The sequence below is a fragment of the Kangiella shandongensis genome, assembly GCF_020005365.1.
Lineage (GTDB): Bacteria > Pseudomonadota > Gammaproteobacteria > Enterobacterales > Kangiellaceae > Kangiella > Kangiella shandongensis.
This window is the reverse complement of the sequence record NZ_JACNML010000012.1, coordinates 1-57,671: the sequence shown is the minus strand read 5'-3', so window position 1 is coordinate 57,671 and position 57,671 is coordinate 1. Positions and strand designations below refer to the sequence as shown.

Annotated in this window: 51 protein-coding genes (1 of these 51 running past the window's edge); 17 read left to right on the top strand and 34 right to left on the bottom strand. The window is 44.7% G+C overall.

All coding sequences use genetic code 11. The features are described from left to right. From H7708_RS12405 to H7708_RS12385, 5 genes are all read right to left on the bottom strand, one after another. Positions 1–1,411, bottom strand: the 5' portion of a protein-coding gene (locus H7708_RS12405; RefSeq protein ID WP_223671181.1) for a hypothetical protein. Its footprint begins 482 nt before the window's first position; only the first 1,411 of its 1,893 coding nucleotides appear in the window; the start codon lies at positions 1,409–1,411; the stop codon falls past the left edge of the window. A 92-nt stretch (positions 1,412–1,503) separates the two neighbouring features. Continuing rightward, positions 1,504–3,174, bottom strand: coding sequence for a hypothetical protein (locus tag H7708_RS12400; RefSeq protein WP_223671180.1), 1,671 nt, complete (start codon positions 3,172–3,174; stop codon positions 1,504–1,506). 33 nt (positions 3,175–3,207) lie between these two features. Further along, positions 3,208–3,930: a peptidoglycan-binding domain-containing protein gene (locus tag H7708_RS12395; protein ID WP_223671179.1), complete on the bottom strand. Its 723-nt coding sequence runs from the start codon at positions 3,928–3,930 to the stop codon at positions 3,208–3,210. Positions 3,931–4,659: 729 nt separating this feature from the next. Continuing rightward, complete coding sequence (locus tag H7708_RS12390; RefSeq protein WP_223671178.1) at positions 4,660–4,983, bottom strand: hypothetical protein; 324 nt, start codon at positions 4,981–4,983, stop codon at positions 4,660–4,662. A gap of 306 nt (positions 4,984–5,289) precedes the next feature. After that, on the bottom strand, positions 5,290–6,195 hold the full coding sequence (locus tag H7708_RS12385; protein WP_223671177.1) for a LysR family transcriptional regulator: 906 nt from the start codon (positions 6,193–6,195) through the stop codon (positions 5,290–5,292). 114 nt (positions 6,196–6,309) lie between these two features. On the opposite strand from H7708_RS12385, the gene H7708_RS12380 reads away from it, so the two are divergent. Together H7708_RS12380 and H7708_RS12375 are read left to right on the top strand one after the other, a co-directional pair. Next, the gene (locus H7708_RS12380) at positions 6,310–6,756 is read left to right on the top strand and encodes a DoxX family protein (RefSeq protein WP_223671176.1); all 447 of its coding nucleotides are present in this window, start codon (positions 6,310–6,312) and stop codon (positions 6,754–6,756) included. 61 nt (positions 6,757–6,817) lie between these two features. Then, the gene (locus H7708_RS12375) at positions 6,818–7,612 is read left to right on the top strand and encodes a dioxygenase family protein (protein WP_223671175.1); all 795 of its coding nucleotides are present in this window, start codon (positions 6,818–6,820) and stop codon (positions 7,610–7,612) included. A 10-nt stretch (positions 7,613–7,622) separates the two neighbouring features. On the opposite strand, the gene H7708_RS12370 is transcribed toward H7708_RS12375, so the two are convergent. Genes H7708_RS12370 through H7708_RS12360 form a run of 3 tightly spaced genes read right to left on the bottom strand, consistent with a single transcriptional unit; the run spans position 7,623 to position 10,058 of the window. Continuing rightward, positions 7,623–8,141, bottom strand: a complete 519-nt coding sequence (locus H7708_RS12370; RefSeq protein WP_223671174.1) for a hypothetical protein — start codon at positions 8,139–8,141, stop codon at positions 7,623–7,625. A 10-nt stretch (positions 8,142–8,151) separates the two neighbouring features. Continuing rightward, entirely contained in the window at positions 8,152–8,718 is a 567-nt protein-coding gene (locus H7708_RS12365) for a GDYXXLXY domain-containing protein (RefSeq protein ID WP_223671173.1), read from the bottom strand. Beyond that, positions 8,715–10,058: a DUF2157 domain-containing protein gene (locus H7708_RS12360; RefSeq protein WP_223671172.1), complete on the bottom strand. Its 1,344-nt coding sequence runs from the start codon at positions 10,056–10,058 to the stop codon at positions 8,715–8,717. Before H7708_RS12360 ends, H7708_RS12365 begins: the two co-directional genes overlap by 4 nt. Positions 10,059–10,252: 194 nt before the next feature. Here H7708_RS12360 and H7708_RS12355 point away from each other — a divergent pair, with 194 nt between their 5' ends. Both H7708_RS12355 and H7708_RS12350 read left to right on the top strand, forming a co-directional pair. Then, positions 10,253–12,418, top strand: a complete 2,166-nt coding sequence (locus H7708_RS12355) for a TonB-dependent receptor (protein WP_223671171.1) — start codon at positions 10,253–10,255, stop codon at positions 12,416–12,418. Positions 12,419–12,531: 113 nt separating this feature from the next. Continuing rightward, positions 12,532–12,969, top strand: coding sequence for a potassium channel family protein (locus tag H7708_RS12350; RefSeq protein ID WP_223671170.1), 438 nt, complete (start codon positions 12,532–12,534; stop codon positions 12,967–12,969). A 53-nt stretch (positions 12,970–13,022) separates the two neighbouring features. Here H7708_RS12350 and sodB read toward each other — a convergent pair whose 3' ends face one another. Continuing rightward, positions 13,023–13,604, bottom strand: coding sequence for a superoxide dismutase [Fe] (sodB, locus tag H7708_RS12345; protein WP_223671169.1), 582 nt, complete (start codon positions 13,602–13,604; stop codon positions 13,023–13,025). A 190-nt stretch (positions 13,605–13,794) separates the two neighbouring features. Here sodB and H7708_RS12340 point away from each other — a divergent pair, with 190 nt between their 5' ends. From H7708_RS12340 to H7708_RS12330, 3 genes are all read left to right on the top strand, one after another. After that, positions 13,795–14,406 carry a fused MFS/spermidine synthase gene (locus H7708_RS12340; RefSeq protein ID WP_223671168.1) on the top strand — a complete coding sequence of 204 codons (612 nt, stop codon included), beginning with the start codon at positions 13,795–13,797 and terminating at the stop codon, positions 14,404–14,406. Next, on the top strand, positions 14,399–15,304 hold the full coding sequence (locus H7708_RS12335) for a spermidine synthase (RefSeq protein WP_223671167.1): 906 nt from the start codon (positions 14,399–14,401) through the stop codon (positions 15,302–15,304). The genes H7708_RS12340 and H7708_RS12335 overlap by 8 nt, the downstream gene beginning before the upstream one ends. A gap of 89 nt (positions 15,305–15,393) precedes the next feature. Next, a complete protein-coding gene (locus H7708_RS12330) occupies positions 15,394–15,822 on the top strand; it encodes a helix-turn-helix domain-containing protein (RefSeq protein ID WP_223671166.1) in 429 nt (142 codons plus the stop codon). A gap of 188 nt (positions 15,823–16,010) precedes the next feature. Here H7708_RS12330 and H7708_RS12325 read toward each other — a convergent pair whose 3' ends face one another. The 3 genes from H7708_RS12325 to H7708_RS12315 all read right to left on the bottom strand — a co-directional run bounded on the left by H7708_RS12325 (position 16,011) and on the right by H7708_RS12315 (position 18,535). Continuing rightward, complete coding sequence (locus H7708_RS12325) at positions 16,011–17,186, bottom strand: trans-sulfuration enzyme family protein (protein ID WP_223671165.1); 1,176 nt, start codon at positions 17,184–17,186, stop codon at positions 16,011–16,013. A 90-nt stretch (positions 17,187–17,276) separates the two neighbouring features. Continuing rightward, positions 17,277–17,570, bottom strand: coding sequence for a hypothetical protein (locus H7708_RS12320; protein ID WP_223671164.1), 294 nt, complete (start codon positions 17,568–17,570; stop codon positions 17,277–17,279). Continuing rightward, positions 17,567–18,535, bottom strand: a complete 969-nt coding sequence (locus H7708_RS12315; RefSeq protein ID WP_223671163.1) for a PLP-dependent cysteine synthase family protein — start codon at positions 18,533–18,535, stop codon at positions 17,567–17,569. The genes H7708_RS12320 and H7708_RS12315 overlap by 4 nt, the downstream gene beginning before the upstream one ends. 180 nt (positions 18,536–18,715) lie before the next feature. Between H7708_RS12315 and H7708_RS12310 the strand changes: the two genes are divergently transcribed. Further along, positions 18,716–20,929 carry a thiamine pyrophosphate-dependent enzyme gene (locus tag H7708_RS12310; protein ID WP_223671162.1) on the top strand — a complete coding sequence of 738 codons (2,214 nt, stop codon included), beginning with the start codon at positions 18,716–18,718 and terminating at the stop codon, positions 20,927–20,929. A 56-nt stretch (positions 20,930–20,985) separates the two neighbouring features. On the opposite strand, the gene nadN is transcribed toward H7708_RS12310, so the two are convergent. Further along, positions 20,986–22,815 (bottom strand): NAD nucleotidase, encoded by a 1,830-nt coding sequence (gene nadN, locus H7708_RS12305; protein WP_223671161.1) that lies wholly within the window; start codon positions 22,813–22,815, stop codon positions 20,986–20,988. A 195-nt stretch (positions 22,816–23,010) separates the two neighbouring features. On the opposite strand from nadN, the gene H7708_RS12300 reads away from it, so the two are divergent. The 4 genes from H7708_RS12300 to H7708_RS12285 all read left to right on the top strand — a co-directional run bounded on the left by H7708_RS12300 (position 23,011) and on the right by H7708_RS12285 (position 29,733). Then, on the top strand, positions 23,011–25,059 hold the full coding sequence (locus tag H7708_RS12300; protein ID WP_223671160.1) for an OPT family oligopeptide transporter: 2,049 nt from the start codon (positions 23,011–23,013) through the stop codon (positions 25,057–25,059). A 121-nt stretch (positions 25,060–25,180) separates the two neighbouring features. Next, positions 25,181–26,005, top strand: a complete 825-nt coding sequence (locus H7708_RS12295; RefSeq protein WP_223671159.1) for a M90 family metallopeptidase — start codon at positions 25,181–25,183, stop codon at positions 26,003–26,005. A 157-nt stretch (positions 26,006–26,162) separates the two neighbouring features. Next, entirely contained in the window at positions 26,163–26,699 is a 537-nt protein-coding gene (locus H7708_RS12290) for a hypothetical protein (RefSeq protein ID WP_223671158.1), read from the top strand. A 145-nt stretch (positions 26,700–26,844) separates the two neighbouring features. After that, complete coding sequence (locus H7708_RS12285) at positions 26,845–29,733, top strand: insulinase family protein (RefSeq protein WP_223671157.1); 2,889 nt, start codon at positions 26,845–26,847, stop codon at positions 29,731–29,733. Between the two features lie 48 nt (positions 29,734–29,781). Here the strand turns inward: H7708_RS12285 and H7708_RS12280 are convergent, their stop codons facing one another. Further along, positions 29,782–30,921, bottom strand: a complete 1,140-nt coding sequence (locus H7708_RS12280) for a BaiN/RdsA family NAD(P)/FAD-dependent oxidoreductase (RefSeq protein ID WP_407929745.1) — start codon at positions 30,919–30,921, stop codon at positions 29,782–29,784. Between the two features lie 142 nt (positions 30,922–31,063). On the opposite strand from H7708_RS12280, the gene H7708_RS12275 reads away from it, so the two are divergent. Then, positions 31,064–31,951 carry a DMT family transporter gene (locus H7708_RS12275; RefSeq protein WP_223671155.1) on the top strand — a complete coding sequence of 296 codons (888 nt, stop codon included), beginning with the start codon at positions 31,064–31,066 and terminating at the stop codon, positions 31,949–31,951. A 49-nt stretch (positions 31,952–32,000) separates the two neighbouring features. Here the strand turns inward: H7708_RS12275 and H7708_RS12270 are convergent, their stop codons facing one another. The 6 genes from H7708_RS12270 to H7708_RS12245 form a co-directional block, all read right to left on the bottom strand. Continuing rightward, a complete protein-coding gene (locus H7708_RS12270; protein WP_223671154.1) occupies positions 32,001–33,893 on the bottom strand; it encodes a M14 family zinc carboxypeptidase in 1,893 nt (630 codons plus the stop codon). Then, a complete protein-coding gene (locus tag H7708_RS12265) occupies positions 33,881–34,951 on the bottom strand; it encodes a hypothetical protein (protein WP_223671153.1) in 1,071 nt (356 codons plus the stop codon). Before H7708_RS12265 ends, H7708_RS12270 begins: the two co-directional genes overlap by 13 nt. 73 nt (positions 34,952–35,024) lie before the next feature. After that, positions 35,025–36,359 (bottom strand): class II fumarate hydratase, encoded by a 1,335-nt coding sequence (locus tag H7708_RS12260; RefSeq protein WP_223671197.1) that lies wholly within the window; start codon positions 36,357–36,359, stop codon positions 35,025–35,027. An 82-nt stretch (positions 36,360–36,441) separates the two neighbouring features. Then, the gene (locus H7708_RS12255) at positions 36,442–36,669 is read right to left on the bottom strand and encodes a SlyX family protein (protein WP_223671152.1); all 228 of its coding nucleotides are present in this window, start codon (positions 36,667–36,669) and stop codon (positions 36,442–36,444) included. A 17-nt stretch (positions 36,670–36,686) separates the two neighbouring features. Beyond that, positions 36,687–37,973: an ABC transporter permease gene (locus H7708_RS12250; RefSeq protein ID WP_223671151.1), complete on the bottom strand. Its 1,287-nt coding sequence runs from the start codon at positions 37,971–37,973 to the stop codon at positions 36,687–36,689. A gap of 9 nt (positions 37,974–37,982) precedes the next feature. Beyond that, positions 37,983–38,828 carry an ABC transporter ATP-binding protein gene (locus H7708_RS12245; RefSeq protein WP_223671150.1) on the bottom strand — a complete coding sequence of 282 codons (846 nt, stop codon included), beginning with the start codon at positions 38,826–38,828 and terminating at the stop codon, positions 37,983–37,985. Positions 38,829–38,952: 124 nt separating this feature from the next. On the opposite strand from H7708_RS12245, the gene H7708_RS12240 reads away from it, so the two are divergent. Continuing rightward, positions 38,953–39,603 (top strand): IS1595 family transposase, encoded by a 651-nt coding sequence (locus H7708_RS12240; RefSeq protein WP_223671149.1) that lies wholly within the window; start codon positions 38,953–38,955, stop codon positions 39,601–39,603. Between the two features lie 24 nt (positions 39,604–39,627). Here the strand turns inward: H7708_RS12240 and H7708_RS12235 are convergent, their stop codons facing one another. The 4 genes from H7708_RS12235 to H7708_RS12220 form a co-directional block, all read right to left on the bottom strand. Beyond that, positions 39,628–40,128: a YchJ family protein gene (locus H7708_RS12235; RefSeq protein WP_223671148.1), complete on the bottom strand. Its 501-nt coding sequence runs from the start codon at positions 40,126–40,128 to the stop codon at positions 39,628–39,630. Further along, on the bottom strand, positions 40,100–40,330 hold the full coding sequence (locus H7708_RS12230) for a GIY-YIG nuclease family protein (RefSeq protein ID WP_223671147.1): 231 nt from the start codon (positions 40,328–40,330) through the stop codon (positions 40,100–40,102). The genes H7708_RS12235 and H7708_RS12230 overlap by 29 nt, the downstream gene beginning before the upstream one ends. 130 nt (positions 40,331–40,460) lie before the next feature. After that, positions 40,461–41,885, bottom strand: coding sequence for a TonB-dependent receptor (locus H7708_RS12225; protein ID WP_223671146.1), 1,425 nt, complete (start codon positions 41,883–41,885; stop codon positions 40,461–40,463). A 2-nt stretch (positions 41,886–41,887) separates the two neighbouring features. Beyond that, entirely contained in the window at positions 41,888–42,790 is a 903-nt protein-coding gene (locus tag H7708_RS12220; RefSeq protein ID WP_223671145.1) for a recombination-associated protein RdgC, read from the bottom strand. A 161-nt stretch (positions 42,791–42,951) separates the two neighbouring features. Here H7708_RS12220 and H7708_RS12215 point away from each other — a divergent pair, with 161 nt between their 5' ends. Continuing rightward, positions 42,952–43,572, top strand: coding sequence for an FKBP-type peptidyl-prolyl cis-trans isomerase (locus H7708_RS12215; protein ID WP_223671144.1), 621 nt, complete (start codon positions 42,952–42,954; stop codon positions 43,570–43,572). Positions 43,573–43,647: 75 nt separating this feature from the next. Here the strand turns inward: H7708_RS12215 and H7708_RS12210 are convergent, their stop codons facing one another. Then, positions 43,648–45,792 (bottom strand): pilin, encoded by a 2,145-nt coding sequence (locus tag H7708_RS12210; RefSeq protein ID WP_223671143.1) that lies wholly within the window; start codon positions 45,790–45,792, stop codon positions 43,648–43,650. A 209-nt stretch (positions 45,793–46,001) separates the two neighbouring features. On the opposite strand from H7708_RS12210, the gene H7708_RS12205 reads away from it, so the two are divergent. After that, a complete protein-coding gene (locus H7708_RS12205) occupies positions 46,002–46,850 on the top strand; it encodes a DUF6279 family lipoprotein (RefSeq protein WP_223671142.1) in 849 nt (282 codons plus the stop codon). Between the two features lie 10 nt (positions 46,851–46,860). On the opposite strand, the gene H7708_RS12200 is transcribed toward H7708_RS12205, so the two are convergent. The 8 genes from H7708_RS12200 to H7708_RS12165 form a co-directional block, all read right to left on the bottom strand. Next, positions 46,861–47,610: a DUF3307 domain-containing protein gene (locus H7708_RS12200; protein ID WP_223671141.1), complete on the bottom strand. Its 750-nt coding sequence runs from the start codon at positions 47,608–47,610 to the stop codon at positions 46,861–46,863. Beyond that, positions 47,610–48,269 carry a SatD family protein gene (locus H7708_RS12195; protein WP_223671140.1) on the bottom strand — a complete coding sequence of 220 codons (660 nt, stop codon included), beginning with the start codon at positions 48,267–48,269 and terminating at the stop codon, positions 47,610–47,612. The genes H7708_RS12200 and H7708_RS12195 overlap by 1 nt, the downstream gene beginning before the upstream one ends. Positions 48,270–48,387: 118 nt before the next feature. Next, a complete protein-coding gene (locus H7708_RS12190) occupies positions 48,388–49,962 on the bottom strand; it encodes an alkaline phosphatase family protein (protein WP_223671139.1) in 1,575 nt (524 codons plus the stop codon). Between the two features lie 159 nt (positions 49,963–50,121). Beyond that, positions 50,122–50,577 (bottom strand): universal stress protein, encoded by a 456-nt coding sequence (locus tag H7708_RS12185; RefSeq protein WP_223671138.1) that lies wholly within the window; start codon positions 50,575–50,577, stop codon positions 50,122–50,124. Positions 50,578–50,713: 136 nt separating this feature from the next. Continuing rightward, entirely contained in the window at positions 50,714–51,193 is a 480-nt protein-coding gene (locus tag H7708_RS12180) for a GNAT family N-acetyltransferase (protein WP_223671137.1), read from the bottom strand. Further along, positions 51,193–52,800, bottom strand: coding sequence for a sodium/proline symporter PutP (gene putP / locus H7708_RS12175; RefSeq protein ID WP_223671136.1), 1,608 nt, complete (start codon positions 52,798–52,800; stop codon positions 51,193–51,195). The genes H7708_RS12180 and putP overlap by 1 nt, the downstream gene beginning before the upstream one ends. Before the next feature lie 51 nt (positions 52,801–52,851). Continuing rightward, positions 52,852–54,423 (bottom strand): glutamate--cysteine ligase, encoded by a 1,572-nt coding sequence (gene gshA / locus H7708_RS12170; RefSeq protein WP_223671135.1) that lies wholly within the window; start codon positions 54,421–54,423, stop codon positions 52,852–52,854. Between the two features lie 162 nt (positions 54,424–54,585). Continuing rightward, positions 54,586–55,833 (bottom strand): S1 family peptidase, encoded by a 1,248-nt coding sequence (locus tag H7708_RS12165; protein WP_223671134.1) that lies wholly within the window; start codon positions 55,831–55,833, stop codon positions 54,586–54,588. A 483-nt stretch (positions 55,834–56,316) separates the two neighbouring features. Between H7708_RS12165 and H7708_RS12160 the strand changes: the two genes are divergently transcribed. Continuing rightward, positions 56,317–57,444, top strand: a complete 1,128-nt coding sequence (locus H7708_RS12160; RefSeq protein ID WP_223671133.1) for an ankyrin repeat domain-containing protein — start codon at positions 56,317–56,319, stop codon at positions 57,442–57,444. 118 nt (positions 57,445–57,562) lie between these two features. Here the strand turns inward: H7708_RS12160 and H7708_RS12155 are convergent. After that, positions 57,563–57,671: IS3 family transposase (locus tag H7708_RS12155; protein WP_223669690.1), on the bottom strand; the 109-nt coding region annotated here is incomplete at its 5' end.

The following is a 57,671-nucleotide window of genomic DNA, read 5'->3' as shown; positions in this document are numbered from 1 at the left end:
CATGAACCCTGTTAATCATGGTTGACTTCACTCTCGCTTTCTTTTTTTTCTTCTGTAACTTTCTATTGGTTATAGCAGGCTTAAACTGGGTCTGAAGCAACCTTGGAGAAAGTTTTATCCTTTTAGCTGTTTTTAGTTTTCTTTTCTCTCTCGACTGCAGGACCTTAACGCTTTGCAGTTTTTTAAGTGCCTGGGTGTCAATGAGTTTTTTCTTTTTAGAACCGGTTACTTCTTTTTTATCATTTTGAATTAAGGCATGCATCAGCGGCGTTTTTACGGTATTAAAAACCATAACCCTTTTCTTATCATGAGATCGGATACTTCCAACTTCGTCAATATCAACACCTTGGCTAAGATCTAATTCAGCAGACTTAATGAAAAATGCACTGGAAATGGCCGTTGGTATCTCACCCTCACCTTTACCATCAGATAAAGTGGATGTTGAGTTTCTCCAATAACGAGCATTGAGGAAGTCTTTACTCAACCATTCACGCGATAAGAAGACTCTTAAGTACTCCATAGATGCAGATTTAAAGCACTTCATAACATAACTAAGTTCTTCATCATCTACACCAAAAAGCTCACAAATATCAGGGGTAAGGTGGCTTTTAATATCCTCCGCGGTTAACGTCAAACGCTGCCAAAGGCCATTTTCTTCAGGCTCCAGTAAGGGTTTTAATGGAGAAATGGTAACGGCTGCATAATTCTCACTAGAGCCAAGTCGAGTTCGCAGACGAGACTCTAACAGTTCGATAAATCCATTACGTTCATCTTCATAACCAGCTTTTGCATCTGCTGTTCTTAAAATCTCAAGAGCATCTTCTACTTGATGCTTCTGACCTAAAGTAACCCACTCGGCCTGAACGCGACTTAACTTTTGCTTTAATAACTCAGCAACTGAACTGGTGCCAGAACTTGTAGCTTCAGCTATTTTTAATTCAAGCTCGAAACATTGCTCAGAGTAATCGACATAGCGCTTATAAACATCGCTTTCTTCAGGGATACCCTGCTCATTTTTTGGGAATAAAAAATTTTCCGCCTGGGTCAGTTGTTCCGAGTCTGCCTGTACTTTACCTGCAAACTCAGAGTGCCTTAAAAACGTCTCATAGACTCTATTAAGTATTGGATAATCATTTGAGAGTGACACTCTAGAGCCCAGTTCGGGAGATACATTAAGCAGCTTATCATGCAAATGAGCCTTAGCATCATCCAACTGTATATCAAGATTAGTAATCTTTGGCTCTTCATCATCCGCATCAGCATTCTCAGTTTCCTTGCCAGAAAACATTTCTGCGAGCGGAATAAGCTCGTCCCCCATTGGATAGCCCATTGGACTATAATCTAAGAACGATAACAGCTCTGAATTAGGGGCAGAGCCCCTATCCATTAAACTTTTCTGAGCGATATCCAATTCTTCTAACTCAGACAGAGCCACCGCAAAGGCGGCTCTGATAACTTTTATTCCAGCTCCTGATAACTCAGTAAAGTCACTCATGTTCCCTCCTAGATCCACTGATCTTCAGGGAAAGAATCAAAGTCAGGGTTTGGAGAGTTTTTAAGGTAAATGCTTGACATACCAACTAAGTAAATACCATCTGCGCGAATTTCACCCATGGTTCCAGCACGAGAGTAACTGGTATTCACCGTTGTATTTTCATGCTTCGCATTTGCACCAAAACCAAAAATTGATACCCCTGCTTTTCCTGACATTTTGTTAATTTCACTTTCTGACATTCTAGCCAGAGCCTTAGAGCGAACGGTTAAATCCTTAATAAAGTAAACCGTCATTGGGATAGCTTTTAACAGACCTTCTTCTGGCGGTATTTTGCCATCAGAAAGTTTAGTGATCTGGGCCACTGGATCGAGCGGCTGATCCGTTCGAGGATCAACTGTAGTATAGGCTCTGGACTCAATAAAATCTTTGGCGAACCATGGACGGTCAATTAACCCCTGAACAATTTCAAAGCTAATTTCGAATTCATCAGAAAAGAACTCCGAATTTCGTTTTGTATTTTCTGCTGAACCGCTAGCTCCCGCAGCTCCGAAGCTGAAAGGCACTTTAACACTGGCTGATGTTTTCGAGTGTTTGAACTTGCGTTCGCTCTGCATACTACTAGAGTGGATACGAACCCTCATCATCCCTTTTGCGTTTAAAATTCCATTTGGACGTAATGCAGTATAATAAGCCGACTCAGAAATTAAGGATGAACCCAGCTCTTCATCTGCAAAGAGTGAAGCCAGAATTTGGTTGCCCTCAAATCGCTCTCGAAGCTCTGCTAAATACTCCGGCATGCCACCCTGAGATAATTGCTCAATTCGGGCAATGATACTTTCAACTAAGGTTTTCTTACCTTGCGCTTCCCAACGCTGTTTTGCTGCTCGGATTTTTCTCTTCAATATCTTCTTACGGAGTCCTGCGTTAGGATCATTGGGGCTGATTTTCTTCAGTTCATCTAATGCATTAAGTACCACCGTGTCGTACTTCAGCGCCAGTGCATCGTAAAGCTTCATTGCCGTTGTAGGCTCTGAAATACTATTGGGATCAGCAACAATATCTTCTGTTGAGGCGCCATCTGCAAAGATGTCATCAAGGCTCGCATCTTCTCCACCCAAACCTGATAACAGGTCTTCATCAGACAAGTCTTCAGAAGAAGATGAGTCACCCAGAAGGTCGTCCAAATCATCTCCGCTGTCTTCAACAGGTTCAGGCTTTTCTTCCTCTGCAGGTTCCTTATAAAGTAAAGCACGAAGCTTCTTCAATTTTTCTTTGTCCTCATCTGAGCGAGCGTTATTAACCACTCTACAATTACTCAATATGGACTCATAGGCATTGGATATTTTCTGACCACTGGCAATAAGAGTGTTGATATCAATGATTTCACCTTTCTCGTCTTTACTGATTTCAGGAACATAGTCCACGATTGATGCAAAGTTCACTGCTGAACGCATCAAGTCATTATTGGTGAATCCTTTATCTTTCCATTCCTGTGCATTTGGACCAATATCCATAAATGCAGCCAGCTCAGGTCCGAATGGTATCGGTGGCATAAAATAGTGAAACGTTGCATTTTCGGGTGCATTACCTTCAATCATTGATTGAATTTCACCGTACATAAAATCCCGCATATCCGCTGCGGTCAAATTTTCAATTTCATTTTTAGCTAGCTTTGGCATAACCTTTCTCCTTTCCTTGAAGTATCTTTAGTATTAATTAAATATGATGAAATCTTTATCGCTGTAGCCACGGCTACGCTCACAAACTTCGTAACCATTACTACTCCCGTCATCATTGGTATTCCCTTCGATCGTTCTAAATACGCTTTCCTCAGCTTTGATAACCAAACCAACATGTGTCCAGTCATTATCTGTTTTGCGCACAAGAAACATTGAACCCGTAGGAATGTCTCGGTGAGTTACATCACCTTCTGAAACAAAAAATCCTTCGTTTTCACCCTGGGCTGCCATGTAATCGCACGAACCAGAGGTTTTCATAGGCATTGAAATATTGAGAGCTTCTGCAGCCTGTCGCATACAAAAGCGAACGAAACCTGCACACCAATAAAACTTATCGCCATCATGTCCATCCAAATATAATCGAACCCAAGGGCCTCGATTATCACCACCAAATTCTCTTGGATGAACACTCAAATGTAACCGAGCAAATTCAGCTACAGCTTCATTAAAAGGCATTGAATGATTGATTGGATTTTTGAGGACAGCAGTCATCGGTTTAACTAATGCTTGATAGGTCTGCGTATCGACGACTCCGTTTGGTTCCAGGCCATTAAAAAATTGGAAATTCATCACGGCATCCTGCGTTACGAAACCAAAGATGCCATCAATGACCACTTGCAGGTTATGATAACAGAGCCATTCCTGTACTCGCTTAACGGCGTTACCACGGCTTCCTTCCCGCGTAACTCTTTCCATGTTGACTTCTTCTCTGATAAAGCTTCTTAAATCAGAATGATCAGATTGGATATACATACTTTGCTCCTTGCGTAAATTGAACTTCCTGTTCACACCCTTCATATTAACTATCAGGTTTTAAGAAACAACCCTCTTAAAGGTGTGGTTAGCAAGGGTTACGATAAGGCAAGATTTTGTATTTTAAAAGGCTCAATGCATCCGCTTATGTTATGAAAGAATTCAGGAGCAGAGGTATAGCAATGTGCTTTTAATTAAGACTAATAGTGATAACTATGTAAAAACTTCTATTGAAACAAACATTAACAAGGCCTTTGGCTTTAGAGCGTCTCTTCATAGAGGGTTCGTTGAAAATCTCACAGGCCCCACGGATACCGAGCATATGTCTCATTTAAAGTAGCCAGTCGAAGAACCGGGCAGCTTCTCCAGCAAAGAGCGAGTCTCAGGTAATAGATTAAGAGATTGCTTACAATTACAGCAGAGGATACTTACTTCACACCGCAGCCATATCGTATGCGTCTAGGCCATGGACAGACCATTCAAAGCTCACTCACTATTCTTTTCAATGATAACGGCGGGAAACAAAACGCCAACATTCAATCAGACCGGCTAAATGCCATGTCGTTACTACGGCTAATGTTTATAATACTGCCTAAGGAGTCTTTGTTGAAACAACAAGCTGTCGCAGCGACCTATATCGCTACCGTTTTTCTGACTTGCCGCCAACTGGGGTTAACTGTTTTGCTGACTGATGGCGTGACGAATCTTAAAGTGAACCAGCGTTAAGGCGCGATAGGGAGACTTTCCCTTAGCGATGAACACATCCAGTAATCGTACTGCCTGACCATTCATATCAGGCAAATATTTCAAGCATTGCTCTCTGGTCAAAGTGCTTGGTGACGTTACGCTATCGTACTGACTTGATTCAAAATTATAGAGGCGAACACTCTGGTGCTCTTGCGGTAATTTGATTGTTACATTGACATCCAGACTTTGTGAGTAGACTGAGCTAACTACGGATACCAGTATCAACGCTATAAATCCTTTAATGAACATACACACTCCTTGCTGTTCTGAGTCATTCTGGGAAGAAGATCACAGTGCCCATCCGGAGGCTGGAATAAAGAACTTTTATAGTGTAGGAAAGAAATTCGAGGACAATTGTTGGAACAAAAGGAACCGATGCCTTGGCGAAGGGTTACCTTCAAGACATGGTGGTCAGCTATATAAAACGTCAGTCCAATTGACTTAATATTGTTCACCTTGGTTATTGTGCATTTTATATACAGCTTTTAGACTATCCCTTTTCTCAGCCTAACTCAAGCCTTTTCGATACAAAACGCTACAAGCCGATACAATCCGTTACAGGCTATCCCAGTAAGGCGGCTCCCCAAAATACTCGCTTAGGAAGTCAATAAAGCTACGGACTTTGCTTGATAAGTAGCGGCGGTGAGCATAAAGCGCGTACAGCCCAAGAGGCTCGGGCTCATAATCCGGCAGAATAATAGACAGCTTGCCTTGTGCAATAGCTGATCCAACGATAAAGGTCGGCTGGACTACAATGCCGGCCCCAGCGACTGCTGCTTTCGCCAGGACCTCACCATTATTGGCAACAATATGCCGCTGCTCTTTTAGTGATGGGAATGCCTTTTGCATGCCACCGATTAATGGCTCTGAGCTGTCCCGATAACTGTAATGAAGGTAACGATGCTGCGCTAACTCATCCGGTGTGGCAGGAGTACCGTACTGTTTTAAATAGTCAGGCGACGCGCAAGTCACGAGCCGTATTGGGGCAATTTTTTTTGCGATCAATGAAGAACTGCTTAAACGACCGACCCGTAAGGCTAAATCAAAGCCTTCTTCTACGATATCGACTTTACGATCATTCAGCTGCAGGTCAATCTGAACATCACTATATTCGTTTTGGAAATCAGCTAAAGCTTGGCCTAAATGCAGTGTCGCAAAAGACATTGGTGCACTAATTCTTAATAAGCCGCCAGGTCTTCTATCTTCTTCCTGCATGGATTGCTCCAGCTCTTCTATATCCCACAAGATTTGCCTCGAACGATCGTAGTAAGCTCTCCCCACTTCCGTTACAGCAACTGTCCGTGTCGTTCTCTGCAACAATCGTAAACTCAGCTCTTTTTCCAGTGCAGAAACATATTTGCTGACGAGCTGGGGTGAAGTTTCCAACTTTTCCGCAGCAGCAGTAAAGGAACCTTCATCCACAACCGTAATAAAGGCTTTCATCAAATTGAGCTTATTCATAATCAACAAATCATTGATAATAATTCAACAAAACTACCATTTATCAACAAAATATTAAAGCGTAAAGTATCACCATCAACACAACTTAGTATTAACCGATTTAGGAGAGTTCACATGAGCAACTTAATGAATAAACTGATTCCAGCCTCAAACAGCTGGGCACCACTGTTTATCCGCCTACCGCTTGGTATCATCTTGATGGCCCACGGTTCACAAAAGTTATTTGGCTGGTTCGGCGGCTATGGCTTAGAAGGTACAGGACAGTGGATGGCCAGCGTAGGCTTCGAGCCAGGTTACTTAATGGCTTTACTCGCCGGTAGCGCTGAATTTTTTGGTGGCTTAGCACTATTTGTCGGACTTTTAACTCGTCCAGCAGCGGTCATTACCGCCTTTACCATGCTGGTGGCCATGACCGTCCACATCGGTAATGGACTATTCGTCAGTAACAATGGCTATGAGTTTGCCTTGATGCTATTAGCAACATCAGTCTCATTGGCAGTATCAGGTGCTGGTCAACTATCTATCGATAAAACCATAGCTAAAAAATTCACACAGCAATAATCTGGTTATCCGCTGGCAACTCGCCAGCGGAAACTGCAATGCAAACGACAGGTTAAAGCCCATGACTTACCCACTAACCATGCCAGCGCTGTTTTTATCTCATGGCTCACCGATGTTAGCGGTTGAAAATAATTCCACCACGCAATTTTTCCAGTCACTTGGTGACAATTTGAATAAGCCCAGGGCGATTATTGTCCTCTCTGCACATTTTGATTTAGCGGATTCCGTGCAGATCACCAGCAGCAACAGCTTAGAAACCATTCATGACTTCTATGGTTTTGCGGAAGAACTCTACCAGCTGCAATACCCTGCTCATGGTGCGCCGATACTATCTCAACAAATCGCAGACACTTTGCTGAGAGATGAACTTAATGTAAGTCTTAATCTCAAGAGAGGTTTAGACCATGGCGCCTGGATACCCCTAATGTGGCTTTATCCCGAAGCCGATATCCCTGTCATTCAAATGTCCATCGACAGTACACGAGGTACGCACTATCACTATCGTCTGGGTCAAGAACTGAAACATCTAAGACAGCAAGGGGTTTTACTAATCGGTTCAGGCGGAATTACACACAACTTACGAGCCTTCTTTACGGCATCATCAGATTCAAGCTATGGCGCTAAAGCAGAGGCCTTCAGTGAATGGATTGCGCAACAATTATCCTTGGGTCAGCATGACAATTTACTCAACTACAAACAGTTAGCTCCGCACGCGAATTTTAACCATCCAACGGCCGAGCATCTGTATCCCTTATTTGTTACGCTTGGCGCTACCGAAATGGATGAGCCAATCAAGCGGATTCATCAGGCTATGGATCACCAGGTTCTAAGTCTGGATGCCTATCAATTTGGTTAACCTATTGAATTTACTTAAAAGCGCTCCAGACCACGAAACCAATCAATACCAGGATAGCCACGATAGATAACCATTGACCATTTTTGTTCCGCTTTTGCACGGCAGACTGACGAGGCGCCTGGTTAGCATGATAGGTGCCATGATATTGCGGTGGCTGACCAGCTTCATGAGCACTTGGTTGTGGGTTGATATTTTGCTCACTCACGGTACCTTGATGCAGGTCATGGGTTACATGAGAGGTTACCTTGTCATGCTCAATAACGTTATCAAACCTCCCTGCTCTCATGTCTTTCATGGAGTTAAAGACATTTTTGGCCTCTTCCGGCAGCTCATCAAAACTACTGTACTCTTTTCCATTAAAACTATAGTTTTCAGTCCTGCTTGCTTCGTCGGAAAAAAGATCCTGTGATAACAGATCTTCTATCAGCGCTTTCTCTTCTTCAGGTATATCCTCATAGTTGTCGTAACTTTTACCATTGATGTTGTAATTGGTAGAAGATGTTTTATAAACCGTCTTATTAAAACTCATTAACTACTTCCTATTTGTTGTTATTTTTCACTTCTTGCTCAAGATAATCCCTGATAGCCAGTTCATTAACATAAAGTTTTTTCAGCGTTGCTTTTCCTTCTAAAACACTCACCTCAGCATAAACATTGTCAACTTCGTCTCGCTGGCGTCGCCATACTGCCTTTTCAATCTGTGGTGCCGTATCTTCCGACGCATAGTAGCGATTAAATGGTAGCCGCACATAATAACCACGGTCCAGGCTGCCCCAACTGACTTCAGCCTTGATAAAATCTTTATTTTGCGGCTCTTCCAAAACAAGTTGGCTAATTTGTGCGAAGCCATCTTTGTCTTCGCTCAGCACAGCATAAACCCAATCTCCTTTTCTGAGGTATTCAGAAGTCGCAATTGGATCCGTATTGGCTTCAAATCGTAATGTTACATAGTGCCCGCGAAAGGGGTCCAGCGGATCGATGGGCCTGGTTTTGAATTTATAAACGACACCTTCTGACAGGACCGTGCGCTGCTCATAAATCATATAAGCGGGCACTGCCAACTGAATGATAAACAGTATTAAAACAAGTGGTTTAGTCAACTTCATACCTGGCTCTCCTTAGCTAGTTGCTTTTTCTGAAACCAAATATTGGTTGCGATAAAGGCCGCACCCACCGCAATAAAGATGATCCCTTTTGCCACGAACGGAATGTCGCTATCAAAATAACGGAACAAGACCAGAAAGCTAAACCAGACCAGCCCACCATTGAGTAACATGAGACGAGTCTTTTGTATGCCCTGGAACATCAACAACACGGACCCAATAAGAATATAGAGATTCGACAGGACAACGAAAATATGTTCACCAGTATTAAAATAGAAGCCGATAATACCGAGTATGACAAAGACAAAACTGGATAAGGCTATCCAATTTGGGGCACTCAACTGGCTGGCATGACGAACAACAAACAAAATAACCGTTAAGATACACAGCACAAAGAAGCCAAGAATCATATATTCATTGAACGTCATCGGTGACTCAACCTGCCACAGATCGGAAGGTAAGGTTCTGCCATACCAGGTAAACATTAAGCTGACAAAACCAATCAGGATGACGCCGAGACTGACCGGAGCATTAACCCAGAACTTTTGACAATTAAAACCCAGACACCAGTAACCTAGCGCGTAGAAAGTACAGCCTAATGCCAGAGTAATATAAATACTCCAGTGATCGAGTGGCGATGCATAGTAAGCACTACCGTAAACAATAGAAATCAGTAAACCAATACAAGTAAACCACAGAGACCAGGGCAACAGTATTCGGCTTTGTTCGCGGTACAGCTGATACAGATGTGGCGCCAACACGGCGTAGAATAGCCAATAGGGTTCGCGCTCTAAAGCACATAACCATAATATTACAGCACTAATGAGTATCAAGGTTGTAGCTGAACGTAGAAGATAAACAATAGGCAAACCGAGTAATAACCAGACGACCAGAAAGCGCTCCAGGTCGCCATAGATGTGATAGGTCTGGCTAATCAGGGAAATACTGGCACCAATGGCAAAGAACAATAGCACCCCGCCAGATTCGCGTAGCGCCAATGATTTGGGTTTATATTGCAGGCCATACCAGCATAAAGCTTGCGCCAGTACTAAAGGCAAAAATGATAGGACTGTACGTGTCGCCTTACCAAAATCTTCCCAGTTATGGGCCAGCAACAGAATAATACCGCCACCGATCAGTAAAGCTCCTAAAGAAATGAGTAGAACATTGCTCCAGCTGTATCGTTGCTCAGCTGCTGTAACCCCTTCGACCTGATAACGCTCCATGAGCTGTTGTTGGGTTTGAGAGTCTATGATTCCTTCGTCTTTCCAACAACTGGCTTCGTCCTGCAGCCATTGAAATTGCTGCTTAGATATCCTTTTTTGATTTAGATTAGCGCCCATTGAACCTCCTGTAATTTGCAATCAACTATACACTATCTTGCAAAAAGTTCATATATCACTGATTTATCACCAGTTATACCAGCTATATGTTCTATTTAACAAACAAATCTAAATGCGAATCAATCTTATTTACTTTATATTTTAATAGGAGTATCATGCGCCTGAAATTCTGAATGGATTAACAGGTAACAACAATGAAAACATCAATTGGCTTTAGCATTGCAGTAATCGCCAGCAGCGTTTCGCTTGGCTTACAGGCTCAGCAAAATCAGATCGAGATTGATGACACTGTAGTGGTCGTCGGCTCGCGAACACCAACTAAAATCAGCGACATCCCAGGTTCGGTATGGGTTGTCGACCGAAATGCTATTGAGCAGCAACTTGAGACAGGAGCTGATTTAAAGACCATGCTGGGTAAGCTGGTTCCAGGTCTGGATCTGGCACCTCAGGGGCGCACCAATTATGGGCAAAACTTACGTGGCCGCAGTGTTCAGGTACTGATCAACGGTGTATCACTGAATAACTCTCGCGGACTGTCGCGTCAATTTGACTCAATCGATCCGTTTAACGTTGAACGTATCGAAGTGATGTCAGGAGCCAGCAGCTTGTACGGAGGCGGCGCAACTGGCGGAATTATCAATATCATCACCAAAAAAGGCTCTACCGGCGGTGTTGAATTCACGACCCAGCTCGGTGCTTCCAGCGGATTCAATAGCGGCGACGACAAGAGTAAACGCTTTAAACACTCGATCAGCGATGGCAACGATGACGTACAGGCTTATTTGGGACTGGCCTATGAAGAAAATGGTCGTTTTTACGATGGTAACGGCGATGAAATATTTCCCGACATCACCCAAACCGATCTACAGGACAACCGCACCGTTGATATTCTTGGCTCCGTCGACATCAAGCTAACAGAAGAGCAAACTCTGGAACTGGGCGCACAAATATACCGCTCGAATTATACTGGTGAGCGCGGCTTATACTTCCCTAATATTAATGCCGTACCCGTAGGAAGTTTACAGGGTGCGGAGATCCGTGACGGCTTCCGTTCAGACCGCGCCCCAGCAACCGATCGCGAAATGCTGAATGTACAATATCATCATGGCGATCTATTGGGTCAGGACTTTTATCTGCAAGCCTTCCATCGGAATGAAGAATCAAGTTTTAGTGCCTTCCCTCGCCCACGTATCATGCCAATGCAAGGACGTTATGCCATCGAGTTTGGCACATCGAAACAGAACACACAGCTAAGCGGATTAAAAGCACTATTCGATACAGCAGTAAGTGAATCAACACACCTGACCTATGGCCTCGATCATGACAGTGAAGACTTTGATGCCGATCAAATGTTCTTTGATCTGGAAACCACCGATGCCACCGGCGGCCTGATACAGAACGAATCACGTCTAGAGCCACGCTACCCAAGTTATGGTGTTGATGGTTTATCTGGTTTCGTGCAAGCAGACTGGACATTGACCGACAACTGGAAACTTTCTGCCGGAGTACGTCAACAACGCATGGATGTTGATGTCGAGGACTTTGAAAAGTTCAGCTATGATCAGTTCGGGCAACGCGTGAGCGTTTTAATTCCTGGTGGTAGTAACGATTATGACGCCACCTTATTTAACGCCAGCGTGCTGTATGACTTCGGCCAACACCAGACCTGGTTCCGTTTCAGCCAGGGCTTCGAATTACCGGATCCAGCGAAATATTACGGTAAGAGCCCAGCCGTTAATGTTAACGACAACCCGCTAAGTGCCGTTGAAACTGATCAGGGGGAATTCGGCTGGCGCTTCATGGGCGAAAACTGGCAGGCGCAAACGTCCATTTATTACGCCTGGTCGGATAAAGCGGTAGTTAACGACTCGAACTTAAACGTGGTCGTCGTCGATAATAAAACTCGCGACTTTGGATTCGAAGGTGCAGTAACGCGTTACTTTGAGCATGGCTTCCAGTCTGGCGCAACACTACACTGGGTGCGTTCTGAACAGGAAGACGCTGATGGTGACTGGCAGAAACGTGATGTCCGTTATGCCTCACTGTCTTCCGCGACAGCTTTCCTCGGCTGGACGAATTACGATTACTCGGCTCACCTTCAGGCTAATCATGCATTCGATGCTGACGACGCTACCGATCGTGAAATTGATGGTTATACTACCCTTGATTTGACGCTCAACGCTCAAACCAATGTAGGCAAGTTCAGCTTAGGTATTACCAACCTATTAAATAAACAATACTCTACGGTTTGGGGGCAACGTGCTACGGCATTCTACTCCCCTGCTTATGGTCCAGAGTATCTGTTTAACTTCCAGGGACGTGGTCGTACTTATACTCTGAATTGGACAGCAACCTACTAAACTAGTCCTAAAGCGCTAAACTAATCATGGTTTAGCGCTTTTTTTTAAAACTCTCTGCATAAGCCAGCCAGTTTCGCTACAATCAAGACATATCAATGATAAAGGAAGCTGGGATGTGGTTTATATTCTTTGCCTCAACGGTAATTATTTCTCTGTGCGTCTTAATTCACTATGAAATGCTATACCGCCTGTCTAAAGTTAATAAATGGCTTAAAATCCCCGGGCGCTACCGTGTCACCATGAGTGTTTTAATGGCTATCTTAGCCCACACTGTGGAAATATGGTTGTTTGGAGTCGGTTATTACTTAATTACCGACTTAGACGGCTTAAATCAACTGGTCGATGCACAAGGTAACCTCATTACCGGCTTTTTTAACTGCCTGTACTTTTCTTTCGCTACCTACACCAGTTTAGGCTATGGTGATATTGTGCCGGAAGGACCGATTCAGTTTATGGCAGGAACCGAAGCTCTGATAGGGTTAGTGTTTATCGCCTGGAGTGCATCCTTTCTTTATCTGGAAATGCAGAAACACTGGAAAAATATCGATTAAAAAAAAGCCCAGCAAATGCTGAGCTTTAATCTCTTGTACCAGAGATAGAACTATTAGCCGAAGTTTTTCGCCGCAAAGTCCCAGTTCACTAGTTCCCAGAAGTTTTTCAAATACTCTGGGCGAGCGTTACGATAGTCAACGTAGTAAGCGTGTTCCCAAACGTCAACTGTCAATAAAGGAGTAACGCCAGCATCAGTGATTGGTGTATCAGCGTTGCTTGTGTTCACAATTTCAAGTGCGCCAGAAGCATTTTTCACTAACCAAGTCCAACCTGAACCAAAGTTACCCGCAGCGCTTGCTGTGAATTTTTCTTTGAAGTCTGCGAAAGAACCAAACGCCGAGTTAATCGCGTCAGCAAGTGCACCCGATGGCTCACCACCACCGTTCGGGCTTAGGCTGTTCCAGTAGAAAGTGTGGTTCCAAACTTGTGCAGCATTGTTGAACACACCGCCTTCTGAAGTACGAATAATATCTTCAAGTTCTTTACCTTCAAAGTCAGTACCTTCAATCATCTTATTCAAGTTTGTCACGTAAGCGTTGTGGTGCTTACCGTAGTGATAATTGATCGTTTCTTCTGAGATGTGCGGTGCTAAAGCATCACGCTCATAAGGTAATGCAGGTAATTCAATTGCCATGATTATCTCCTGATTCATTCACGCTATAAATATATTAAAGGCCGTATTTTAGCACGTTCATATAAACGACCCAATAGAATATAAGTATCAGACAATTAAGCGATTGTATATTTGAGTACTCGGCCAAACTTTGACATTTAACCTCATTCGCTTATTATCAGGTGAACTAATAAATTCTATAAGACATTCTATGAATACTCTTGTTTTGATCTGTGCCTTTATTATGGGTTTCTCCATCATGACCGTGGAGCTGCTTGGCGGCAAAATTCTTTCTCCATACTTTGGCGGTAGTGTCTATGTCTGGGGCAGTATCATTACGGTGTTCATGCTGGCCTTATCGGTCGGTTATCTGTTCGGTGGTAAGTTATCACTTAACGAACCCAATACCCGAAAGTACGGTATGATTTTTATTATTGCGGCAATAACCATACTGCCCCTGGTGCTTGGGCACGAAGCCATCTCCGACTGGATATTCATGCTGATCGAAGATCCTCGTTACGGCTCACTGGTTGCTTCAATTATTCTGTTTTTGTTACCAACAACGATTATGGGCATGATAGCTCCCTACTCGGTTCGCCTGCTGGTGGCGAACGCTGAAAGCAGTGGTCAAACCGCAGGTTTTTTATATTTTGTGTCAACGCTCGGCAGTGCCCTTGGCACCATCATGACTTCATTCTACCTGGTGTTGTGGTTCGAAATTGATCACATTTTGTACGGCGTTGCTTCCGTCCTGGCCGTAGTCGGTATAGTATCAGTACTATTCCCTAAACCTTTGCCTAAAGCGGAGTTAGTCAATGAATAGCATATTACGTCTAAGTGTTGCCCTACTGCTTATCAGTTTTGCTTTCATGCCGAGCAGCGGTAACGCCAAACTTCTGGAAGAAGAACGTTCGCTCTATCAAAACGTCTATGTCGTGCAGGAAAACGGATATATTTGTATGCGCTTCCGTAAAAAAAAACATAACGATCTCAGTCAATCCTGTATCTATGACGATGGTTCTAAGCAACTCGTTTTTGATTATTATAAACTCGCTATGAGCGCGACTTTTTTCCTTAATGAACCCAAGGATATTCTCGTTGTAGGCCTTGGCGGTGGCGTCCTGGTCAACCATTATAAGGAACTGTATCCAAACGCTAATATCACCTCCGTAGAAATTGATCCTGTTGTCACTGAGATGGCAAAAAAATACTTCAACTACACAGACGACGGAGCCCAGTACAAGACTCACGTTCGAGATGGCCGTGTTTTTGTCAAACGTGCTCAACGCAAAGATCAACGTTACGACTTTATTTTGCTGGACGCTTTCAACAGCGACTATATTCCAGAGCATATGATGACTAAAGAGTATCTGGAAGAAGTGAAGAGCATTCTAAAACCTGGCGGCATCATTATGGCTAATACTTTTAGCTCCAGTGCCCTCTTCCACCACGAATCAGAGACCTACCACCAAGTGTTTGGTGAGCTTTATCAGGTTAGCTTTAAAGACGAAAAAACTAACCGCGTCATTGTCGTGAGCAATGAAAAACTGCCCCAAAAACGTTCTTTACTAAAAAGGGCCAATGAATACAAAGGACTGATGATGCAATACGGCGTTGACACCCTGAAAGTATTCGATGCCATCAGTAATGATATTAACTGGGACACCAGCGCCAAAATCCTGACCGATCAATATTCACCCGCTAACTTATTGAAAAATTAGGGCTGTCACCCCTCTGGCGGCCGTTTGTCGTCACCGCCGAGGGCCTTTTTATGGATAATTTCTCCTGAAACAGCAACAAGGAGCTAACAATGATAGTAAAGAAACTACGCGAAAAGAAACAATGGTCACAAGAGCAATTATCCACACTCAGTGGGCTCAGTATTCGTACCATTCAACGTATCGAAAGTGGTAATCGCGCCAGTTTAGAATCATTGAAATCTCTCGCTGCTGTTTTCGAAACTGATATCGAAACATTACAACAGGAGATTATCGTGATAGACAAAACAACTGAAGAATGGAAAGCTCAGCCATGGTGGTTACGTTTCAACCTGTTTGGTATTCGCAGCCGTAAGCATTTACTTTTTACTGAAACGATCTGCTTATTCTTAGGAGTAGTTTTTTGGTTCGGCGGCCTATTCTTTAAACCGGAACTGCTCCCGTTTGCCCCAGCGTTGTTTATTAGCGCCTACATCAGCGCCTGGACCATACGTAGGGGCGATCAAGATAAAATCTGGTAACCCCAACCCCCTTCACCGATACAAAAAAAGGCGCCTCAACGGCGCCTTTTTGCAACCAATTTACTATTTATTAAAATAAGGATTTTTATTTCTAGGCGAGGCGTAGCAAAGTTTTAATTAACGAGTTTACACATAGTAAATGAGGCCAATTAAAATCTTTGCTACAACAAAGCATAGGGGTAAAAAGACTATTTTTTCAAAGCTTGGTCAAGATCTTCGAGAATATCGTCTATATCTTCAACACCGACAGATAAGCGCACCAGGTTATCCAGAATACCAATCTCCTGACGCACTTCGTATGGCACCGAGGCATGAGTCATGATCGCAGGGTGGTTAGATAAACTCTCGATCCCGCCTAAACTTTCGGCCAGCGTAAAGATTTTCAGTTTCTTCATAAACTCATGTGAGTTTTTCGCTGCCTGCTCAGGTGTTTCACCTTTGACCAACACAGAGACCATACCGCTAAAGCCCTTCATCTGGCTTTTGGCCAGCTCATGCTGCGGGTGTGAGTCCAAACCAGGGTAATAGACTTTATCGATTTGAGGATGGTTACTCAGAAACTCAGCTACTTTCTGACCATTCTCATTATGTTGACGCATACGCAATGCAAGTGTCTTCAGACCACGCAATGCTAAATAACTGTCAAATGGCCCCTGAATAGCACCCGCAGAGTTGTGCAGGAATGCCATTTGTTCACGCAACTCATCGTTATCGCCAACCACGGCCACGCCACCGACGATATCCGAGTGTCCATTCAGATACTTGGTCGCTGAGTGCATCACGATATCAAAACCAAAGCCCAGTGGCTGCTGATTATACGGCGTGGCAAAGGTGTTATCCGCTATCGCAATCAAATTATGCTTTTTAGCAAAATCTGCGATGGCTTTCATGTCGACCATTTTCAACATTGGGTTCGTCGGACTTTCCACCCAAATCATTTTGGTGTTTGGTTTCAGCGATTTTTCCAAATTATCCAGGTTGGATAAATCGACAAAACTGAAATCAAGGTTTGCCGTACGCTTACGTACTTTATCGAATAAACGGAAGGTACCGCCATACAAATCATCCATCGCAATGATATGCGAACCGGCATCCAGTAGTTCAAGAATGGTACTGGTTGCCGCCATACCTGAGGCAAAGGCATAGCCCTGCTTACCACCTTCTAAGTCAGCTATACAGCGCTCATAGGCCATACGCGTTGGGTTCTGGCTGCGCGAATATTCATAGCCCGTGTGCTCACCCGGTGCCGGTTGGGCATAAGTTGAAGTGGTAAAGATTGGTGGCATCACCGCGCCCGTGATAGGTTCTGGCTTTTGACCAGCATGGATCACGCGGCTGGCAAACTTTAATTTCTTGTCTGACATAAAATACCTGTTGGTTATATCGATTTAAGCTGTAATGAGCAGATTCATATAACATCGAGTCATTACAGCTAATTTCAAGGGATGAGCAGATTAAAAATCAGGACGATCTTTCTTCGCCAGATCTTTCTGGTACTGTTTTACCTTTCGGAACAACGAAAAGACCTGTTTATGGAATGGAATCATACATAAGACGCCAATCACCATAATAACCCAGGGATAATGCGGCCAACTGATATGCTCCGCTAAGATCCCGGTATTTTTTTCATTGATCAGGTAAATTTCATAACCGGCAAAAACGACCAGAGCCATACCAATAATATCCAATAACAACCACCAGATGGAAATATTGGCCGTAGGCGGTGTCGGTTGCTTTTTATCAGTCATGACAGAAAACCTTTTTCTTTCATCCACTCATCATTATACATCTTCGATAAGTAGCGATTACCGGTATCACAGACAAGCGTGACGACGTTCTTTGGCTCAGTCTGATCCTGACAGTATTTTAGCGCCGCTGCAACCAAGGTTCCTGTTGATGAGCCGCCCATAACCGATTCTTTTAACATCAGTTCACGAGCAGTATTCAAAGATTCTTTATCGGTTACGGTATAAGCCTTGGTAAACAAACTCATATCACAAATATCAGGAATAAAATCTTCACCAATGCCTTCGATGACCCAGCTACCCGCTTCCGACATTTCACCCGTTTCATGGTAGTGAGTCAGAATAGAGCCGTCAGGATCAGCTAATACAATGTCGATATCCGGGTTCTTTTCCTTCATAAAGCGGCCGATCCCGGTGACAGTTCCGCCTGAGCCAACACCGATAACCACAGCATCAACTTTACCGTCCAGCTGCTCCCAGATTTCAGGGGCAGTTGTGGTGTAGTGTGCCTCGATATTCGCTGGGTTAGAAAACTGGTTAATGAAGTACCAACCATTTTCTTCTGACAGACGCTTAGCGACGTCTTGATAATACTCTGGATGGCCTTTGCCAACGTCTGAGCGAGTTCGCATCACTTCAGCACCAAAAGCACGCAGGTTATATTCTTTTTCCATGCTCATTTTATCTGGCATGACGATTTTCAGCTTATAACCTTTCTGCGCAGCGACCATGGCTAAGCCTAAGCCAGTATTACCGGCAGTCGCTTCAATCAGAGTGTCGCCTGGCTTAATCAGTCCTTCCTTTTCAGCCGTTTCAACCATGGTAATAGCAATACGATCCTTGATTGACGCGCCAGGATTTTGTGATTCAAGCTTACCAAATAGCTGACACTTACCCGTATCCATCTTTTGAAACTTCACCATCGGCGTGTGACCGACCATCTCAAGAATATTGTTATAAACCTTCATACCGTCTCGATATAACCTAACCTTATATAATGTTGGCGCTACTTTAACACATTAGAAAGCAAAACCTAATCGCAATCTTGACGCTGCCCCGATCTGATCCAACCAGTGGTTTCTGAAGTGACATCCTTATATCCATAAAGCATACTAATCGCCTATTTAGAATCAGATAAAAATATTACAATGCTTGACCGCGCCAGTGTCATCGACCAGAACTTCTTAATCTCCCTGAAAACAGCAAAATTCCCGAGTAAAGTCAGCAACATACAAGCAGGTGTTACGCAGCTGTCACCACAAGAGTTTGTGCAGCTGTTTGAGTCACAAGTTATCAGTCGTCACCTCGATCTGCGAGCTCGAATTTTAAAAGATCAGGGTATTGGCTTTTACACTATCGGTAGTAGTGGTCACGAAGGGAACGCCGCTTTAGGTAAAGTTTTCCGTCATACCGACATGGCCTTTCTACACTATCGCTCAGGCGCGCTGATGGCCGAGCGCTCGAGAAAAATCCATAACGTCGATCCGGTTCAGGAGCAGATATTGTCGCTGGTGGCAGCAAAAGACGATCCGATTTCTCAAGGCCGCCATAAAGTCTTTGGCTCAACCAAACTATTTGTACCACCGCAAACCAGTACCATCGCCTCACACCTGCCGAAAGCTATGGGTGCCGCCTGGTCACTGGGTAAAACTCAGCACACAGATTTTGATGCAGAAATACCATCAGACAGTGTGATCCTGTGTAACTTTGGTGATGCCAGCTTTAACCATGCCACATCACAATCAGCTTTTAATGCAGCTCAATACCTGGCTTACAAAGGCGAGCCATTGCCGCTGGTCTATATTTGTGAAGACAATGGTATTGGTATTTCCGTTTCGACTCCAGACAACTGGATCGAGAATAACGTAAAAAATCGTCAAAGTATCGAGTACATTCAATGCAACGGTTTACATTTGCCTGATGTCTATCTGGCGGCACAGGAAGCCGAAGAAATTGCACGTTATGAGCGCCGCCCTGTATTCCTACACATGAAGACTATTCGCCTGATGGGGCATGCCGGTAACGATACCGAAAGTATGTATCACAGTATTGAGCACATCGAAGCGACCGAAGCGCAGGATCCGCTGTTACACTCAGCCCGTCTGGCCATTGAAGCCGGTTATTTATCCACCGACGACATACTGACGCTGTATGAAAGTACCCGTGACAAGGTCGAGAAAACCGCTGAAGCAGCTATTAAGTTGCCGAAACTCAGCAGTGCCGAAGAAGTCTGTGCCTCCATCGCACCCGAGCTTCCAGCTAAAGAAAAACCAGCGCTACCCACATTAAGCAAACGTCACGAATTGTTCGATATCGGCCGCCAGTTTAAATTCCTCGACAAACCACGCAGTATGGCGCAGCTTATCAACTACGCGCTTACGGATCTGATGGCACAGTACCCGAAGATCATGATGTTTGGTGAAGATGTGGGTAAAAAAGGCGGTGTTTACAGCGTATCCACCAATTTGCAGAAACGTTTTGGTGATGATCGTGTATTCGACACCATGCTGGATGAAACCAGTATTTTAGGTAATGCCATCGGCGCCGCTCATCTCGGTTATTTACCCATTCCGGAAATTCAGTTCCTGGCCTATACCCATAACGCGGTTGACCAAATTCGAGGCGAGGCCTCAACACTCTCCTTCTTCTCCAACAACCAGTTCACCAACCCAATGGTCATCCGAATTGCTGGTCTTGCTTACCAGAAAGGCTTCGGCGGTCACTTTCATAACGACAATAGCATTGCTTTCTTACGGGAAATTCCCGGTGTGATTTTAGCTTGCCCATCTCATGGACGAGATGCCTCTATGATGCTGCGCGAAGCAGTCCGACTGGCTGACGAGCAAAAACGAGTGGTGGTCTTCCTTGAGCCAATTGCTCTGTATCACGCCAAAGACCTGCACGAAGCAGGTGATAACGGTTGGTTAGGCGTTTACCCTGAGCCACATGAAACCGTCGCCTTTGGTGAGCCCGCGGTTTATCCAGGCGAAGGCAAAAAAGCCAGCAAGACTCTGGTGATTAGCTATGGTAACGGTCACTACCTGTCACAACAGGCTCAGAAGCTCCTAAAGGATAAATACAAGACTACTGTCGATGTTATGGATATTCGCTGGCTGGCGCCTTTGAATCATGAGGGCATCGCAGAGATTGCTAAGCATTATGCAAACGTTTTGGTGGTCGATGAATGCCGTAAAACAGGTTCCTTAAGCGAAGAGCTGATCACAGGTCTAGTCGAGAACCTTGATAAATTACCGAACATTAAGCGCATTACAGGCCACGATACATTTATTCCTATTGGTACCTCTTGGCAATATGTATTACCGAGTAAAGAAAATATCGTCGAAGCCGTGCTTAATCTATAAACTTATAAAACCTAGAAAAGAAAAGCCGCAACTTAGTATTGCGGCGGTTCTTATGGTTACTGTTTACCAGTAAAATTTTGCGTACTGTACTCAGAATACGGAAGCTTCATCAAAGTTCCGGTGCGCTTAACGTAATCGACGAACGACTGCGCATAATCCAGATAAGTATCTTCAACCCGCCCGTCTTCTGAAATAGTACCAAAAGTGACATAACCGTCTTTACCCGAAGCGATAAAGTCATTGGTGACGACTTTATAGGTTGCAGATAAATCGATAGCCGTCCATTCCGTTTCACCTTTCAGTTTAACCTCAAGGTTACTGATACGACTTCCCATGGCCTGATTTAAATCCACGTCAAAGCGTAAACCAGATGCGTAAGGGTAAGCACCAGTGGAGCCGCCCGGAGTTGTTGCGTAATCGACCGCCTCTTCCAGAACCTGTTTAATTTCTTCGCCAGTCATATCGAGGTTAACCAGCGTATTTGCAAACGGCAACAAGGTATAAGCCGTACCAACCGTAATATCACCCGCTGGAACATCGATGCGAACCCCGCCACCGTTTTGAATCGCAATATCAGCCTCGATACTTTGCTCTTTAAAAGCAAGAGCTACAATATTGGAAATATCACTGCCATGCATAGCAGTTTCGGAAACATCGCATAAGGCGCTTTTACCCTGTCCCGGTACTCGCTCCAGACATAAGTTTTCTGCCGCCGCCCCAATAACCTGTTGCGTCAAGCTATCTACCTGGCTGGCAAAATTCTCTAACGTTTGAGTAGCGGCCAGATCCGGTTCCACTATCGAGATTTGAGGGGTGGCATCAATAATATCGATCACCTGTTGTCGCTCAGTGCCTTCAAGCTCAACATCGTTCTGCACCAGACTGTCGCCAATCAACAGGTGTGGTGTACCGTCACAGGACTTAATATTACCGTCCCCGTCAAACACCACGTCCAGTTCACCGACAACGTTTGAGTACTCCCAGGCCTGAACAATACACACAGTATTACCATCTAGATCCGCTTCCACCGTCGGGTAATCGCCACCGGTATTCAAACCGAAACCGGTGAAATCCCCCAATAGCGTATGAGAGTCACCACCAACAATAACATCCACACCCGACAAGCTCTTAGCTAACTCTATGTCGTTCTGATATTGGTAATGAGTCATGACAACAATTTTATTCACGCCCATTTCTTGCAGCTCATCAATATATTGCTGAGCAGTCGCCTGTTCATCAAGAAATTCCGTGGTCTCATCCGGGCTCGATGAGTTCTTTGTTTTATCGGCAATATCGATACCGATAATACCGACCCTTTCACCACCAAACTCTTTAATGGTATAAGGCTTAAAATAGTCGGTAGCCGAATTAGGAGCTAAAGCAGAAACGCCGACTTCCGGAACCACGTTCGCAGCAAGTACAGCGGTATCACAGACTGGTGTACTTAAGTAATCCAGAAATGTCTTAAGCCCCTCATCACCAGCGTCAAATTCATGGTTACCTAAGGAGAATGCATCGAAACAGACCTGATTCATCAAGCTTGCATCTGCTTCACCGGCAAATAGGGTATAAAACAAATCACCAGTAATCGCATCACCGGCATGCAGCTTCAGGCTATTATCCTTAGCAGCCGTTAGCTCCTTAATTTTAGCAACCACGCGTGGAAAGCCACCCATATCAACATCCGTGCTAACCCCACTAAACTCAAGCGCTCCTGAGTTTGCATCTAAGTGGGAATGGTGATCATTGATGTGCACAATACCCAGTGAAAAATCAGGCTTTTCACTGCCCACGTATTCGTTCTTGTCATCGTCCGAATCAAAAGGGCAGCCTGCCAAAACCACAGACGAGGTAACAAGGCTCGCCAGCAATACTCTTTTATTCATAATAAAACCTCATGTAAATTCAGGGCTCTATCATCAAAGAAAAATATGACGAACAGGTTAACGCTCGAAGTCAATTTTAAGAATATTACTTAGCTGTAGTCATATATTTACAGTCACCTATGGCGCTTTATCGCTTGATTCACAAAGGAATTCACTATATTTTGGTGTCATTTATAATAATCAAAAGGACAGTTTATGAACAACAATTCATTACCTCCGCCGGTGGTTCCAGCTGAGCGTAGCTTGACCGAAATAACGGTTAAAGCACTAATACTCGGTGCTTTACTGTCGATGATTTTAGCGGCAGCCAACGCTTACATTGGCCTTCTAGTGGGTTTAACCGTCTCCGCATCCATTCCTGCAGCAGCTGTATCCATGGGGGTTTTACGGCTGTTCAGACGTTCCACCATTTTAGAAAATAATATGGTTCAAACCGCCGCCTCCGCCGGCGAGTCTCTGGTCGCCGGTATCATCTTTACCATTCCGGCATTAGTAATGATGAATGCCTGGACCGGTTATGAGTACGGCCCCATGGTTGCCATTGCCATTTTGGGTGGTGTGCTCGGTGTGGCTTTCACCATTCCGCTTCGACGTGCGCTAATCGTCGAAGCCAAGCTTAAGTTCCCGGAAGGCGTTGCTACTGCGGAAGTACTTAAAACGGGTGGTATTGAAACCGATAAAGATCACCCAGAGCATGTACACAACGAAGAAGCGGCCAAAGGTTTTAAAATGTTACTGGTAGCGGCGGGACTGGGGGGCATATTCAAAGTACTGGAGCAAGTGATCGGTGTTCTCTCAAGCGGTGTTTCGACCATTAAGAGTTTGCTTTCTGGTAAGTATTTGTTCATGGGCAATATCACACTGAGTCCAGCGCTGATTGGTGTCGGTTACATTGTCGGCCTGAATATCGCTTCTCTCGTGTTCATCGGTGGCGTCATTGGTACCTTAATCGGCGTCCCGCTTAACTGGGTATTTAACTCAGAAGCTTTAATGCAAACCGTAGGCATTCCTGCCGGAACTCCGATGTCAGAGTTTACTGACGGTCAATGGAGTGCTCTGGCTAGCGAAGCATGGCAGAACTGCCGACGTATCGGTGTTGGCGCCATGATGGTCGGCGGTGTCTGGTCGTTGATTAGCCTGGCTAGGCCACTGTGGAATGGTGTGAAAACGAGCCTGAGGGCTTATAAAGCGACCAGAAGTGGCGAAGGACAAAAAGTCCTGCGTACAGATTTCGACACCCCAATTAACTTCGTTGGAATCTTGGTATTAATTGCCATTGTTCCCCTCTTCTTTATTTTCTATAACGCTTTAGGTGATTACGAAGATAAACTGATGATCGCCAGCATTATGACCGTCTTGATGCTAGTGTTTGGCTTTATTTTTGCCTCAGTAGCAGGTTATATGGCCGGTCTGGTCGGTAGCTCTAACAACCCAATTTCTGGTGTCACCATTGCGACAGTTATCGTATCGGCCTTGATCCTATTACAGCTAATGGGTAATCAGGGTATGGCTGCAACGCTCGGCCCTGTCGCCGTAATTTTCCTCGCCGGCATGATCTGCTCTTCAGCAGCGATTGCGGGTGATAATATGCAGGACCTGAAGTGTGGTAATGTCCTTGGCGCTACGCCCTGGCGCCAGCAGATCTTCCAGGTCGTTGGTGTGGTTGCGGCGGCTCTGGTCATCCCATTTGTGTTAAACATTCTGGATCAAGGTTATGGTATTGGCCGTCCAAGCCCGATTAACCCCGATGCTACACCGCTATCTGCGCCACAGGCTGGCTTAATGCGTGATCTTTCCACAGGTATTTTCGGTGCAGGCATCGAATGGAACTTTATCTTTATCGGCTTTGCCTTAGCCATTGTCTTAATCATTCTTGACAAGATCCAGGAAAAACGGGGTTCAGAAATTCGTTTCCCAATCCTTGCGGTAGCGGTTGGTATCTATCTACCGCTGGGACTTTCAGTGCCCATTTTTGTTGGTGGTGTCATTGCCCATATCGTTAAGAAAAAGACAGCCAAGCAGAGCGAAGAAACTCGCAAAAAACGCGAAGGTACTGGTTTGCTTATCGCATCCGGTTTAATTACCGGTGAAGCCCTATTAGGTGTACTTGTAGCGATTGCGGCAGTCGTCTGGCAAGGAGCTTTTCCCTTAATGGGAGAGTCTTTCGTGACCCAACTACTCGGTCTGGCAGGTTTGATCTTTGTCTGCCTGTACTTATACCGTAAAACGATGAAAACAAAATAATCCACTCTAAGAGGCTCATATCGAGCCTCTTTTTTTTGTCCACTCCCCTGCTCGTCCTGGCCTTGAATTTACTACCGGAGTCCCAATACCTATTAATATTGCTCCTTAGTAGGGACACCCTATGCTACCTCTTATTATCTTTTTGCTTTTCTGTGCCTTACTTATTGTATGGATAGCAACAGCCAACCGACGCAAACAAAAAAAGCGTCAAGCGATTAGCAATCAGCCATTTCCCAAAGAATGGCGCCAAATCCTACGCAATAACTTAAGTTTCTTTTATAAGATCCCTTCAGACCTACAGTTACAGTTGAAAGATAAGATGAAAATTTTTCTTTCAGAAAAACAGTTCGTAGGTCACCAAGGGCAAGAAATCACAGACGAAGTTCGCGTCACAATTGCAGCCCAGGCCTGCTTATTACTATTAAATCGACCGACTGATTTCTACCCTTTCCTTAAAACCATTGCGGTCTACCCCGCTGCCTTTATCACCAACCGCGCCACACAGGATCATTCGGGAGTACAACAGCGCGACTCCCGAGTACTGCTTGGCGAGTCGTGGAACCGGGGGAAAGTCATCCTGTCCTGGCAAGATTCAGCCCATGGCGGAGCTGACTTTAACGATGGCCATAACTTGGTCATCCATGAATTTGCGCACCAGCTGGATGGTGAGTCCGGGGTTACTAATGGCGCACCACCGCTGAGCAAAGAGCACGACTATGATATCTGGGCCAATATCATGTCTCAGGAGTTTGAACAGCTTAGACAGCAAGCGCAACAAGGAAAGCGAACGTTAATCGATCGCTATGGCGCCACCAATCCGGCCGAATTTTTTGCTGTCGCCACCGAGGTGTTTTTTGAAAAACCTAAAGAACTGAAACAGTATCACCCAGAGCTTTATGCTCAGTTTACGCAATACTACGCCATCGATCCGTCAAGCTGGTCCTAACAAACTGAGTAACCGGACAAAGACATCATTACTTAAAAATTGATATAATTGCGCGGTTGGGCTAACTAAGGATAGCCCTGCAGCGACAAAAACGCTAATAACTTGTCTAGACAGGATATTCCCTTGTAGCCCGTAAACAGCTGTAAAGGAGAGTCTTATGAAAATTCAATCTAATTTAGCATTACTTGTTACCTCAACGGCACTCATGTGCTGCTTAAATATCAGTGATGCCAATCCAAATAAACGAATCGAGCAGGCACGCTCTGCAGCACCACCAACGGTTAGTAACAACGCTACCATCGTCGATAACGGTGAAGTTCTGGTTGAAGGTAACAATGGCTGGACCTGCATGCCTGATACCTTGCCAGGCGATAACGCCCCTATCTGTGTCGATCCGGTATGGCAGGAAATGATGCAGGCACTATCCAATAAAACGGAGTTTAGTACCGATCGTGTCGGTATTTCTTACATGCTGCAAGGCGATCAGGGAGCTGGGGTCAGTAACTCCGATCCATTCCATGAGAACCACAAAGAAGCCGACGACTATGTTGAGACCGGTCCTCACTTGATGATTATCGTGCCTAAAGAATATCTGCAAGGCATCACCGATGATCCAACCGAAGGCGGTCCCTATGTGATGTGGGGGGATACTCCTTACGCTCACATTATGGTTCCCGTAGCCGATGAAAAGTGATATCCCTATGCCCGCCGCTATCTGGCGGGCATAAAACTTCTGGCGAATCAATTGCCCACCGTCTCATCTTGTTACAAATTCAGACTACAGATATACCCGCCTCATGGATAAAATGCCCTACATGACATAGAGGGGGATTGATATCATGACTCGCAGTAAACTCACCACAATTTGGACTTTAGTACTCATTGTACTCTCTGTAGCGCTATTGACCGCTTGTACCACTATGACTCCGGATAGCGAGACCACTCCGGTAGTACAGGAAATCACTAAGAGCCACCTCGACGAGCGACAATACCAATATAAAAAACTTGATAATGGTTTAAAGGTTATCGTTGTATCGGATCCGGAAGCAGACAAAGCCGCGGCTTCACTTGATGTTCATATTGGCCATCTGGCAGATCCTAAAAACCGAGAGGGCTTATCCCATTACCTTGAGCATATGTTGTTTCTCGGTACCCAAAAATATCCTGAAGTTGGTGAGTATGGCGAGTTCATTTCCAAACATGGCGGCACTCATAATGCCGGAACGGGAATGGAGCACACCAGCTACTTTTTCCAGATTGACAATAATTATTTAGAACCTGCGCTCGACCGTTTTTCACGTTTTTTTATCGACCCTTTATTCGATCCAAAATACGTACAGAAAGAGCGAAATGCGGTTCATTCCGAGTACAAACTCAAGGTCAAAGACGATGCTCGTCGCTTGCATGAAGCCGTAAAGCAAACTGCCAATCAGGCACATCCAATGACACAGTTTTCAGTCGGAAACCTGTCTACCCTGTCCGACACTGAAACCAGTAACATTCTTGCCGATGTAAAAGCCCATCACAAAAAATATTACTCAGCTGGCATTATGTCATTGGTGGTTGTCGGTAACTATCCAACCGATCAACTAATGCGATGGGCTGAAAATAAATTTTCAGCTATCCCTAATAACGGTTACCAGCCGGATTACAGTAAGCGTCCAGAACCCTATTTAGAGTCACAGCAAGGCGTCAAGATTGGCGTCCAGACCTTAGAGAACAAGCGTTTCCTCGAGTTACGTTTTACTTTACCGGAAGCTACCCAATATTACAAAGAAAAGCCTGTGAACTACATTTCCGAACTGCTGACCTACCGTAGTGAAGGCTCGCTTTACGATTACTTAAAATCACAAGGTTATATTAAAAACCTTTACGACTACGTCTATGGGCCAGACGACTTTACCCGCTTTATGGTTAATATCGAGTTAACTAATAAAGGTTACGACAATGTAGACAAGGTTGTCGAAGCTTTTTTTGCGTACTTAAAGCTGCTTAAAGATGACGGTGTCAAACAATCAACCTTTGAGCAGATGAAGTTGATCAAAAACAATGACTTTGAATATCAAAGTAAAACACAACCGGCATATCTGGCACGAACACTGGCCGGTAACCTGCAGTATTACCCGGCTAAACATGCCTTGGACATCAGCCGTGTTTACGACAACTTTGACCCACAACTGATAAAACAGTTTTTAGCACAGTTAACCCCGCAGAACCTGCGCCTGGTAGTGTCTGCACCAGACATATCCTCGAAGACAAAAGAGGAGCGTTATGATGTGGCTTATACGATGCAACCGCTGACACAGGAGCAACTTCAGTCCTGGACTAATGTCAAAGTATACAAAGCGATGAGCCTGCCCGATGCCAACCCATATCTGGCCGAAGACCTGTCGCTGGTCGAGAAAGAAACGGCGATTACAGAGCCAAAGCTAGGCTATGAAAATAAAGGCATAAGAATCTGGTACGAAAATGAAAATGAATTTGGCCTGCCTAAAGCGGCTCTTAGCATGCGACTTTTCACCCCTGTTTTTTATGATAATGACGAGCTGAAAGTCATTCGTGATATTTTCGCCAATTACGTTACCGATCAACTTGCGACAGAGTCCTATGAAGCTGATATGGCTGGCCTCGACTTTGGACTATCGGCAAACTCTCGCGGCTTTAGTATTACGACTAAAGGCTATAGCCCCAAGCTACCACAATTACTTTACACTGTGCTCGATGAAATGATGAAGGAAGAGTTTACTAAGTCTGACTTTGAGCGTATTAAACTCAACATGATCCAAAACTACCAGAACAGCAAGTTTAAGCGCCCTATCAGTCAGGTGATTGCAGCTATCCGAAATGAAGTGGCGTTACAGTCAATATCCGATGATACCGCTCTTAACATCATTGAAAATATTGACTTCACTACTTTTTCTAAAAAGGCGAAAGAACTACTGAACAGGGTTCAGGTTGATAGCATTTACATCGGTAACATTTCCGCAGCGGATGTTAAACAACTAGGCGACTCACTCAACACCAAACTGGGGCAGCGCCTGCAAGACGACATAAAACCTGAAGCGGAAGTCATTGCTCTTAAGTCAGGCGAGCAGTTCATCCGTGAGGTAAGCGTTGACCATAATGACTCAAGTCTTGTCTGGACATTCCAGGGTAATGCAGAAGATGTAGAGCAGGAAGCTGCTTTTAGAATTCTCTCGCACCTGCTAAAGCACCGTTTTTATGATTCGCTGAGAACTCAACAGCAATACGGCTATATTGTTCAAATGTTTAACTTTAATTTTGATCAAACGCCTGGTCTTGGCCTCCTGATTCAATCACCGAAGGCACATCCTGCTGTTCTGATGCAGAAATTTGATGAGTTTATTCAAGACCAACCTGACTATTTATCCAGCCTCAGCCAGGAAGCTTATGACTCACAAGTCAAAGGGTTACTATCGAATCTGGATAAACGTCTTGATAACCTGTCACAAAAACTCGGAGAATTGTCGAAAGATTTGTATGACAATAAATATAAGTTTAATTCGAAAAAGCAGCTGATCGAAGCCGTTAAGGCAATGCCATTGTCGAAAGTGATTAATGTTTATAAGCAATTTGTTGCAGCGGACACACGTGCATCCATTGCCGCCTGGAATATTGGTCATCCCCATAAGAACGAAGCCAGCTACAAAGCTGATGGCTACAGGGTTTGTCGGGTGGATAATTGTGTCAGGCAATTAGCCGAATAATGCCAAACTGAAAAGAGCTCCCAGGGAGCTCTTTTTTATGTTGACGTTTTATACGTACTGTCCGCAGGCATGGCCGCAGGCCCAGGCCCATTGGAAGTTGTACCCGCCCAGATGCCCGGTTACGTCCAAAACTTCTCCAATAAAATATAAACCCTGCACTTTTTTTGCTTCAAAGGTTTTTGAAGAAACCTCATCGGTATCGATACCGCCCATCGTAACTTCGGCGGTACGGTAGCCTTCTGTTCCCGTAGGCTTAAGCTGCCAGTTCTGGCATTGCTCAGCGACAGCAGCCAACTGTTCATTCGACAGTTCAGCCAAAGGCTTTTGATAAAAATCAGTAAACCACAACTCACATAAACGATCAGCCAGCTTCTTGGTCAAAGTTTCCGACATTACGGCATTAACATGACTCTTAGGGTTCTTCTGCTGCTTTTCTTTAAGGTACTCAAATAAATCCCTATCAGGGAACAGATTAATCGCTACCGAATCGCCCGGCTGCCAATAGGATGAGATCTGTAATACGGATGGACCGCTCAGTCCGCGATGCGTAAACAGAATATTCTCTCGAAATGACTGACCATTACAGCTTACAAGCGAGTCGGCAGAGGTGCCGGATAGCCCTTCAAATTGCTCCAGTAAATGCGGCGTAAAAGTAAACGGCACTAAAGCAGCCGATGTCGGCAAGACCTTTAAGCCAAACTGTTTCGCAATATCATAGCCAAAGCCCGTAGCGCCCATGGTCGGGATTGATAAACCGCCCGTGGCAACCACCAATGACTGACACAGCCACTTGCCCTGACTGGTGGTTAATAAGAACCCATTATTCTGTTTTTCAACCTGATCCACGGAACAGTGAGTCCGCACCTCGACTCCAACATCAGCACATTCGGCCAATAGCATATTGACGATATCTTTGGCTTTATTATCACAGAACAGTTGCCCCAGCTTCTTTTCATGATAAGGAATGCCATGTTTTTCGACCAGACTGATAAAGTCCCACTGCGTATAACGGCTTAGAGCCGACTTACAGAAATGCTCATTCTCTGAAAGGAAATTAGCAGGCTCAGCATAATAATTGGTGAAATTACAGCGCCCGCCGCCTGACATAAGGATTTTCTTGCCTACTTTATTGGCATGATCCAGTACCGCAACCGACTTACCGCGGCTTCCAGCACTGATGGCACACATCAAGCCCGCGGCTCCGGCACCAATAATGACAACGTCTAATTTCTGCATGATTTAACTTGTGGGCAAATATTTCGAGCAGAATTCTACCATCTATGGCATCATCTGCCCATTGCAACAGTTTGGTCCCGCTATGAAGTTCTTAATGTCTACATCTGTGCTCTATACCTTATGCGTGTTAATCTGGGGAAGCACCTGGTTCGCTATCGAATATCAACTGGAAGGCGTCGCTCACGAGTACTCGTCATTCTATCGTTTTGCTTTGGCAGCGATACTGCTGTGGGTTTACTGCATTTTTAAAAAGCTTCCTCTTAAATTCGGTCTGGTACAGCACGTCTGGTTAGTGCTACTGGGCACCTGTATGTTCAGCCTGAACTATATCCTGTTGTACAAAGCTCAGGTCTTTCTGAGTTCGGCCATGGCTTCCGTGATCTTCTCGTCGGTCCTGATCGTGAACATTATCAATTCCCGAATTTTCTTTAAAACCCCTATTACCGCTCGTGTCGCCATCGGCTCTGCGCTCGGTCTGGTCGGCATGGTTTTGATCTTTTGGGACGAACTCAGTCACTTCAGCTTAGAAAATACCACCGTATTTGGTCTGACATTAGCCATTATGGGCGTTCTGGCCGCTTCGATTGGTAACCTGGTCTCGGTACAAACCCAAAAATATGACTTGCCGGTCATACAAATGAATGCCTTTGGCATGGCCTACGGCGCTTTAGTGAGCTTATTGGTGGGACTCGTTCAGGGCAAAACCATTAGTTATAACCTGTCCCTATCTTATAACATTAGTCTGGTGTATTTAGCGTTATTTGGTTCCGTTTTCGCCTTCGGTTGCTACTTAACTCTGCTTAGACGTATTGGCGTTCACAAAGCGTCTTATGCCGTGGTGCTGTTTCCAGCAGTTGCCCTGATTATTTCGACCTTATTCGAGGACTTTCAATGGACCTGGTCGGTTGCCCTCGGCATTCTCTTCATCGCCGCAGGCAACGTCTTTGTGATTAACCGTAGGGACCTTAGTAAAGCACAGTAACAGGCCCCTTACAGTGATGCTGGGGTCGACTTCAGCATCACTCTGCCCTTTACTGACATCGTTTTCGGATTACGGCAAGACCTGATAATAATAACAATAGCAGCCAATTAAAACTCCCGCCGCCACCGCTGGACTGTGGCTCAGACAACGTAAGCCCCTGGTTAGAGGCTTTTATTTGGTAATTCGAGTCAGGACCGCCAGAATCACCCGCCTGTCCATTACCGTCCTCATAATTCGTCCAGGCACCGTTAGCCCAGTCGACCACAGTGGCAGGATTCGCATCGAGAGACAGTCCCGCAAGGTCCTGAACATTAAGGTTAATATTCATAGTTGTGGTCCCGGTGGTTGAGCTGACAGGAATATCGGAAGGGATCGTGAAAGTCGTTCTAAAAGCATCATCCTGATAACGCTTGAAAGTGAAACCATCGGTTTCCTGAGCCAGCCAATCAGATCGACTGGTCGCCAAAACCCGACTGAAATTACCACTGCCACCATTACCACTTAAACTGATAGAAGGCGCTAAGCTTACCGACTGACCTGAATACTGAACAATACCACCAGAAGAGTTCCTGACTCGCATCGGTTTGCTGAAACTAACATACAGGTTGTACTGCTGGCCGGCACTTAAAGTGTCGTTAGTTGTGATAGACAGACTGCGGCTGCCGGATGCTGACTGCCACGATGCGGCATAGACTTCGGTACCATCAGCATCTGTTATTTTAACCTCTGTGACATACGCTGGTCCCGCCTGATGATACAGCATCAATAGCTGCCCTATCGCCAGCTCATCCCGGACCCGCGCAATTTCGCTGGCTGGCAAGATAAAACCGGAATGACTGGCACCGGTACCACCATAAAAGGCACCGCCGTCAGGTTCATTGGCAAACCCCATCGGAGGTTCAATTTCCAGCGTCCAAGTTGGGATTAGATCGGTATAGGCGAAATAGTCGGCGGTTGACGGGATACCACTGCCAACTTCACTAATAACCGGAAAGTAATCCGAGCCTTGTGCCCGTGTCGCATCCTGAAACTTTCCAGCTAAACTATTTGTGATTGCATTACGGCGACTGTTAGCTGGCTGTGGTACAAAGAGGACACGTGAAAATGAATGCGTATCCTGGTAGAAACGAAGTCGATTCCTTGGACCCAGTTTCGCCGCCTGCAGTAGAGCCTGCGTTTCAGGTTCTGAGAATGCAGAAGTACCACCGTAGATTAAACTGGTGGGGGTACTATTATCAGGCTGCGCACCAAAAAACACTTCGCCATTACGGTTTAGATCAACACCATTCAGACGGTCACCTTCTGTCGATAATACCTCATCAACATTAGGCATATTTTTACGTCTCATTCTGCCATCTCTGGGCTGAGCGAATTTCTGCGTAGGAGTAGAACCCGCATTTGTTCCTGGTGTTTGTGTTACTTGTGTAGGAAAACGCTGAGTCTGTAAAAAGCCATCAATATTCAGAACAGGGATAATGACCGTATTGGTATTCTCCAACAGGTACTGCACCGTCCCTTGATCATTTTTACCTTCAACCAACTGCTCCATCAATTCTGTAACCGCTTCTGGGCTCTGCCATTCGCGCGCATGAATACCGCCATTAATTAAAAAAGCAGGCTCTCTCTGGCCACCTATCGTTTGTGTATCACCGTCACCAAAACGGTAAGCAAAGATATCACGGTTATTATGAGTCTGACCGACGATACTGCTACGCACTTCGGCATGATTAATAGCCAGCGATTGATGCTGACTATGAAGACTGTCATAACTACGGAAACCATCCACCGCAGCCAGTGAATTTATTGGCTCAGGAACTGGGTAACCGATAGCAAGTTCATTACTCGAGTTAGTGTTTTCGGTATAGGTTAAGACTTCAGCCGAAGCTGAGCTAGAAGATAAGAGTAGAGCAATACCGATAAGGCTTAATGTTACTCTAACCATGTTGCCACCTCCTCTTTTATGTCTGCAAACTTTATATAGTCAGCCGCAACAATATCGCGTAACACGCCCTTCGCTTCAGGATCACCGGATAACCTGAGTAGCAATAAACTATTCGCCACCATAGTTCTCGAGTTAGAATTATTCTTAATGTTCTGGAGCAGCCGGTTAAAATCTATTGCTCCGTGTGACGAGTTAGCAATAGCCGCGGCGCTACTGGCTCCGAGCACTTCATCCGCTAATAAGCCATAGAGTAAGTCTTCGTCATAAGCAGAAGCCGGCAACTGAGAATAAGCAAACAAGGCCTGCGAAGACAACTCTGTTTTTTGTTCGATAAGTTCCTTCAGAAGAGTCCTCTGCTCCTGAGCAGAGAAGTATTGATTTAAGTTATTGAGAATCTGACGTTTGAGCCAGTGTGCCTCGTCTGCCTTGAGAACCGCCATAGCAGCCTGTTTATTTCCCGTCAATTCAGCCAGGTCATTCAAAGCTATAACACTACCATTCGAACCATCGGCTTTATATGCATCAATCAGTTGACGTAAAGTAGATTCATTTATGGGCTGAGAATCTTTAACGGCTTTTCTTGCCGCCAGCCTTTGTAGAGACCCAGTGGTACTTTGCTTAACAAATTGTTGAGTGTTAGTCACAAGAAGTGGCTGCATTTTAGAAGCTTCTACAGCTACTTTATTTTTAAAAAGTTTATATTCGGCAAGTACCTTAATATTATAAACAGGAATTGCGACAGGACCTTCAGCATGGACTTTATAGGCACGCGGTTTATGTTCGGTTAGATTCAATAAATAATCACGCTGTTCATCGGTAAGACTATCTGGCCTGATACTGACAACTTTTTTGTAGAGTTGGTAATCTTTTTCTAGTCCGGTTATCTCTTGTCCCTTAAGATCAGCATCTGTATGTTTTTCAAAGTCTGCTAACTGTTGCTGGGTGTAAATTTGATTTGGTGGAAGCTCTGAAATCAATAAAGGGCCTTTTTCAACAGCATGGATAAAGCTGGAAAAAGTAATTCCAAATACCAAAAATAATCGTTTTAATTTCTTCATACACACACCTGTTATCCGCTCCCAAATGCTGACTACGCAGCTATTAGACCTTAAATCATGGTGTTAGTTACACCTAAATTAACTTCTTAGGATTCAAAATAGCCTCAAGCTTTCGCTTAGGTATGGATGTTAATTCAATGGCGACCTCTAATATCGAGCGTTCTTCTTTTCTTGCTTTGTATACGATTTCCGATGCTTTTTCATAACCTACTTCAGGAGCCAGGGCCGTCGCTAAAATAGCATTCTTACTCAATAAAGCCTCTAGTGCTTCTGTATTTGGCTCAAAGTCTTTAATCGTTTGTGCTAACTGGTGAGCAGAGTTGGTCGCCAACTTTAAAGATTGCCATAAATTATAAGCGATCATTGGCAGCATCACGTTGAGTTGAAAGTTACCTGATTGGGCACCCACAGTAATACTGGTATGGTTCCCCATAATTTGAGCGGCAGCTTGCGTCACAGCTTCAGGAATGACCGGATTGACTTTGCCCGGCATAATACTGCTGCCTGGCTGAATCGCTTTTAATTGAATTTCGCCTAAGCCACTAACTGGACCACTGTTCATCCAGCGCAGGTCATTACTAATTTTCATTAATGCCGTCGCCAAGGTGTTTAAAACACCAGATACGCTGACGCTGGCGTCCTGTCCCGCAATGCTAGCAAAGGTGTTCCCAGTTTTCTTAAACGGTAATCCGGTCTGCGATTTTACTTTTTTGACGAACTCCGTCCGAAACTTAGCCGAGCTATTAATACCAGTGCCAATCGCCGTTCCGCCCTGAGCCAACTCAGCAGTCTGAGGTATGAGCTTTTTGATCGACTTCAGGGATGCCTCCAATTGGTATGCCCAGCCTGACAGCTCCTGCTCCATACTCAACGGCATAGCATCCATCAAATGAGTACGCCCCGTTTTTACCACCGACGTTAACGACTTCCCTTTAGCTTTGATGGTTTTGATTAACTGTTCAAGCGCCGGAGATAAATGCTTCACTAACTGCTCTGTAGCCATCATAGCAAGCGCCGTAGGAATAACATCGTTACTACTTTGTCCCATATTAACGTCATCGTTGGGGTGCACTTTGGTTCTCGAATTAGAAGCCAGATGCGCCACCACTTCATTGACGTTCATATTAGTGCTGGTACCAGAGCCGGTCTGAAAAACATCAATCGGGAAGTTATCAGGGTTAATCAGATCGTTAGAGAGGATTTGTCTGGTCGCTTTGGTAATAGCCTGGCGCTTTGTTTTACTGAGCAGTCCCAGTTCACAATTAACTTCTGCTGCCACCTGTTTGATCAGCACCACTTGCCGGATGAAATCTTCCGGCAAGGTTAAGTTGCTAAAATTAAAGTTATCGACAGCCCGCTGAGTTTGCGCCGCATAAAGCGCCTCTTTCGGCACTTTAACGTCACCCATGCTGTCTTTTTCAGTTCGATATTGCTTACGTTCGGCCAAAGTAACCTCCTTCTACTGTTCATGCCCGAAACCATCAGCTCCCTTAATAGTGAGGAGGAACCTCCTCTTGCGGGTTAAATGGTTTATTCGGAAGATTAGCCTCAATATCCTGAATTTTGTCGCCAATCAATGAAAACTTGGACTGCAGTAATCGAATAATTTCGTCCTGCCTGATCACGATACGGTTAAGTTGCTCAATCGTATCGTCCTGAAAGGCAAGCTTAGTTTGAAGCTCATCAATTTGATGCTGTAATGATTCCAGAGTGCTCATGGTTTAACTTTTTGAGGTTATGCGTCTTCAAGTTTTACCATGCGCGTCCCTAAAATAAAAGCGACGATGCCTATAGCCGATAAAATTAATACCGGAGTCATCATTTCCCCGTAAGAGAAGTTTCGCCATATAGCACCTTCAAGCGCCAAAATCGCCCATTTTACTGGGCTAAAATCACTAATGGCCTGCATCCAACCAGGCATCACAAACAGCGGTATCATAGCGCCGCCAATCATACCCATCATAATCAGAAAAGCATTGGTCATGCCTGCAACCGAGCGTTCGGTTTTGGCCAACGAGGCAAAAAACATCATCAACCCGACAAAGCAAATACCTGACGCTATGACCGCTATAATCAGTTTACTAATGTCAAAGCTTACCCCCAGAATAAAGTAAGCCACTAAAAATAATAAAGTCACCACAATAACCTGAGCCACAAAACAGCCAAGCGCTTTTCCGGCAACAATTTGTGTACGACTGATAGGGGCAACGATTAAACGGTTCATGGTGCCTAATGTCTTTTCCTGCACTAAGCTGACAGCAAAGCCGATAACGCAGCCCATAATCGCCCAGATAGCACCTTGTGGAATGGTAATGGAGTAAGCATTTCTCGGGCCAGAACGCTGCACCAACTCATCCTGCCTGGTTACTTTCAGCGGCACCATTGGGTTTGCCTCCGTATCACCACCAAAACTGATAGAGCCACCGGCGTCCTGTTGCTCTTGGGCTAACGCTCTCATCTTAGGTAGATAGTCACCCAGCAAACTTTTCCATTCAGCCGGAACTTCATCGCTTTGTTCAATCTCTATTATCGAACGATCAAGCTGTTCAGTTAAGGCATCAGCATTGGTAAAAGCATTCTCAAAACGTTTAATACCCAGCTTCATCAAGGAGCCTTCCAGATACCCCGCCTCAGCTTTGCGCGATGGATCAATACCAACCAAAATGTCAGGAGCATTCCCACTAAACACACTTTGGTAATCCTCACCAAACCCTTGAGGGAGAATAAAATAAGCAACTAACTTCCCCTTTCTAACTAACGTTTTGGCGTTAACCTCATCAGTTAATTGAACTTTAAATTCATCGGCAGCAGATAACTCTGTGATGAATTGCTGGGACTGTTCGGTTTGATCCTGGTCGACCGCAGCGACACGTAGAGCCCTCGAACCATTACCATCGCCAGCAAAAATCGAGCCAAAAACCAGAGCAAAAATTAAGGGAAAAATAAAAGTAAAAAAGACCGCCATTTTGTCTTTAAACAATAATTTAAAGTCCTTGAGCATTAAAGCAATCATCTTCTTCATAGCTAATTCCTAATCCCTTAGTTGACGGCCGGTTAAGTTTAAAAATACGGCTTCCAGATCGGGGCGATTCATTGAAATATCATACACCTTATCAATGTCTCTCAATGCGTTGGTTAAGTCCTCTGAAACATTAGCCGAGGAAAAACTTTTCACTCCCTTTTCAGAACTGATACTCAACTTGGTATCACCGCCATACTGGTGCAATAATTCATTGACCGTTCCTAAGGCCAGTAACTTACCGTGATCGATAATACCAACCCGATCGCATAACTTTTGCGCTTCTTCCATATAGTGTGTGGTATAGATGATGGTTTTCCCCAACTCTTTAAGTTCCATCACATTATCAAACAACTTATTACGTGACTGTGGGTCAACTCCTGCTGTCGGCTCATCCATAAAAATATAATCCGGGTCGTGTAACAATGACGCTGCCAGATTTAGTCGACGCTTCATTCCACCAGAGAACTCAGATACCCTGTCATTAGCTCGGTCTTGAAGCCCAACAAATTGCAAAGCCCAGTCAATACGACTACTTTTTACGTCCGGCGTTAAACTGTATAGAGAAGCGAAAAAAGCCAGGTTATCTAAAGCCGTCAATTCTTCATACAAAGCGATGCTTTGCGGTACAAGCCCAATGTTATACCGCGCTTTCATACTCTTCGGCTCGAGACCATCGAGCTCAACAGAGCCACCGTCAGCGTCTATAAGCCCGGTCATAATAGAAATGCTGGTGCTCTTACCGGCGCCATTAGGTCCTAACAGACCAAAGATATGCCCTGTGGGAATTTCCAGCGAAACATGGTCCACCGCTTGAATACTGCCATATCGCTTTTGTAAACCTTTAACGATTATCATCCATTACCCCAAATTATCAATTCCGCGCATCTAATTTACATTAGATGCCACAAAAAGGGCAAAGGTTTAGTCATAATAGAATTTGGGGCTGTCCTAGATAATCAATTTATCTTAGGATGGCTATATGAGGAAGAGTCGCTTAAGCTGGTATAAACAATCGAGGTTAATAGAGCTATTTGTTGCCGGTTCAACGGCACGTACAACGGCACAGCTTATTGGGGTGAATAAGAACACGGCGAGTTACTATTTTCACCGCTTGAGAGAGTTGATTTATAATCACTCGGAAGAGGCGGGTTTTTTAGGTGGTGAAGTCGAGGTTGACGAAAGCTACTTTGGTGGTCGGCGTAAGGGCAAACGAGGCCGTGGGGCTGCTGGGAAAGTACCGGTATTCGGCCTGTTAAAACGTCATGGCAAGGTTTATACGGTGATTATCCCGAATGCTAAAGAGCAGACATTGCTGCCCACCATTCGTGATAAAGTGAAACCTGACAGTATCGTTTATACGGACACGTTTCGCAGTTATAACGCGCTGGATGTGAGCGAATTTAAGCACTGCCGAATCAACCACAGCGAGCTGTTTGCGGACAAACGCAACCATATTAATGGGATAGAGAATTTTTGGAACCAGGCGAAGCGCCATATGCGTAAGTTTAATGGTATTCCTAAAGACCATTTTTATCTCTATTTGAAGGAATGTGAGTGGCGATTTAATTACAGTGACCCAAAGTTTCAAATTAAACAGTTAAAACAATGGGTTAAAGACGGAATGGGCTAGTTATCTAGGACAGCCCCTAGAATTTTATTTTAAACAACAACGCTTGGCTTTAAGACCACTACCGCATGGACAGGCTTGATTGCGGTTAATTTTTTGAACGGTTTTAGGCTGAAACTTACCATCGGTATAGAGCCAGAGGCCATCCTCTAATACGAAGTTTGAAATTTCATGAAAGGTATGCAATTTGTCTTTATCGATAAAACTGGCTTTAAACTCGACAGTTCCCTTAGGACCCTTCTCTGAACTATCGATTACTTTCAGGCCGCACCACTGAGTGTTTTTAGCACTAACAGTAAACTCATCGGCGGTAGTACTGCCGCGAAAATCCGCATGATGCGTATCAAAGATATACTGACCCAGTCCAAAGAAGTAAGCGCTGTAACGGGAACGCATTAACGCTTCGGGACTATCAGGGGTGGTTTGTTTTAAATGAAAAGGCTGACAGCACTCCCCATAACTTTTAGGAGTGCTATTCGAGTTCTTACCACAAGGGCATTTATTTTGTGATGCTTCTAGCGACTTCATTCCACAGATCTTTCCAGTGAGGATTTCTTGACTCAATTAGTTTGATTTTCCATTGACGTTTCCAGGCCTTTAATTGCTTTTCTCTTTCCAGACACTCTTTAATATCGTTGCCCACATCGAAGTATACTAACCGCCTTACATAATATTTCTTGGTAAACCCATTTTTCTTTGAGGCCATAATATAAACACAGTACTGCTTCATAATAAGTCACTCACCTGTATTCCTTTACAAGATCCTGACTTTCGTCAGGATGACTAACCGTTAGGTTTAGTGCCAAATTAAAAACATGTCATCCTGAGTTTAACTCAGGATCTTATTAAACTGTAACTCGTTACTTCTCTGGCAACTCACAGTAACCAAACATACACCGCGCTTTGATCTCTTCGCGGATTTCTTCTGGTAATTGCTGCTCCCAATCCCCCTGACCCAGTGGAATCTTAGTTGCGATATGGCGAGCCGAAATATGTAAATTTTCGTCGTTCCAGGTCTCTACTGGCACTAATAATTTATTACTCGTTAAGTGCTTTAGTAGGTACTGTACGTTATCTTCGACTTCGACATTATCCAGTGTGATGAGTTGATTATGACGCCGGGTTGGATAGACGTAAACGTTCGTATTCCCGGAAAATAACTTACCCATGGCTTCAAGGATACCGCCTTCCAGTCCTTTGTAGTATTTGGTATCAAACAGCTGATCAAAGTCGAGAATACTAAGGACAATACCAATGCGGTTCTGCGTATAGCGACGCATCCAGGAGCGGAGTCGGAAAAAGCGCAGGTAATCGGAAATCAGTACGTTGTAGCCCAACTTATTGAGCAGGTCGACACGCGCCAGAAAGCTGGCATCATCCGTTTCAATATCACTGTCCAACTCAGCCATGGTAATTTCAGCGACGGTACAAACCTTATCGTTACTGACACCTTCTTCTTCCATAAACTGCTTCATGGCAGCCTCGGTCATATCCACATGGACTTTTGTCGGTGGCTTAAAGGAGCCACGGATAACCAGAACATCCTTTTTTCGCAATAAGCTCATCGGTACTTCCGAGTTGCCTTCAGGATCGAACATCACGGCACGACAGCACCAGGAACGAACCAGATGCAGATTCATCAGACGGTTTTCAACATCCTCGAATTGGTGTCCCGAGAAGTGAATTAAATCAATCTCGATACGCTTCTGTCCCAAAGGGTTCACCAGATTATCAAGCAATGACTCGATAAAGACTTTGGGCTCTTCACTGTAATTAAAGGCACCATAAACCACATTGACGCCTAAAATACCCAGAGCTTCAGACTGCTCACGATTAGTCTCATCCAGCATTCGTACATGCATCAGGATTTCACTGGCAGGCGCTCCGGGTTCCAGTTGCAGGCGGAGACCGATCCAGCCGTGACACTCATTCTTCTGACTGTAGCTCTTCGCTGTAACCGTCGCCGCATAACTGAAATACAGAGTTTCCTGAGGACGGACAGTATCCAGACGCTTATGCAGCAAACCGTATTCATACTCCAGCATCTGTTCTAAACGCTCACGGCTGACATAGCGTCCAGCCTTACCATAAATGGCGTCACTGACCTCCATATCATAGGCAGACATGGTCTTCGCTACAGTACCGGCAGCTGCACCCGCTGAAAAAAACTGCCTGGCGACTTCCTGACCAGCACCGATTTCAACAAAGGTACCGTATTGTTTATCATTCAAGTTAACCGCCAGCGCTTTTTGCTCAGTTGTTAAAGTTTTATCGTGTTCGACCACTGTTAATCCTTACTCATATTGACTTTAAAGTACTGCATCAGCTCTTTAATGAATTGTGCCATAGTTTGCGTCATTAAGACAAAGTCAGCATCGAAACGCGCTAATTTGTCCTGAGCATCGATATCATCATTATCTTTTAGTAATTCATCATCAAATTTAATGCTTTTCAGCAATAAGTCGTTGGTTAAAACGGCACTGAACTCTTCATCACGGCGAATGCCCAGTTTCTGGACCCAGTAGCCATCTTCCAGTAATTCGTGAACCAACTCCAAATCCTGCGCCCCTTTAATCTTTACCACTCGCTCATCTTTAGGATCTTGCAGATCAAACTGCCCCGTCAGCTCTAACCCTTCAGGCAGGCCGTCCATGAGCCACTGATTCATAATCGAGCCAGGAGATTCTTCTCCCATCAAGCGAACAGCCCCTAAAGAGCCCAGGGTTTCAATCAAGAGTTCAACAAAGGCATCTGCCGCACTGGCACTGCCCGCATTAATAACCAACAAACCATGATGGGTATCAATGTAACCATGGGTATGACTCGACTTGGTCAAGGCTTTAGGTTTAAGCAGACTCAAAATATCATCTTTCAGAGTCGCTTTTTCCTTACCGTATACTTTACGCCCTTCAGCCTCTTCGATTGCTGCGACTCGCTCTTCCAAGGCTTCCTTTACCATACTGGCTGGAATCACTTTCTGCTCTTTACGCATTGCCAGCAGGTAACTGCCGTTCGACAGAAAAGCTAATTGCTCATGCCCTCGTCCTAGAGGAGAGACCCAGCCATAGGCGTCGGTTTCCTGCCGTCCGATAGCCTTAAAGCTTTGATTGTTAAGGAGCTCTTCTAAAGACTCTTGAGAATGCTCAAATTCTTCATTGAGATAATAAATAAAACAGTTTTTAAACCACATAGGAGCCTTAAGCAGTGACTAAGAAATATGACGCGTATTATGCCAAAACACGGCCTTGATACTAGCCATGGCCAGTGATTTTTTTACAAATTCCGGGATTTTGCTTTAAATCCCAGACAGAGGCCCCATATGAACACCTTAGACACAATTATGGAGACACCATGTCATCTACAGACTTTTCAACTACAGAAGCTAAAGCTTCTTACGGTATTGGCCTGCAAATGGGCCAACAGGTTCGCGGCGCATTCCCTGGCGTTGGTATTGATGCAGTTGTTGCAGGCATCCAAGACGCTTTCGCAGGCAAAGAGTCTCGAATATCCAATGAAGACCTCAACGAAGCATTTCAGGAAATCCAAAAAATCGTTGAAGCCGAAAATGCAGAAAAAGCGAAACAGTTTGCGGCAGAAGGCGAAGCTTTCCTTACTGAAAACGCTAAGCGTGACGAAGTGACGGTTCTTGAAAGCGGCTTACAGTACGAAGTCATTACAGAAGGCTCTGGCGAAAAACCAACGGCTGACTCAACAGTACGCACTCACTATGCTGGTACTTTAGTCAACGGTCAGGAATTCGACAGCTCTTACAAGCGTGGCGAACCAGCAGAGTTCCCTGTAGGTGGCGTGATCAAAGGCTGGACAGAAGCACTACAGAAAATGCCAGTCGGTTCAAAATGGAAACTGTATGTGCCGCATAATCTGGCTTACGGTGAACAGGGCGCTGGTGGCGTGATTGGACCATACCAGGCTTTGGTATTCGAACTAGAATTATTGGATATCGTTTCTTAAGACCATGCCTAACTTTCAACAAAAAAGGTGAGCCAAATGCTCACCTTTTTTGTTCTAACCGCCCCATGCCATTACTTATTTACAACGAGCGGGACGGTATTTAGCAGCTAATGTCCCTCCTGAGCAGTCCCAGTAAGAGATCTGTTTTCCGTTAAACATAGGCACATACACTACCGTTTGCGGTCCGTAGCCTAACGATGGGTTGCTCAGATGAACGGTAATAACGCCGTCATTGACCACAACCTTTTCAATCATACCGCTTCGATACGACTCAGGCTGTCCAATCTCACCATAGCCGTTGTCAATATCTTCTATTTTGGTACCTTCCACTACAGACATAGCTACCTGTGCTTTAATGGCTTCAGCGGTATACATCGCTGAGCTGGTCTGTGCCCGCACGGTATAATCCTGATACGCTGGAATAGCAACAGCCGCTAACACACCGATAACCGCTACCGTCGTAGCGCCGCCTGCACCTACCATCACATCAGTAGCGCCATTTTCGAAGGTAAACTCCAGGCCCAGGTACTCTTTACCCGAACTCAGGCTCACACCAACGGTTCCTTTATCAGGGAAGCCCAGTTCACGGGCCATCGGCAACGAAACCAAGTCAATGCTGGTCCCTGATAAATCAGCCAACATAATCAATAACTCTAAATAATAATGGTAGCTGGTACGGGACAGATCATCCACCGTTGCAGTAAAGTTCAGCAAAGAAGACTGATAACCGTCACCTTGTTGCTGTTTAAACCAATCGGCAATGCTGCGTCGGTCTTTCTGACTATGCCTTTCCAGTAGTAACTGAGGCACGCTGGCGAAAACCACCTGGTCACCTTCTAGCATCCAAAAATAATTTTCATGATAATTATTTAAGACCATAGCACCTATTTCTGGACCAATCTCTGCCGAAGAAGGTTTTGCATCCAGTTGATTCATAGCGACTCTTAGATGATGGATGAGTGCGCCATTTTTTTCATAGGCTCGATAGTCAACCTTAACCTCTTCTTCCTGAGCCTTTAGTAGCAGCTTCTTAATATTCGTATTACTGTATCTGGTACTAGCAAATGTCCCAATTTCATCTTTGAAAACAACTACCTCTGGACCGAAAGCATTCAACAGCACATCAAGTTTTAACCCTACTTCACTCTCAAAGCCACTGTTTAATTGCTCCCAAGAGTCATAGTTTACTTCACCTAAAGCTTTTAGATGCTCAGCTATACGTTGGGCCTGCTCTGAAGTTGGCAGTGACATAATACCCGCCCACTTCACTTCACCAACAGCCTTCGCATCAATTTTGTTATCTACAATAGGTATGAAGCGTCTAACACCAACATCCGGCATATCCAAAATAAGCTTCAGGCGAGTTTTACCACTACTGACACCGTAACCTAATGCCAAACCATTAGCCTGGTCAACACCCAACTCTTTCAGCTTCTGTAATTCTTGTGGCGGCATGCCCATTTGCATCAAAGGCATCGCATTTTTAGGACTAACCCAGGCAAACAGTCCCTGGTGACTCGAATCAATGTTAGCCTCTAACGCTAGCATTTCATGTTGCTCGTTAGGCTTAATCGACTCGGCAGCTTTCTCAAGGCTGGTAACCGATGCGCCCATGCCACTGATGAGCGTTAAACGCTGATCACTGACATCAAAGTGGTAATAAATTACCATGCCCGGCCCCATGTTAATAAAGCCTTGTCCTGCTTTATTGCCATCGAGTAACTTTGCATTCGGCATACCTTGAGTAGCCGAGGTCAGCGCCTGCTTAAAACCATCAACCTTGTCGTAATCCAGACGTGTTCCAACATAGATAATAGGCTGTCCTGCGTTTTGATTAACAAAGGCTAATTCCAGCGGTCCTTTGGTATGCTCGAAATACAGCTCGGCCAATGGCTTCGCCTGCTTATCCAGCTTCGTCAGTATATTGTCATACACACCCTGCTGGATCTGTTTTACCACTTTAACATGCTCGGCATTACCCAGTGCATATTTAAAGCTATCGTCTTTTTGAGAAAAACTCCCCCAGGGGTTTGGCAAACGGGCATAAGCCACCGTGTTTTCGGGTAAGTGACCGTATAGCCACCCTTCTTCGGTTAAGCTCTCGACTTTAAAACCAGGTTCGGCACTTGAGCCTTTCTTTTCAGACTCTGAGCAACCTGTAATAATCAGTCCCCAGGCCAGCGTTGCAATCAGTAATTTTGTCATAGATAGTGCTTTCATGAGTTCCTCTGTGCGTTATTGTCGCGTCCTTAATAAAACCAACGGCTAGTGTATTACTGTCCTTAATTAATGGCAAATTGCCGTTTGCCTGCGTTCACGTAACATTCAGCATAAGGTCTTACACTAACTATTTAGATGCATGTCACATTTGAGAATTTCTTCCAGATCACATAGTTTAGATGGACTAACTCAGTAGGAGGCTTACAACTTTGAAAATATCAGTAAAAGTTATCTGTTTTGCACTCGCTCTTTTTACTCTGCAAGCGTGTGGCTTTCAGTTCTGGTATAACCGCTTAGGTTGGCTTTCTACCTGGTATGCCGACGATTACGTTACCCTGACATCTGTACAGGAAGAGCGGATCGAATCATTAGTCGATAAACATGCACTGTGGCACCGCCAAACCCAACTGCCACGCTATAACCAGTTTATTGACGATGTCCTTAATGATGTAAAAAGCAAACAGTTCAAGCAGAACTACGATACTTATGGCGAACGGCTAGTCAGCTTTTATCACGATATCTTAGCGCAGGTTCTGAATGATGCCGTCAGGGAGCTGTCCCAATTAAGTGATGCGCAGGTTAAAGAACTGATGCAAAACCTGAATGCTTCGGCTCAGAGCGAATCAAAAGATTATCTGGCACAAACCGATGAAAAGCGTCTGGAAAATGCCCACGACGAGGCCATAGAAAGTTACGAAGAGTGGTTTGGCAGCCTAACCGATTCTCAGGAAAACCTTATCATAGAAACCGTTAATCAGCTTAAACCCACTGGAAAATTAAGAATTGAGTACCTGAAAGAGTGGCGCCAGGCATTTAAACTCGCCTTGGCAGAGCGCCGATCTGAGTCCGGTCAACAGGCGCTACATAGTCTGCTCCGCAACCCTCGCCAGCTTCGCTCACCGCAGTTAATAGAAAACTCCGAACACAACAACCAGCTGAGAAAAGCACTACAATTAAAACTGTTTGAGTCTGCCAGCGAAGAGCAAACTGAACACTTTATTGATTACCTAAATGAATACCGCGAAGATTTTACCGAGCTCATCGCCGATGCCAATTAGGTTCTTGCCATTAAATCACAGCCTGTAAATAGTCATACCCTAAACTGATCCCGATGGCCAAGCCAAAACTGATCAAGGTGCCGATTAAAATATACTCGGTTAAACGGCGATCGTGCGCTTCTTTTAAGTCACCAAAGCGAAATACTGACTTTGCTGCCAGCAGAAAACCAACGCCTTCCCAGTGATTGGTCACGATAAATACAAAAATAAATAAGCGCTCGAGAAAGCCAATATAACTGCCGGCATTAGCTAGAGAATGATTGGTTTTCCCTGCATCGTCCACATTCAGTGGCGTCCAGCGTGAAATAAGCACCTTAATGATAATCGAGGAAACGCGGGTCAGTAATAGTACAGCGATTGCCAACAACCATAGCTGCTCGGCGTTTATCGCAAACTGATACAACTCGGGATAATAATAGCCAACCACCAGCACGATCATGATGATGTGTAGCAGCTGATCCATGATAAAGAGACTCCGGCGATTAAAAAAGGTCGACTTTTCTTCAATAACTAAACGGTTGCTGATGGATTTAAAGCCGTCGATGAGGTAGTGAGTAACGACCAGAACCAGCCAACCCAGCCCATATTCTGGTGAAAAAGCAAAGGCCATGGCGTATAAGGTAGCATGCACCAGGGAATGTAATATCAGCTTTTTTGAAACAAACGCCTTTTCTTCCTTATCTTTGATCCAGGCGATTGGCTGAATTAGAAAGTCGGCGATCAAGTGCGCCGCTATTAATTTCAATAGTAGAATTGTCATTACTCACCCTGTTGTAATCGTTTTATCACTGACTCCCGATAGTAGCGCTCCGTATCCACAATGGCATCATAACCTGCTCTTGATAAACGCTCGCTGACCCTGCTTTGCGGGATAGACAATATCTCAGCAATCTCCTTTTGCGTTGCGTTCGGATTCTCAAGACTGGCTGCAACAACCTCCGCACTGGTTTCTGACCAGTCATCCATGGTGAGGAGAGCTAATTTGATGAATAGATTAATCGCTTTATCGAAATCTTGCCAGGGTGATTTGATAGCAAGTGTCTGTTTTTTGAGCGAATCGAACATTCTGCCAGAATTAATGAAGGCCTCACCGTTAGACTGTAGTGCCTGTTCGGCTTGCGTTTCCAAACTGCCAACCCCAATGGCCATACGTACATCCAGCTTTTTGAATTGCTTGATAACCGCCTTTAAACCTAAGGCAATACGGAAGGCTTGCTCCGGCTCGTAAATAATCATTTGAAAACTATCACCTCGGAAGATCTGCCAATCTCTTGGTGACTCACCAAACTTAGCTAGATACTTCTGTAATGCCAACAGCCACTCATCGCCATCATTACTATTTTGAGAGTTAACAATATCTCCTGTAATAACAGCGACTTGTGATATCGGGCCTGCATTATGACGTGCTTTCTTACTCATTCACCACCTGCAATACTTTAACAATCTATATACGCAAAATACCGTATATAGCTAAAAATACGCTTTTTCACGTATAAAGTCAAATATACGTTAAGTTGCGTATATTTGACTATTGTGTTTAAGGTAGTGCTTTTCCATCAAAACCTTGATAATTAAGCTGCAAGGCTTTAGCCAGTGTTGGCGCTATATCCGTCGTGCTGACTTTGTCTTCGACCAACGTTGGCTGGAAGGATTTACCGATAAAAGCAATCGGTACCTGTTGATCATACTGATGAACAGAACCATGGGTGGTACCAAGACTTCGGTTCACCAGATAGTAAGGCTTGAAAAGCAAATACATATCTTGAGCCCGTGGCTTATAAAAAACTCTTTGAACATAGCGGCTGTTATTATCTTCGCTCTGACTCAGCGCATCAGCCAACACCACCTGCTGAATATAATCCAGCTGCTCTATTTCTTTGGCCAAACGACGCCTTTGCTTCATGCTTACGCCATCATTAAACAGAAAATAATGACCTGCTTTTAGTTCAATAAGGGGCTTATCATGCCCAAATTCCTGCTGAAGCTTGTCGGCGATAGCCATCACGTCATCAATAACTCGCTGCTTAGGGATTCGTTTCGAATCTCTGCCCTGCTGAACCAAATACTCAGGCAAAGGTTGCACCCCATGATCTGCGGATAACGCGATCACAACATCATCACCGAACTGCTGCTTAATCGAATCGAAGAAGTCACCCAAATAACGATCCAGACGAAGCATATGATCGAGCGCTTCCTGGCTATAAGGCCCCCAGGTATGTCCTATATAGTCCGTCGCCGATAGACCAATAGAAATAAGATCAGGCGTCTCGTCCTGTCCTAGCTGTTGCGAATTGATAATATACTGGCTCGCCTCAAGAATATAGCGATCGGCAAAAGGAGTACGGCTAACCATGGAGTGGAAAGAACGGGTATCCGCACCGGACTTTAAGCGATACGGGAAGTTCTTGTTATCAATCAATCTTTCGCCGTCGAACAAATCCTTCCGTGCCAATCGATCATAAAAGCTGGCGGGCTTTAAACGGCGCCAGGTATCTGGAGCATACTGCTGGATTGGATGCTGCTGATTAAAATTTTGTATAAAACCAGGGAGCTTTTGCGCATAAAAACTGGAGGTCACCAGCTGTCCGATTGATTTATCGTACCAGAAGACACCATCAGCCTTACGTCCCGCCATCAGGATCCCCGAGCGATCTTTACCCGACACAGAATAGACTTTCGATTGTGGATACCGTGCTTTTAGCAAATCTCCCACAGTTGGGGTTAGTAGATTGACAGGGGACACACCTGAGCGCCCTTCCAGCACGCCATCGACACCGATAACATGCTGCTCAGGATCTGCTACACAATAAGTCACTTGCTGTGACTCATGATCATAGAAATAGTTGCCGGTGATGCCGGTTTTATTAGGAAATGCCCCTGTTAGCAGCACCGAATGGCCAGGGCCAGTTAGAGTCGCCGCATGATCATGAAATGCATTACGATAAAACCGGCTCTGCTGCCAGATAGCTTTAAAGCCACCAGTATAGTGATCTTTGTAGCGCTCCAATAAGTCCTGGTGCCATTGATCAATAGAGATAAACACCACCAATTTAGGCGGTGTAGCCTGTTCTAAGCTTTTATCCTGAAATGTGCAACCAGCAAAGCACAACATAATCCCCAATAAAAGGACAAGGCAAGTATTTCGCATGGTGGAAGAAGAGAAGATATATTTAGAGCAAAAGATATCACAGCACCTTCAAAGGTGCAGTAACATCCTTACGAAAATGGGCTGATGCTAACAAATAATAAGAAGTCCGTTTCCCGAAACTGGCTAAGACTCTTTAACTTTCATCTGTACCGTTAAGACGTCACATGGAGAACCATGCAGCACACCATTAGCCGTTGAGCCTAATAGTAACTCCCAGCCATTTTGCCCATGAGTGCCAATCACGATAAGGTCACACTGATGCTCCTCGGCAAACTTTTTAATGACACGAGATGGTTTACCAATTTCAATGTGCTGCTTGCTTTCAGAAATACTGAAGTGTTTACCCAGTTCTTCCAGACGCTTCTGCTTCGCTTTGATAGCCTCCTGCTCTAACTCTTCCGTATTGACAACCACCGCACCAAAAGGGGCTCCGGCCCATAGGCCTGCATCAATAGGCTCTGCAACGTGTAGCAGCTCAATCTCACCGCCTTTGGCTAACACGCCTTGTGCTTTCTGAATAATCTTTTTACTTTCTTTGCGTAAATCAACCGCTACAACAATATGGTTAAATAACGACATGGTTAACTCCTTAATCACAATGCCTATTTAAAACAATAGCATAGGGCGTTTAGTAAGTCTTGATCAAGATCATAGTATAGGAAGCATAAAAAAACGCCCGGAGCGGGCGTTTTAATAAAGCATAAGCTATTGAATGTTATTCAGCAAACTCGTCCAGAGCCTTGCCGGTTAGGCGGTAGCCTAGCCACTCCTTCTGTGCTTTAGCGCCAATAGAGTCATAAAAATCAATCGCCGGCTGGTTCCAATCCAGGACAGACCAGTCCAGACGCTTACAATCATTATCTACCGCGATCTTAGATAAACGCTTAAGCAATGTCAGACCTATTCGTTTTCCTCTAAACTCCGGCTTAACGAACAGATCCTCCAGATAAATGCCATGCTTACCCAAAAACGTGGAATAACTGTAGAAATACAAGGCAAAACCTGCACTCTGCCCTTCCCACTCAGCGATTAAACAATGCGCCTTAGGCTGCTCGTCAAAAACCGTCTGCTCTATGTCGCTAACCGTAGCAACGACTTCATCAGACATTTTTTCATAGTCAGCAAGTTCCTGAATAAACTCAAGGATCTGCGGCGCGTCTTCACGCACCGCTTCCCTGATCACTAATTTACTCATTAGCTTTTATACTTCTTAAAGTCGTTGCTATACCATTCGAACTGATTCGCCGTCTGCTCGCTAACTTTTGTCATTCTACTAACAACAACGATAGCCAGCATCGCTAAAATAAAGCCAGGCAATAGCTCATACAAGCCAAACAGAGCAATATCAGTATTGTTACCAAGGTAGTCCCAAACCAGCACTGAAACAGCGCCAGTAACCACACCGGCCAACGCACCCTGACGAGTCATATGTTTCCATAGCAGTGATAGAATAATCACTGGACCGAAAGCAGCGCCGAAACCAGCCCAGGCCTGACCAACCAGATTCAGAACATTCTTACTACCGCTCATAGCAACGCCGATACCGATACCGGCTACCAGTAAGACTACAAAACGGTTCACCCAAACCAGCTCTTTTTCAGAAGCGTTTGGACGAATATGTGGCTTATAAACGTCTTCCGTTACCGAACTGGAAACCGCCAGCAACTGCGAATCAATGGTACTCATGACCGCTGCCATAATCGCAGCTAGTAAGAAACCAGCTAACCATGGATTAAATAATGCTTGCGTTAATAACAGGAATACTTTCTCGGCACCATGCGAAGTATTCAAGGCAGCCACTTCTTCTTCCGTCAGTAACTTGTACTCGCTCGCTGCAAAATCGCCACCAAAGTAAGCAATACCGGCAAAACCGATAAATACCGCACCCAATACACAGATAATCATCCAGGTCATACCGATGCGACGTGCTTGAGGTACCGTGTTAACACTTTTGATCGCCATGAAACGTGCCAGGATATGCGGTTGACCGAAGTAACCCAAGCCCCAGGCCATCAGTGACAAGAAAGTAATCCATTTAAAGGTATCGTTTTCAAACAGACCGGCCGTAAAGCTCGCCATGTTCTCTTTACCCATGGCTTCACTGGTCGTACGAACGCCTTCAACGATATTCTCTAAGCCGTTGTACTCAACCAATAATACGATAGGCGCTACGACCAACGAGATCGCAATGATTAGGCCCTGGAAGAAGTCAGTCCAGCTTACCGCCAGGAAACCGCCAAGGAATGTGTAAGAAATAATCACAATGGTACTGACAAGCAGTGCCGTGTTGTAGTCATAACCAAAACTCGACTCAAACAGCTTACTGCCGGCGACCAGACCTGAACCGATGTAATAACCGTAGAAGACGATCATAACCAGTACCGCAGCGATACGAAGCCACTTACCACCATCGTGGAAACGCCCCGCAAAATAGTCTGGAAGCGTTAATGCGTTATCCGCAATCTCAGTGTAAGAGCGCAAACGACCAGCAATAAACTTCCAGTTAAGGTAAGCACCTATCACCAGGAAGACGGCAATCCAGGCATCGGACAGACCAGAAAAGTAAATGGCTCCAGGTAACCCCATCAGGATCCAGCCGCTCATATCTGATGCGCCAGCACTCAGTGCCGATACAGCGCCACCTAAGCCACGACCGCCCAGCATATAATCACTGGAGTCATTGGTTCGCATATAAGCCCAAACACCAATCCCCAGCATAAAAATCAAATAAAGCCCAAATGCAATCTCGATCGGGCCAATACTCATTCCCCAAAGTGTAAATAGTTCTGTACTAGAGCTCATATAACTCCTCTAAGTTAAAATTGAGTTCACTCAGCGTTTTTTTGAGCAGCCCTACTCTGCAAAATACTGCTCAAGATATTCTTCAAAGCTGAGGGTTTCACTGTCTTCGATCACCTGCTGCTCAAGGATCGATTTTTCAGCCTCTCGCGCAAACATTTCCTGCGTGCGCGGCTCAACAGCTTTAGATAACAACTCCTGCTGAGTTTTTACTGAAAGCCCCATCGTGTAGCCAAAATACCCTTGCCCACTACGCTTAATATCATCGTAGTAGAGACCTGAAAATGTTTTGGATGGATCATTAGCCATCTCAATGGCTTCCGATAGTGCTTTCGTATAAGCCCGCGTATGGTTACATTTATCGAGTAAGACTGCAACCGGCCTCATTTCCTCAAAAATCTGCAAACTGGCATCTTTTAGCGGCAATGAGCGGTTATTTCGCAATAAATTCAGCTCCGGCTTACGGCCGTAATACACCACGCGACGGAAGTTTTCATCGTTTTCGGCATTCTCTCGGTCGGACTGCTCCTTACTTTCCTGCAATAAGCAAAAGAGAATAAAGACGTCCAGAAAGTCAATCTGAGCTTGGCTAATCCCCAAAGGATCAAATGGATTCAGATCCAGTGAGCGAACCTCTACATATTCGACGCCACGTCGATTCAAGGCCTGGGTTGGGCGTTCGCCGCTATTAATAGTGCGTTTGGGACGGATCTTAGCGTAGTATTCATTTTCGATTTGTAGCAGGTTTGCATTCAGCTGACGGTATTCACCATCAACCTTAACCCCTAACTCCTGATAGAACTGATCTGGCGTACGAATAGCTCGTTCCAACTCAGCAGTATACTCTTCTAAGTTATTGTGGCGAATAGAAAACTTGGATTGAGCATTGTTTTGATAACCTAAATCACTCATACGCAAAGAAGTGGCATAATCGCCATACATGGTACCGTCTGCTTCTTCGGTTAAAAACGCCCCGCCCTCGCCTTTGGTAAACGATTTACAGATAGCTGGGGAGGCACCAAAAAGGTAAGGCAACAACCAGCAATAACGTAGATAATTACGAATCAAACCAAGATACTGGTTTGAAATAAAGTCCTGTAACCCTTCTTCTGAACCACAAAATTCGCGATACTTAGGCCAAAACTCCTCAGGCAATGAAAAGTTATAATGCACCCCAGCGATGGTCTGCATATAACGCCCATAGCGATAGCCCAACCCGCGACGATAGATATGCTTCATCATGCCAACATTTGAGGTGCCATAATCAGCCAGAGGAACGTCTTCTTCCTTCGTCATAATACACGGCATACTACCCACCCACAGCACTTCATCGTCCATATATTGGGTGATATAACGATGAATCTCGTCCAGCCATTTACGTGGACCTAAACGTTCTTGAGTCACAGGAGTAATAAGCTCAGGCAAAGCCTCCGAGTAATCGGTAGTAATATACTTGTTGGTAAGTGCAGAACCCCATTCTGTTGGGTGTGACTTTTTTGATAAATAACCGTCAGCAGTGACTCTCAGACTTTCCTTTTCAACACCACGGTTAATTTTCGTCAGGCAATCTGCAGCTTCTGACTCTATAAACGATAAAGCAGACCTATTCAGTTTAGGCTCAAACATACTTATCAGGAGGGGTAGAAAATAGTGTGTTTACTATGCCACAGCATCGTAAAATTTTGAAGCTAAGTATTTGTGCTAAAAAGGTAATAGACTTTTTATATAACCACCATAAAAACAACAAAAGAAAGGGAGCCGAAACTCCCTTGACTACAACAGACGCGATTATTTCTTTTTAATCGTTACGTTAAGTTCTTTCTGTACTCGTTGAACTGGAGTGAATAACGAGGTTGAACCATTCGAACCACTATGAACACCCCACGCTTTATTATTCCATGACCAGCCACCGCCGCTGTCACCACCAATAGAGTTATCACCTGATACGCGAACCAAGTTTTTAACCGTAACACCATCGGTAAAAGTTGCTGTAACTCCTGTCGCGATGACGTCGTGATTACAGGTACGAGTATTAGAAGAACGGCCATACTCACATACAGACGAACCTGGGAACATAAAGATCGTAGACTTGATGCTGTTCACATCACGAATACTTGCCGAAGTCGCCCAGAACTCTGCTGGCTCAATATGCGTTGTTGTATGATACTCAGCATCACCATTGCCACGCTCCTGCGACCGCCATGTCATACTGTAAATTGACGACGTCGACTCTTCGAACTGATTCAGGCCCGTACAATGAGCTGCCGTTACGATACCATCACCATTTGGGCCACTCACAGCCCAGCCACTGGTACACTCTCGGAAGCCATCGTCACGCAGCCAGTTTCCGCCACGGCTGTGCTCTAACGTATAGATTTCTTCATCGCTCTGAATCACTTCAAGATCAATGTCGCCCTCAGTAATCGCCTGCAAACCGCGAGGCATATCCTGATCACGTTTAGCGCTGCGCTGCAATATTTCTAACACTTTCGCTTTATTTGGACCCTTCGCAGGATTTGGCATAGCCATTTCAACTTTCACTTTACCCGTACGAGCATCGAAGTACGTCATGAAATTACGCTTACCCGCTTTTTTCAAGACATCTGCCATATGCTCCGCACGCTGAATGTTTTCCTGTAATGAGAAGCGACCACCTCCTTGTACTGAAACATTAGCAGGCAACTGCACGCTTGGTACACGACCCACAAATTGGACATGGGCCATTTGACTAGGCGCAGGCTCAAGCCAGATACGTGAAATTTTGTTTGGGAACTTTTCCATCAGCTCCTGAGCTTGGGCTTCGAACTTTTCCTGAAACTTCATAGCTCGAGCAATCGCCGCTTTATCAGCTCCCTTCTCGCGCGCCAAAATAGCCACGTCAGCCTCAAAAGCTTCTGCGCTGGTCTGCTTTTTGAATTCAGCATTATCATAATCAACAGATTCCTGAGCTGAAGCGACCGAGGTAGCTAATGCCAAAGCCATTGCTGACGTTAGCATTTTGACTTGAGTTCCTTTAAACATTGATCCGTAATTCATAAATAATTACTCCTTTAACGATATGAACTAAATAGTTAAGCAACACCTATCTGGCATTGCATCAGTGGAATAACGAAGATGATAAAGAGGGTATGGAGAACTCCATAGTTAAAAGATAAATCCCTATCAACTCCCAGCAGAACGTTCTGCTGCAGCAAAGCTTCCATACTTTACCTGTAAAAAACTTAGCCTATAAAAACTCCAAAAACAAAAAAAATTCAACCTTTTGAGACTTGGGTCAATGCAAGTAAGCATCATGTCAATTTAGCTGACATTTGAAGGAAATGTCCTAATTAAAGTAGGTGTGATATCCTACAAAACATAACGACCATGACTGTTAACATGGGAAAGACTGATAAGAAAAATTATACTAAAAATATTACCTTCATATAGTGGCTGGTAAAATGCCGGCAATACAAGGAAAGCACTTCTGTCTTTTATGACAGCATAAAATAAAGAATATTAATTAATGGAGTCAATAAAATGGGACGCATAATTTTACTGTTGATTTGTTTGTTGAGCCAGTCTGCCTGGGCTATCAGTACCGCAACTCAAAATGTTTTTCATCACGCACAAAAAGGTGACAGCTTTGAAGTGGAGCGATGGCTCAGGAAAGGAGGAGACCCTTCACATCTTTACTTCAGTAAAGGGGAAGGAGTGAGTCATGATAAGACATTCACACCTATGCATGCAGCATTAGCATGGGCAGAGTCTGATAAAGATCCTGCGGATGTAGTTCGAGTTCTACTCAAGTACGATGCAGATTTCGAGTACTTTGCCGATATTAACCTTAAGTATGCCACAAAAGATTCATTCACCATCCCACCTTTATACCGAGCAGTAATGAATGATCAGGTGGAATCAGCCAGGCTTTTGATTGAAGCAGGCGCTCCCATCGGTTACAACTATCGAAGTTTTAAAGAGCCTGAGCTGGATATGGACGACCCCGCAGCAGTTTTTGGAACTGAAAAAGCTTGGAGAAGACGTGCATCGCTGGCGAGCTATGTAGACTCAACTCCTATGGCTAATATGTTGTTTCAAAAAGGTGCTATATCTGTGACAGATATGGGGGATATGCTGAACGTAAGGAAAGACTTTGTCCCACAAGCGGGGTATTCAACATTGGTCGAAGAGTACTTACAAAGGTTAAATAACCTCAGTAGAAGTAAAAAGCTGAGCACTTTTTCTGAAAGTTTCCAACAGAAAGTCAGCAGACTTAACAAATTGAAGTTTAGGTTAATTGGCGCTTTAGTTTACGTTAACGACGCTAAAGGGTGCACATTAGCAAAGCACCTTTCAGAAAAAGCCGGAAGAAGTTTAAATCTGGGCAGCGTCATTGCATCTAAAGGAAGTCCCTTTTGCTATCAGTACTTCAAAAAACAAGGAATGCTCTGGCCAGAGTCCGCAAAAAAGATTGGTGCAGGACCATTGCATGTTGCTGTGAAATACAACAATAAAAGAATGATAAAGTGGCTAATAAAGAAAGATCCAGAACTTTTAAACAGTAAAGATAAACAAGGACGACGCCCTTTACTGTACTCCCAAAGTGATGCCATGGTGAAATTCTTGCTGAGTCTTGGAGCCACACCGCCAGAAGAATGGAAAAAGTGATCGTTCATAGGATGGGTTAAGCAGCAGCTGTATAATCAAAGTTAATTTTTGCTTCGCTACTCAGTAAACGTAGGTTGGGCTGAGTGTGCGAAGCCCAACATGAATCGCCCCAAGTTTTCTAGATACCTTTTAGCTTCATAAAATAGTTCTTTTCAAACTCGACTGGTGACACATCATCATTGTTACCATGTCGTCGCTTGGCATTGTAAAACATTTCGATGTAGTCG

Coding starts and splice junctions, on each gene's coding strand:
- H7708_RS12400 (WP_223671180.1), bottom strand. CDS start 3,174: ATGCCAAAGCTAGCTAAAAATGAAATTGAAAATTTGACCGCAGCGGAT.
- H7708_RS12395 (WP_223671179.1), bottom strand. CDS start 3,930: ATGGAAAGAGTTACGCGGGAAGGAAGCCGTGGTAACGCCGTTAAGCGA.
- H7708_RS12390 (WP_223671178.1), bottom strand. CDS start 4,983: ATGTTCATTAAAGGATTTATAGCGTTGATACTGGTATCCGTAGTTAGC.
- H7708_RS12385 (WP_223671177.1), bottom strand. CDS start 6,195: ATGAATAAGCTCAATTTGATGAAAGCCTTTATTACGGTTGTGGATGAA.
- H7708_RS12380 (WP_223671176.1), top strand. CDS start 6,310: ATGAGCAACTTAATGAATAAACTGATTCCAGCCTCAAACAGCTGGGCA.
- H7708_RS12375 (WP_223671175.1), top strand. CDS start 6,818: ATGACTTACCCACTAACCATGCCAGCGCTGTTTTTATCTCATGGCTCA.
- H7708_RS12370 (WP_223671174.1), bottom strand. CDS start 8,141: ATGAGTTTTAATAAGACGGTTTATAAAACATCTTCTACCAATTACAAC.
- H7708_RS12365 (WP_223671173.1), bottom strand. CDS start 8,718: ATGAAGTTGACTAAACCACTTGTTTTAATACTGTTTATCATTCAGTTG.
- H7708_RS12360 (WP_223671172.1), bottom strand. CDS start 10,058: ATGGGCGCTAATCTAAATCAAAAAAGGATATCTAAGCAGCAATTTCAA.
- H7708_RS12355 (WP_223671171.1), top strand. CDS start 10,253: ATGAAAACATCAATTGGCTTTAGCATTGCAGTAATCGCCAGCAGCGTT.
- H7708_RS12350 (WP_223671170.1), top strand. CDS start 12,532: ATGTGGTTTATATTCTTTGCCTCAACGGTAATTATTTCTCTGTGCGTC.
- sodB (WP_223671169.1), bottom strand. CDS start 13,604: ATGGCAATTGAATTACCTGCATTACCTTATGAGCGTGATGCTTTAGCA.
- H7708_RS12340 (WP_223671168.1), top strand. CDS start 13,795: ATGAATACTCTTGTTTTGATCTGTGCCTTTATTATGGGTTTCTCCATC.
- H7708_RS12335 (WP_223671167.1), top strand. CDS start 14,399: ATGAATAGCATATTACGTCTAAGTGTTGCCCTACTGCTTATCAGTTTT.
- H7708_RS12330 (WP_223671166.1), top strand. CDS start 15,394: ATGATAGTAAAGAAACTACGCGAAAAGAAACAATGGTCACAAGAGCAA.
- H7708_RS12325 (WP_223671165.1), bottom strand. CDS start 17,186: ATGTCAGACAAGAAATTAAAGTTTGCCAGCCGCGTGATCCATGCTGGT.
- H7708_RS12320 (WP_223671164.1), bottom strand. CDS start 17,570: ATGACTGATAAAAAGCAACCGACACCGCCTACGGCCAATATTTCCATC.
- H7708_RS12315 (WP_223671163.1), bottom strand. CDS start 18,535: ATGAAGGTTTATAACAATATTCTTGAGATGGTCGGTCACACGCCGATG.
- H7708_RS12310 (WP_223671162.1), top strand. CDS start 18,716: ATGCTTGACCGCGCCAGTGTCATCGACCAGAACTTCTTAATCTCCCTG.
- nadN (WP_223671161.1), bottom strand. CDS start 22,815: ATGAATAAAAGAGTATTGCTGGCGAGCCTTGTTACCTCGTCTGTGGTT.
- H7708_RS12300 (WP_223671160.1), top strand. CDS start 23,011: ATGAACAACAATTCATTACCTCCGCCGGTGGTTCCAGCTGAGCGTAGC.
- H7708_RS12295 (WP_223671159.1), top strand. CDS start 25,181: ATGCTACCTCTTATTATCTTTTTGCTTTTCTGTGCCTTACTTATTGTA.
- H7708_RS12290 (WP_223671158.1), top strand. CDS start 26,163: ATGAAAATTCAATCTAATTTAGCATTACTTGTTACCTCAACGGCACTC.
- H7708_RS12285 (WP_223671157.1), top strand. CDS start 26,845: ATGACTCGCAGTAAACTCACCACAATTTGGACTTTAGTACTCATTGTA.
- H7708_RS12280 (WP_407929745.1), bottom strand. CDS start 30,921: ATGTGTGCCATCAGTGCTGGAAGCCGCGGTAAGTCGGTTGCGGTACTG.
- H7708_RS12275 (WP_223671155.1), top strand. CDS start 31,064: ATGTCTACATCTGTGCTCTATACCTTATGCGTGTTAATCTGGGGAAGC.
- H7708_RS12270 (WP_223671154.1), bottom strand. CDS start 33,893: ATGGTTAGAGTAACATTAAGCCTTATCGGTATTGCTCTACTCTTATCT.
- H7708_RS12265 (WP_223671153.1), bottom strand. CDS start 34,951: ATGAAGAAATTAAAACGATTATTTTTGGTATTTGGAATTACTTTTTCC.
- H7708_RS12260 (WP_223671197.1), bottom strand. CDS start 36,359: ATGGGTGACGTTAAAGTGCCGAAAGAGGCGCTTTATGCGGCGCAAACT.
- H7708_RS12255 (WP_223671152.1), bottom strand. CDS start 36,669: ATGAGCACTCTGGAATCATTACAGCATCAAATTGATGAGCTTCAAACT.
- H7708_RS12250 (WP_223671151.1), bottom strand. CDS start 37,973: ATGAAGAAGATGATTGCTTTAATGCTCAAGGACTTTAAATTATTGTTT.
- H7708_RS12245 (WP_223671150.1), bottom strand. CDS start 38,828: ATGATAATCGTTAAAGGTTTACAAAAGCGATATGGCAGTATTCAAGCG.
- H7708_RS12240 (WP_223671149.1), top strand. CDS start 38,953: ATGAGGAAGAGTCGCTTAAGCTGGTATAAACAATCGAGGTTAATAGAG.
- H7708_RS12235 (WP_223671148.1), bottom strand. CDS start 40,128: ATGAAGTCGCTAGAAGCATCACAAAATAAATGCCCTTGTGGTAAGAAC.
- H7708_RS12230 (WP_223671147.1), bottom strand. CDS start 40,330: ATGAAGCAGTACTGTGTTTATATTATGGCCTCAAAGAAAAATGGGTTT.
- H7708_RS12220 (WP_223671145.1), bottom strand. CDS start 42,790: ATGTGGTTTAAAAACTGTTTTATTTATTATCTCAATGAAGAATTTGAG.
- H7708_RS12215 (WP_223671144.1), top strand. CDS start 42,952: ATGTCATCTACAGACTTTTCAACTACAGAAGCTAAAGCTTCTTACGGT.
- H7708_RS12210 (WP_223671143.1), bottom strand. CDS start 45,792: ATGAAAGCACTATCTATGACAAAATTACTGATTGCAACGCTGGCCTGG.
- H7708_RS12200 (WP_223671141.1), bottom strand. CDS start 47,610: ATGACAATTCTACTATTGAAATTAATAGCGGCGCACTTGATCGCCGAC.
- H7708_RS12195 (WP_223671140.1), bottom strand. CDS start 48,269: ATGAGTAAGAAAGCACGTCATAATGCAGGCCCGATATCACAAGTCGCT.
- H7708_RS12190 (WP_223671139.1), bottom strand. CDS start 49,962: ATGTTGTGCTTTGCTGGTTGCACATTTCAGGATAAAAGCTTAGAACAG.
- H7708_RS12185 (WP_223671138.1), bottom strand. CDS start 50,577: ATGTCGTTATTTAACCATATTGTTGTAGCGGTTGATTTACGCAAAGAA.
- H7708_RS12180 (WP_223671137.1), bottom strand. CDS start 51,193: ATGAGTAAATTAGTGATCAGGGAAGCGGTGCGTGAAGACGCGCCGCAG.
- putP (WP_223671136.1), bottom strand. CDS start 52,800: ATGAGCTCTAGTACAGAACTATTTACACTTTGGGGAATGAGTATTGGC.
- gshA (WP_223671135.1), bottom strand. CDS start 54,423: ATGTTTGAGCCTAAACTGAATAGGTCTGCTTTATCGTTTATAGAGTCA.
- H7708_RS12165 (WP_223671134.1), bottom strand. CDS start 55,833: ATGAATTACGGATCAATGTTTAAAGGAACTCAAGTCAAAATGCTAACG.
- H7708_RS12160 (WP_223671133.1), top strand. CDS start 56,317: ATGGGACGCATAATTTTACTGTTGATTTGTTTGTTGAGCCAGTCTGCC.